Here is a 45,674-nt window from a genome sequence, read left to right on the forward strand (position 1 = left end):
GCCCTCGGCCGCCCCGTGGCCGACTTCACCCGGCCCGTGGACTCCATCACCTTCTGTCTGTCCAAGGGCCTTGCTGCCCCCGTGGGCTCGCTCGTATGCGGGTCTGGAGAGTTCATCGCGCAAGCGCGCCGGATGCGCAAGTTGCTGGGGGGCGGCATGCGCCAGGTAGGCATCCTGGCCGCCGCCGGTCTTGTCGCCCTCGGCACCATGGTCGATCGGCTCGCCGAGGACCATGACCATGCCAAACGGTTGGCCCGGGGACTGGCGGGACTGCCCCGCCTTCAGCTTGACCCGGAGAAAGTCCAGACCAATATCGTGATCTTCCGCGTGGACCGGGAGGGCGGGGCCCAGGAACTCTCCGCGGGCTGCCTGGCCCGCAAGGTCAAGATCCACCAGTTCGGACCGGGCGCCATCCGGTGCGTGACCCACAAGGACGTGGACCGGGAAGACATCGACCGCGCCCTCGACGCGGTCCGCGAGATCACCAAGCCCTGGTAACGGGAGCCCACACGATGGCCGAGCGCCTGCTGGACGTCAAGAACCTCAAGACCTACTTCTTCACCGACGAGGGTGTGGTGCGCGCCGTGGACGGCATCGACCTCTACATCGAGAAGGGCGAGACCCTGGGCGTGGTCGGCGAGTCCGGCTGCGGCAAGTCGGTGACGGCCCTCAGCATCATGAAGCTGATCCCGCAGCCGCCCGGCAAGATCGTCGAGGGCGAGATCCTCTACAACGGCCGGAACCTGGTGGACCTGCCCGCGAACCAGATGCGCAAGATCCGCGGGAAAGAGATCTCGATGATCTTCCAGGAGCCCATGACCTCGCTGAACCCCGTGTTCACCTGCGGCGAGCAGATCGCCGAGGCCCTGCGGCTGCACGAGGGGCTGGGCCGGCGGGCCGCCATGGACAAGACGGTCGACATGCTCAAGCTCGTGCACATTCCTAACGCCGAGCGACGCGTCAAGGAGTACCCGCACCAGCTGTCCGGCGGCATGCGCCAGCGCATCATGATCGCCATGGCCCTGTCCTGCAATCCCAACCTCCTCATCGCCGACGAGCCCACCACCGCCCTCGACGTGACCATCCAGGCCCAGATCCTCGACCTGCTCAATGAGCTCAAGAGCAAGCTCAAGATGGCCGTCATGCTGATCACCCACGACATGGGCGTGATCGCGGAGACGGCCCAGCGGGTCGTCGTCATGTACGCCGCCAAGGTGGCCGAGGAAGCGTCGGTCGCCGATCTCTTCAAGGAGCCGCTGCACCCCTACACGCAGGGGCTCCTCCGATCCATCCCGAGAATCGATCTGGCCGCGACGGAGCGGCGCCGGCTCGAGACGATTCCCGGGACGGTACCGACGCTCCGAGGCGACATCGCCCCCGGCTGCCGCTTCGCGCCGCGCTGCCCGTTCGTGAAGTCCGTGTGCACCGAGAAGGATCCCGTGATCAAGGAAGTCAAGCCCGGGCACAAAGTGGCGTGCTGGCTTTACTAAGTCGGAGGGGGCCCAGGTGGCCCCCTCCGAACCTCCCCCAGGGGATGGCGCGGGCGAAGCCCGCGCTCGAAGCGGAGATGCAGGGTGCGTGAGGTAGGATCAACGGGCTACATTGCGGTCACTTTCGGGTGGAAAGGTTAGGTCATCATTCTATGGCCGAGACACCGCTCCTTCATGTGAAGAACCTCAAGAAGTACTTCCCCATCCGGGGTGGACTCTTCTCCCGGGAGGTGGCGCGCGTCCACGCGGTGGATGACATCTCCTTCACCATTCTGAAAGGCGAGACGCTGGGGCTGGTGGGCGAGTCGGGCTGCGGCAAGTCCACCACCGGCCGGTGCATCCTCCGGCTGATCGAGCCGACGGCGGGCGAGGTGACCTTCGAAGGTCAGAACGTGACGACGCTCGACAAGCGGTCGCTCCGGCACCTCCGGCGCGACATGCAGATCATCTTCCAGGACCCCTACGCGTCGTTGAACCCGCGCATGACGGTGGGCTCGATCATCGGCGAGGCGCTCGTCATCCACAAGCTCGCCAAGACGCGCAAGGAGCGTGAGGAGCGCGTGATTCACCTCCTGGAGACGGTCGGCCTCAGCTCCGATCACCTCCGCCGCTACCCGCACGAGTTCTCGGGCGGCCAGCGGCAGCGCATCGGCATCGCCCGGGCCCTCGCCGTGAGCCCCAAGCTCATCGTGGCCGATGAGCCAGTCTCGGCGCTCGACGTCTCGATCCAGGCGCAGGTCATCAACCTGATGGAGGATCTGCAGAAGCAGTTCAACCTGACCTACCTCTTCATCGCGCACGACCTCTCCGTGGTCGAGCATATCTCGAACCGCGTGGCCGTCATGTACCTGGGCAAGATCGTGGAGATCGCCCCGGCCAAGGAGCTCTACAACAACCCAAAGCACCCCTACACCGAGGCGCTTCTCTCCGCGGTCCCCATTCCGGATCCGGCCGTCAAGCGCAAGCGCATCCTGCTCGAGGGAGACGTGCCCAGCCCGATCAGGCCGCCCTCCGGCTGCCGCTTCCACACGCGCTGCCCCATCCGGATTCCCAGCTGCTCGGAGAACGAGCAGATCCTGAAAGAGATCTCGCCGGGGCACTGGGTGGCGTGTCAAGTCAGAGCGTAGCGCTCCTTCTCCATCCCTCTCCCCTCTGGGGAGAGGGCAGGGTGAGGGGGCGTCTTCCATGACTGCCATCCTGTCCGCCCTTGGAGCCTGACCCATCCCCCGGATCCGCGTCGGGCAGTTCGAGCTCTTCTACCAGCGCACCGGCCCCGCGCGCCCGCCCTCCGTCATCCTCATCATGGGCTGGGGCGGCGACCATACCGCCTGGGCCTTGCAGGTGGCCGCCTTGGCCGAAGAGTTCGACGTCATCGCCTTCGACAATCGCGGCGCGGGACAAAGCGATGCGCCGGACGTGACGTATTCGATGGTCGACATGGCCGAGGACGTCACCGGCCTCATGGACGAGCTGGGGGTGCGCACCGCCCATGTGGTCGGCGCCTCCATGGGCGGCATGATCGGGCAAGAGCTGGCCCTCCGGCACCCCGACCGCGTGCTGAGCCTGCAGCTCCACGGCACGACCGCTCATATCGACGAGTGGGGCCGCGCGGTCATCGACAACTTTCTCCGCGCCAAGAGGCATGGCAATGTCGAAGAGTTCACCCTCTTCGTCCTGCCCTGGATCCTCTGCCGGAAGACCTTCACGGAGCGACGCGACTTCGTGGAGATGTGGATACAGCGGGCCCTCGAGTACCCGTTCCAGACGACCCTCGTCGGGCTGAACCGCCAGGCTCAGGCCATACGCGGCCATGACACCCGCGACCGCCTGGCCACGCTGCGCATGCCCACGCTCATCACCACGGGCACGGAGGACATCCTGGTGCCGCCCTCCGCCTCGGACGATCTCCACGCGCGGATCGCGGGCTCTGAGCTCGTCCGCATCCCCGAGGCGGGCCACATGCACTTCCTCGAGCAGGCTCCCACCTTCAACGACGCCTGCCTCGGCTTCCTCCGCAAGCACCTGAACTAAGCAGGCGGCTCAAAAAGTCTAGACACGGCTCGTCGCGATCGTCAGACTGACGGGTCCGGTAGCACACTTCCTGGCTGCCGGCGGAGCAGGACCGCATTCGCAAGGCTGGATGGTTCAACTGACTGGTTCAACCGACTGGAGTCCCGGTGATGGAACGACGCACCTTCCTGGCGACGATCGCTGGCAGTCTCCTCGCCGCGCCCCTCCCCGCTGAGGCGCAACAGGGGCGGAAGGTCTACCGGATCGGGTTCCTGCGCGCGGGCCAAGCGCCCAAGACCTGGGTCGAGGCGCTTCAGCAAGGCCTACGGGAGCGAGGATACGTCGAGGGCCAGAATGTAGTCGTCGAATTCCGATACGGCAGCCTCGACCAGCTTCCGCAGCTTGCCGAAGACTTGGTGCGATTGAAGGTCGACGTCATCCTGGCTGGGGCCTCATCAGCGGCTGTGGCAGCCAAGAGGGTCACCACGTCAGTGCCTATCGTCATGGTCGGCGTGAGCCACCCGGTTGAGATCGGGCTCGTCCCAAGCCTGGCACGCCCGGGGGGCAACATCACGGGCGTGGCCTTCAATTCTGCCGATCTCGCCGGAAAGCGCCTGGAGCTGCTCAGGGAGCTCGTTCCCAAGCTCAGGCGAGTCGCCGTGCTCTCGTATCCCGCGCATCCGACCAACGCGGTGCAGCTCAAGGGGGCGGAGGTCGCGGCGCGCACACTGGGCATGCAGTTTGAGCAGGTGCCGGTCCGGGGCCCCAACGATTTTGACGCGGCATTCAGGGCTGTGCGCAACGCCGCCGATGGTCTGCTGTACATAGATACTCCCCTTTTCACTACGCATGGTGCTCGACTCACAGACTTGGCGGCCAGGAGCCGGCTGCCCGCGATCTACGGGACCCGGGAGATTGTGGAAGTCGGCGGCCTCATGTCGTACGGTCCGTACATCCCGGACTTATACAGGCTCGCCGCCACCTACGTGGACAAGGTCTTGAAGGGAGCGAAGCCGGCTGACCTCCCTGTCGAGCAACCCACGAAGTTCGAGCTGGTCATCAACCTCAAGACCGCCAAGGCTCTCGGCCTGACGATTCCGCAATCGCTCTTGCTGCGGGCGGATGAGGTGATCCAGTGACCCCGAGTCGCCCCCCCCCGCATTTTCCGCCTGCTAGCGCTTCTTGTCGGAAAGCTTCACGGCGAGATCGCGCAGACGCTGCTGGGTCGCGGGACTCAGCATGGCGGCAAAGCTGGCCGGGTCGCTCTTGGCGCGCTCCACGGCCTGGAGCATCTTCTGCGCGTCCCCGCCGCTATTCTGCGCGAGCTCACTGAGCACCTGGGCGGCCACCGCGTAGAATTCCTGCGTCAACGCGTCCGAGCCCGTAAGGGCGCGTACCTGCTGGTCCACCGCCGCGCCCTGAGGGTTCTTCGCGAGCTCGCCGGCGCGCGCATTGGGGTCGAGCAGGATCTGGAGGGTCTGGTTGAGCGCGTCCTGCGAGGTCGGGTCGAGCGCTTGGGCGGCGGCCGGGCCGGCGCTCGCCAGGAAGGCCAGGGCCACCACCACCCCGAGGCGAAGCGGGATCACTCCCAGAGGTAGCTGGTCGGGTTGACCGACTGCCCTTTGACCTGGATCTCGTAGTGGAGGTGCGGGCCCGAGGACCGTCCGGTATTGCCGGACAGCGCGAGCACGTCGCCGCGCTGCACCTTCTGGTTGGTGGTCACCTGGAGCTTCGAGAGGTGACCATAGAGGGACTTGGTCTCGTGGTCATGGTCGAGGATGAGAGTCTGTCCATATTCCGGATGGATCCCCGCGAAGACCACCGTCCCGGGAGCGGGCGACTTGACGGGCGTGCCGATGGGCGCGCCGATGTCGAGGCCGCTGTGGAACTCGGACTTGGATGACCAGGGCGAGGCGCGGCCCCCGAAGCCGGAATTGATCGGACCGCGCAGCGGCCAGCGTGACGGGAGCGCGGCCAGGACACGCGTGGCCCGGACCAGGAAGCGCTCGAGGGAGCGGAGGTTCTCGCCCTCCTCCTTGACGATGGTGGTCAGCCGCTCGAGCTCGTCGCCGATGGCGCCATGGTCGGGAGCTTCGCCGGTCCGCACCGACCCCGTGGGCCCGCCGATCCCGCTGCCTCGCTTGGCCTTGCCATCCTCCGGCCCGAACGGCTCCCAAATCTTGGCCTGGAGACCGCGCCAGCTGTCGATCTCGGCGCGAAGCTCGCGCATGCGCGCCTGGGAGCTCTCGATGAGGGCCTGCTGCTCGGTCACGCGCGCCGAGAGCTGCGCGAGGGAGGCTCGCTCGCGCCGGAGCTGGAGGTAGTCGCCATAGATGGCGGCCAGAGCCAGCGGCGCGGCCAGGAGGAAGCCGATGCCGATGACGATGGTCCAGCGGGGAAGGGCGAGACGGACGACGCGACGTCCGTCGCCATGCACGACCAGGAGATTGAATTCTTTCGGTGTCGGCATGCTCCCTCAGCGCTTCAGCGGCACGACCGAGAAATCCCGAGTCGTCGTCGCCTCGGCGTTCGGATTGACCTTGGTCATGCGGCAGTGGCCCTCGAAGAGCACGCCTTCCTCCAGGACGACCACCGGCGCCTCCACGTCTCCGAAGACTCGCGCCGTACGCTTCAGCTCCACGCGCTCGCTGGCCGAGATATTGCCCACCACCTCGCCGCTCACCACCACCCGCCCCGCGCGGACGTCGCCGTTGACGGCGGCCTTCTCACCGATGATGAGGGTGTCCGTCGATGCGATCTCGCCCTTGAACCGTCCGTTCAGCATGACCGTCCCGCTGAACGTGTACCGCCCCTCGATCTCCGAGCCCTCGTCGATGAAGGCGGTAAGCCCGCTGCGGCCCGGCGACTTCCGCTTGCGCATCCACATGGTCGACCGGCAGCCTCCTTCACCGATGCTGCGAGTGCGGCGCGCTCCGCATCACCTTCCGGGCCCGAGCCGGGCACGTGGAAGGAGGGTGACGATGCTCGATCAAGCAATAGGAAGGATGTATGAAGATCCCGGTCTGCCGGGTTACGGCGGTTTTAGCACGTGCTCTTCCGAGGTGTCAACCCCGGAAATCCGCGCGCCGCCATGCGCGCTATGTCCGCGCCACTTCGGGTTTGTTGACACCCGGAAAGTGTCCGAAGTATCATCGGCGAATCGAGAGACGAGCAATGGACGACTTCTACCGGATCAAGCGGCTACCCCCCTACGTCTTCGCCATCGTCAATGACCTCAAGACGAAGGCGCGGACCCAGGGCCAGGACATCATCGATCTCGGCATGGGTAATCCCGACCAGGCCACTCCCAAGCACATCGTGGACAAGCTGGTGGAGGCGGCCCGCAACCCCCGCAACCACCGCTATTCGGCCTCGCGAGGGATCACCCGGCTGCGGAAGGCCGTCACCACCTGGTACCGGGACCGCTACAAGGTCGAGCTGGACCCCGAGACGGAGGCCATTGCCACCATCGGGGCCAAGGAGGGCATGTCCCACCTGGCCCTGGCCGTCCTCCAGCCGGGAGACGGCGTGCTGGTGCCGAATCCGACCTATCCCATCCACTCGTACTCCGTGGTCATCGCGGACGGCGACCTGCGCTCCGTGCCCATGGTGCCGGGCGAGGACTTCTTCGCCCGCCTCCAGGAGGCCGCCCGCCTGTCCTGGCCCAAGGCCAAGATGCTCATCCTGTCCTTCCCCCACAATCCGACCACGATGTGCGTGGAGCAGGACTTCTTCGTCAAGGTGGTGGACTTCGCCAAAGAACACAAGCTCATGGTGGTCCACGACTTCGCCTACGCCGATTTCGCCTTCGACGGCTACCGGCCGCCCTCCTTCCTCTCGGTGCCGGGGGCCAAGGAGGTCGGGGTCGAGATCTTCTCGCTCTCGAAGTCCTACAACATGCCCGGCTGGCGGATGGGATTCGTGTGCGGCAACGCCCGGATGATCCACGCGCTGGGCCGGATCAAGTCCTACCTCGACTACGGCGCCTTCCAGCCCATCCAGATCGCGGCCATCGTGGCCCTGGAGGGCGAGCAGTCCGTGGTGCGCGACATCGTCCTACTCCACCAGAAGCGCCGCGACGTCCTCGTGGACGGGCTCAACAAGATCGGCTGGTCCGTGCCCAAGCCCAAGGGCACCATGTTCGTGTGGGCGCCCATCCCCGACAGCTTCCGGGCCATGGGATCGCTGGAATTCTCCAAGATGCTGATCCAGGAGTGCAAGGTCGCGGTCTCCCCGGGCATCGGCTTCGGCGAGTACGGCGAGGGCTACGTCCGATTCGCGCTCGTCGAGAACGAGCAGCGCATCAGACAGGCCCTCCGCGGTCTCAAGACTCTGGGCGCCCGCTGACCGGGCGCGCAGAGCGGCCTTCGGTCCCGCCATGAACGAGATCAAGATCGGCCTCCTCGGCCTGGGCACCGTGGGCAGCGGCGTCATCAAGGTGCTCCAGAGCCATGGCCCCGACATGGAGGAGCGCGCGGGCTGCCGGCTCCGATTCCACGTGATCGCGGATGCGGACCTGACGCGTCCGCGTGAGGGGCTGGACCTGAAGCGCCTGCCCCTCGTCAACGACGCCGTGAAGGTGCTCGATGATCCGGCCGTGCAGATCGTCATCGAGCTGGTGGGCGGACTCGAGCCCGCCCGCACCTTCATCCTGCGCGCCCTCGAGGCGGGCAAGCACGTGGTCACCGCCAACAAGGCGCTCCTGGCCCATCACGGCCCCGAGATCTTCGAAGCGGCGCGGCGCAATCGCGTCCTCCTGGGCTTCGAGGCCGCCGTGGCGGGAGGCATCCCCCTCATCCGCGCCGTGAAGGACGGGCTGCCCGCCAATCGCGTGCTCTCGGCCTTCGGCATCGTCAATGGCACGTGCAACTACATCCTCTCGAAGATGACGGACGAGGGGCTGGACTTCTCCGTGGTGCTCAAGGAGGCGCAGGCCCAGGGCTATGCCGAGGCTGATCCCACCCTCGATATCGAGGGCATGGACTCCGCCCACAAGCTGCAGATCCTGGCCACCCTCGCCTTCCGCACCGCGGTGGACTTGAAGGACATCCACACGGAGGGCATCACGGGCATCGCGCCGCAGGACGTGGAGAACGCGGCGGAGCTCGGCTATCGGATCAAGCTGCTCGCCATCGCCAAGGCCCTGGACGGAGCGCTCGAGGCGCGGGTGCACCCGACCATGATCCCCGCCGCTTCGCCCATGGCCGCCGTCTCCGGCGTCTTCAACGCCGTCTTCATCACGGGTGACAATGTCGGCAACCTCATGTTCTACGGCCGCGGCGCGGGCCAGCTGCCCACGGCCTCCGCGGTGTGGTCGGACACGCTCGAGATCGCCCGGCGCGTCGCCCACGGCATCCCGGCCATGGAAGGGGATCTCCCGTCGATCAGCGAGCACCCGCTGCCCCTCCGGCGCATGGAGGACATCCGCTCCGCCTACTACCTCCGCGTCATGGCCATGGACCGCCCGGGCGTGCTGGCCCAGGTGGCGGGCATCCTGGGACAGCACGACATCTCGCTGGCCTCCGTCCTCCAGAAGGAGCGCGCCCAGGGCGAGGCGGTGCCCGTGGTGATGATGACCCACGACGCCCGCGAACGGGACATGCGGGCGGCCCTCCAGGCCATCGACAAGCTGCCCGTGGTCGCCTCGCGCACGACCATGATTCGCGTGGAGCCGGCATGACCTTGTGGCCGGGCGTCATCGAGCGCTATCGGCAATTCCTGCCCGTGACGGCCTCCACGCCCGTGGTCACCCTGCACGAGGGCAATACGCCGCTCATCCCCGCCCCGCGTCTGGCCGAGGCGACGGACCCGAGCCTGCGCATCTTCCTCAAGTGCGAGGGCTTCAACCCCACGGGCTCGTTCAAGGATCGCGGCATGACCATGGCGATCTCCAAGGCCGTCGAGGCGGGCTCGCGCGCCGTCATCTGCGCCTCCACCGGCAATACCTCGGCCTCGGCCGCCGCCTACGCGGCCCGCGCGGGCATCCGAGCCTTCGTCATGGTGCCCAAGGGCGCCGTGGCCATCGGCAAGCTCTCGCAAGCGGCGATTCACGGCGCCACCGTGCTCGTGATGGAAGGCAATTTCGACCAGGCCCTCTCCATCGTCACGCAGATCGCGGACCGCCATCCCGTCACCCTCGTCAACAGCCTCAATCCGTTCCGCCTCGAAGGGCAGAAGACCGGCGCCTTCGAGGTCGTGGACCAGCTCGGGCGCGCGCCCGACTACCATCTGATTCCCGTGGGCAATGCGGGCAATATCTCCGCGTACTGGCGCGGGTACCGCGAGTACCACCGGGCGGGCATCGCCAAGGAGCTCCCGAAGATGGTGGGCTTCCAGGCGGCGGGCGCGGCCCCCATCGTCGAGGACCGTGTCATCGCCGAGCCCAAGACCCTCGCCACGGCCATTCGCATCGGCAATCCCGCCTCGTGGGGGCTGGCCAAGGAGGCGCTGTCCGACTCGAGCGGCTGGATCGACGCCGTGACCGATGAGGAGATCGTGCGCGGCTACCGGATGCTCGCCCGCGAGGAAGGCATCTTCATGGAGCCGGCCTCCTGCGCCACGGTGGCCGGGCTCGCCAAGATGGTCAAGGCGGGACGGTTCGAGCCCGGCTCCACGCTCGTGCTGACCCTCACCGGCCATGGCCTCAAGGATCCGGACACCGCGCTCGAGTCCGCCACGCGTCCGGTGACCGTGCCCGCCCGCCTCGACGCCGTCCTCGCGCAGCTCGGACTCTAGCCGGACGTGCCCGGCGTGGCGCGGCTGGTCAAGATCCTCCTCGGGATCGCGATCAGCGTCGCCCTCCTCGTCTACCTCTTCTGGAACGTGGACGTTCGCGCCGTGCTCTCCCGGCTCGCCGATACCCAGTGGCGGTGGCTCCTCCTCAGCATAGCCCTCAACCTTGCCGCGCTCTGGGCCCGCGCCCTCCGCTGGCGATATCTCTTTCCTCCCGGCTCCCATCCCGCGCGCCTCTTCAACGCCGTCATGATCGGCTACATGGGCAACAACGTGCTCCCGCTGCGCGCGGGCGAAGTGCTGCGGGTCTACGTGGCGGCACGCCATGGCCCCCGCGTGTGGACCACGGTGGCCACCCTGGTCGTCGAGCGCGCGCTCGACGGCCTGGCCATTGGGCTCATGCTCGTCATCAGTCTGACCCTCGTCCCTACGCCCCGTGAGGTCGCCTGGGCCGCCGAGGTTTTCGGCGCCCTCGTCCTCCTGCTCTCGCTCGCCCTCGTGGTCATCGCGGCGGCGCCCCTGTCCTGCCGCATTTTCATCCACTCGCTCGCCTATCGTTGGCCCGCCATCGAGCGGCGGCTGCTTCAGGCCTTCGATGTCATGGCGGACGGGCTGCAGAGCATGAGGCGGCTCCGCCAGCTCGTGCCGATCGTGGTCTGGTCCGTGGTGATCTGGCTCCTCATCGTGTTCTCGTTCTGGACGGCCTTCCGGGCGGCCAGCCTCGACCTGCCCCTCCTGGCCGCCACCACCGTCATCGCCTTCGTGGGGCTCGGCATCAGCCTGCCGTCGAGCCCGGGCTTCATCGGCATCATCCAGGCGGCCACCGTGCTCGCCCTGTCCTTCTTCGGCGTGCCGCGCGCGGAGGCGCTCAGCTTCTCGCTGCTCCTGCACGCGTCGCAGTTCGTGCCCGTGACCGTCTGGGGGCTTGCCCTGCTCGTGGTGGAGCACGTGAGCCTTTCGGCCGCATCGCAGAGGCCGGCCGTCTCCGCCAGCGATTAAGACTCGGAGGGGGGCTCCGCCCCCCTTCCGAGGCCTTCCCCCGGCGCAGTGCGAGCCGCAGGACGTCGCGGGGCTGGGGCCCCGCCGTCCGAGGCGAGCGATCTGAAATCTGCGCCGGCACAGCCGGCGCTCGAAGCGGAACACTCTCGCTCGCGAGGGCATGGCCACTACTTGAATTGACCTCTCGCCGGCGGGTTTCTGGGCATCCCCCGCGGGTCCCCTCCCCGTAAACGCACGGCCGGGGGATGGCGTCTATCCCGTGAAGGCGCAGTCGGGACTTTACCCAACACGAGCCAATAGGGGGAGACGAGGACCATGAATCGAGAAATCTCGGGCTGGACGACGGGAGTGGCGGTGGTGACCGGCATCTTCGCGGGCATCGCGCTGTGGGCGACGGTGGCGGGGGCCCAGGAGATCCGCGACGATCTCCGGGACATCCGTGACGACCGCCAGGACATCCGTCGCGACACGCGCGACATCCGGGAGGACAGAGGGGAGATCCGGCAGGACAGCCGGGAGATCCGGCAGGATGCCCGCGAGCTGCAGGGCGACCGGCAGAGCCTTCGCGAGGCCATCAAGTCCGGCGATCCCCAGGCGATCAAGAACGCCCGGCGCGAGCTGCGCCAGGACCGGCGGGAGATGCGGCGCGACGTCGCCGAGCGTCACCATGATGTCCGTGACCTTCGCCAGGACCGGCGGGAGCGGCACGGCGACGTGCGGGAGCTTCGCCACGATCGGCGGGAGATGCGCCGGGACGTCCATGCGCGGCGCGCGGGGTAGGACGGGCCCGAGGGCGGCGGAGAGGCCCCCGACCGGGTCTCCCGCCGCCCTGGTACTGGGTCAAGTTGCGAGCCAGACGAGGCCCGAGGGAGCCAGCAACGCGAGGCGTACGTGGCCGTTCGAGCTGAGGGCGAAGCCCGAGGCGAGGGCTGAGTGGATTGTACGTTGAGCGTTGCTGGCGACCGAGAACGTGGCTCTTCGAGCCGAACGGCCCTGCCGTGAGGCGAGGGCTGAGTTGATATGGCGAAGCAAATTGGCCCAGTACCCCCCTGTAAACGGACGGCGAGAAGGTGTCGTCTAACCCCCAGGAGTCGGACCGAAGGCGGCCGGGCCGGGGATGCCGAAGCCAGTCCGGGCCAGGGTTTGGGCTCCCCGACAACCATGTGCGAAGATCGACGCCAGTGGAGACTCTCGCGCCGTCCGATGAAGCGCTCTGCAAGAGAGTCGCGGAACGGGACGGGCGAGCTTTCGACGACCTCGTGGAGCGCTACCAGGAGCGGGCGTATCGCATCGCCTGGTCCGTGGTGCGCGACCGAGAAGACGCCAAGGATTGCTCCCAGGAAGCATTCATTCGCCTGTACGAGTCGGCGGAGACCTTCGCGGGGCAAGCGAAGTTCTCTACCTGGTTCTACCGCATCCTCGTCAACTGCTGTCTGGACCATCAGCGCCGGCGCCGGGGCTGGCGTCGGCTCGTGGGCTGGGGCGGCTCGAGCGAGGAGCGCGAGAGCGGCGATCCCATCGAGCGGCACGCGGCGCCTTTCGTGGATCCCGCCGAGGCCGTGGGGGCGGAGCGGCACATGAGCCAGATCTGGGAGGCGGTCGAGGAGCTCTCCCCGCAGCAGCGAACGGCCGTGCTCCTCCAGTGTCGGGAGGAGCTCTCCACCAAGGAGATCGCGGTGGTGCTCCACCTGTCGGAAGCGACGGTGCGGGTTCATCTGCACCGCGCATACTCGACGCTCAAGCGTCGCTTCGGAGAGCCGTCATGAACAGACCACCGGAAATGAACACGCCACCAGAGGACGAGTTCCGTGATCTCGTCCAGGAGCTCCGGCGCACCGCGCCCGAGCCGCCGCCCATTCACTGGGGCGCCTACCGCGCCGAGCTGCGGGACAAGCTCGAGCGGCGTCAGGCGCGTTCGCCCTGGGCATGGACGTGGAGCTGGAAGAGCCGCCCCCTCCAGATCGCCTTGGCGACAAGTCTCGTCGCCGTGCTGACCTGGGTCGGATTGCCGGGTCGACAGGTGACGGATCCGGTGCTCATGGAAAACGCCATCCTGGCCAGCCGTCTCGACCTCATTGCCCAGCTCGACGTGGTCCAGCGGCTGGACGTGCTCGAGGACTTCGACGTGATCAGCCGACTGGACCGGCTGACGACCAACGAGGGATAGGAACCAGCTGTGATCGCGAAGTGGCTCCGGCAAACAATCCTGGCCCTCCCGGCTCTCCTCGCCATGACCGGCGCCGCGTGGGCGGCAGGGCCCGCCGCGCCGCCCAAGGGGTCCCCGACCGCCCCGCCCATCGACGCCGAGATGCTGCGCGATCTCGATCTCCTCGACAACCCGGACTACTCGCGCGACCGAGAAGTGGCGAAGCGAATGCGGCTCCTGGAGCGACTCCGCGTGCTCGAGTCCTATCGGGCTCTGGAGAGCCAGACCCCCACTGCCCCCGCCACGCCGGCGGGCCAGACGCCCCCGGCCGGCTCCACTGCTCCATCGAGCTCCGCTCCCCCAACCGGCTCCACTCCCAAGGAGGTGAGGTAAATGCGCCGCCTCGTCGTGACAACCCTCTTCGCCGCCGCCGTGCTGTCGGCCGCCGTCCCATCGGCGGCGCAGACATCCGGTGAGCAGGCGCCCCGGACCTCGGAGAGCGAAGTCCGCGGTCTCGATCGACTGACGCCCGAGGAGCGGGCCCTGGCCGAGAAGAATCTGGAGAAGTGGCGGCACCTCTCGCCGGAGCAACGGCAGCGGGCGCTCGAGAACTACCAGCACTGGAAGAGCCTCACCCCGGGCGAGCGGCAGGCGGCCCGGCAGAACCTCCAGCGCCTGCGGAACATGCCGCCGGGCGAGCGCGCGCGCATCATGGAGGACTTCCAGCGGTGGAACAGCCTGCCCGCGGAGCGCAAGCGCGAGCTCGAGGCGGCGCACGAGCGCTTCCAGAAGCTGCCCCCGGAGCAACAGCAGCAGCTCCAGCGGCGCTTCCAGCGCTATCAGGCCATGAATCCCGAGCAGCGCGAGCGCTTCGAGAAGAACGTGGAGCGGTGGCGCCAGATGACGCCCGAGCAGCGCCAGCATCTGCGCGAGCAGGCCCGCCAGCGCCGGACTCACAACGGCCCTGGTCTCCGCCCGGGAGAGCCGCGGCCCGAGGGCGAGCAGCCCGAGGGTCACGGCCCCGGTCCTCGAGGCGCTCGACCACCGCGCTAGCCTCGGCTTTTCGCAAAACAACGCCACCCTCACCCTGCCCTCTCCCTCTCCGAGGGAGAGGGATTCATTTTGATCCCTCGCCCCCGAAGGGGGAGAGGACCGCAGTTCGAGTTGAAGGGCGAAACCCTGAGACGAGGGCTGAGTAGATAAGGGGGAAATTAGGATGCGGTAGGCGCGCTCGTAAAGAGTGCGCGCTAGCCTCGGTTCCTTTACAGTCTCCGCAGGGGTCGTGTACGATGACTGCCTCATGGGCCAGCTCATCGTGCAGAAGTATGGCGGCTCGTCCGTCGCCGACCCCGAGAAGATCAAGAGCGTCGCGCGTCGCGTAGCCGAAGGCGCCTCCCAGGGCCACCGGATGGTGGTCGTCGTCTCGGCCATGGGCAAGACCACCGACAGCCTCGTCGCTCTCGCGCAGGCCATCACGCCGACGCCGGATCCGCGCGAGATGGACATGGTGCTGGCCTCGGGCGAGCAGATCACCATCGGCCTGCTCGCCATGGCTCTCGGCAGTCTCGGCCACCCCGCCTGCTCCTTCACCGGCCCGCAGGTCGGGATGATCACCGACGGGGTCCACACCCAGGCGCGCATCCGGCGCATCACGGCCGAGCGGATCCAGACCGCCCTCGAAGCGGGCAAGGTCGTGGTGGTGGCGGGCTTTCAGGGCATGACGGAGTCGGGAGACATCACCACCCTCGGGCGCGGCGGCTCCGACCTCACGGGCGTGGCCCTGGCCGCCGCCCTCAAGGCGGATGTGTGCGAGATCTACACCGACGTGGACGGCGTCTACACCGCCGATCCGAACGTGGTCCCCGACGCCCGCAAGCTCGCGCGCGTCTCCTACGACGAGATGCTCGAGATGGCCGCGCTGGGGGCCAAGGTGCTCCAGGCGCGGTCGGTGGAGTTCGCCAAGAAGTTCAGCGTCCCCGTGCATGTCCGTTCCACGTTCAAGCCGGATCCGGGCACCATCGTGACGAGGGAGGATCGCAGCATGGAAGACGTGGTGGTCACCGGGGTCACGCATGACCGAGGCCAGGCCAAGCTCTCCATCCTGCGCGTGCCGGATCGGCCGGGCATCGCCAGCCAGGTGTTCGGCGGTCTCGCCCAGCAGAACATCGTGGTGGACATGATCGTGCAGAACATCGGGCGCGATGGCTCGACGGATATCTCCTTCACGCTGCCGCGGGCGGACCGCCAGCGCGCCGAGGCCGCCCTGGCCACGGTGGCCAAGGCAGTGGGGGCGAGCGGCGTGGCCGCGGATGACCGCGTGGCCAAGGTCTCCATCGTCGGCGTAGGCATGCGCAGCCACTCCGGGGTGGCCGCGCGCATGTTCGAGACCTTGTCCAAGGAGAACATCAATATCCAGATGATCTCGACCTCCGAGATCGCCGTCTCCTGCGTCATCGAGGACAAGTACGCCGAGCTCGCCGTGCGCGCCCTGCACGACGCCTTCGAGCTGGGCAAAGAGCGGGGAGCCTGAGGCTGTCCACGTGATGCCCATCATGCCCTCGCGAGCGAGAATGTTCCGCATCGAGCGCCGGCTTCGCCGGCGCAATCGGTTCGGGGGGAGGCTTCGGAAGGGGGGCGGAGCCCCCCTCCGAGTGACCTAGCCATGCCCGCCACCGCCAAGGCCGCCGTCTTCTTCGGTCCGGGCAAGCCCTTCGAGATCCGAGAAGTGCCCATTCCCGAGGTCGACGCCAACGCCGTGCTCATCCGCGTCACCACCGCCAATATCTGCGGGTCCGACCTGCATTTCTGGCGCGGGGACGCGCCCGTGAGACTCCCCGACGACGGCTGGATCTTCGGCCACGAGATGACGGGCCGGGTGGCCAAGCTCGGATCCAGGATCAAGACCGATTCGCTCGGCCGCCCGCTCAAGGAAGGCGACCGCGTCGCCTACACCTACTTCTACCCGTGCGGCCGATGCTACGCGTGTCTCAACAAGGAGCCCGCCGCCTGCCCGCACAAGCTCGAGCGGCCTCTCGGGCCCAGCGCCTTTCCGCATTTGCACGGCGCCTTCGCCGATCATTACTATCTCCGTCCGGGCGGCGCCCTCTTCGCGGTGCCCGCGGAGCTCGCCGATGAGGTGGTGGCGCCCGTCAACTGCGCCCTCGCCCAAGTCATGTACGGCCTCCACGTGGCCGGGGTGCGCTTCGGGGACAGCGTGGTCATTCAGGGGGCGGGCGGGCTTGGACTCCAGGCCGCCGCCGTCGCCAAGGACATGGGGGCGGCCACCGTCATCGTGGTGGACCAGATTCCCGGGCGGCTCGAGCTCGCCAAGGCCTTCGGCGCCGATCACACGCTGAACCTCAAGGAAGTGCCGGACCGCCGGGAGCGCGTGAAGCTCGTGCGGGAATGGACGGGCGGAGTCGGGGCCGATGTCGCGTGCGACTTCGTCGGCTTTCCCGTCGTCATCACCGAGGGCATCGAGATGCTCCGCTCGGGCGGCACCTATCTCGAGATCGGGACCATCAGCCGCGGCGCCAAGATCGAGCTGGAGCCCTCACTGCTCGTCTGGGGCTCGAAGAAGATCGTGGGCGTCATCCAGTACGACCCGTGGATCATCCCGCGCGCCCTCGACTTCCTCGTGCGCACAAAGGCGCGCTGGCCCTGGGATCGCATCATCTCCCACAAGTACCCGCTCGAGCAGATCAACGAGGCCTTCGCGGCCTCGGAGTGGCACAACAAGGAGACGACGAGCATCACCCGCGCGGCGCTCAACCCGTAGGCGAGGCGCCGGCGGGAGCGCGTCGGCTCGGGCCCGTCCGGGGTCGCGGACAAGGAGGACTCCCTACCATGCGACCGCTCCCCCTCACGGTATTGCTCGTGGGTCTGCTACTGCCCGTCTCGGCATGGGCACAGGAGCGAATGATGGACTGGCACTGGGACATGCATCCCGTCTGGTGGCCGTTCGCCGCGCTCGCGGCGAGCCTGCTTCTTCTGGTCTTGTTCGGCTGGGTTCTCCTGAACCTGGCCCCTCTCGTCCTCGGGGTCATCGCCGCCGTCCTGGGCATCCGCTGGCTGAAGACCGGCCGCGTCTCGCGCCATGATCCGGCCATCGCCGTCCTCCGGGAGCGCTACGCGCGAGGCGAGATCAGCAAGGAAGAATTCGAGGCCAAGCTGAGGGACTTGGAAAGCCGACCCTGACCGAGGGCGCACGACCACGGCGAGGCATCGCGCCCCTGAGGCCGCGCGACTCAGCGCGCCTGCGATGAGGACGGGCCAGGACGTGGCGGCGGAGGCTTCCGGGCAGCTGAGGCCACGCGGTGAAAATCGCTGCTGTTGGAGTCGGTCTTGCCGCCCACCTGGGTGCCGCAGACGCTGCACGTGTAGTCGTACTTGTTGCCGATCGGGAGGACGAGCAGGAGCTTCTTCCGGACGGGCGTCGCCCGTTTGCAGCGGGGACAGAAGAGGCTCGAGGCCTCCAGCTCACCAAAGCTATCTGCCATGCGGCCATTGTAGTCCAGGCGTCGAGCGGTCGCGGCCCCGGATGACGCCAAGGAGAACTCCATGAGGAAGGCGCTGGGGTGGATCGCTCTCGCGTGCGCGCTCCTGTCCGCCGGCGAGGCGGCCGCCATCACCGGGAACGACTATCAGAAGCTTTCCGGGTCGGAGCGGGCCATGTTCGTGGCGGGGGCCTTCGAAGGGTGGCTGGTCGCCGACACGGTCATGCGGGCACGCCCGTCGCCGCTATTCAGCACGACTTTTGGCCAGATCGTCCGGTGCGTATCCGGCCGGCTGTCCACGGCTCAGGTTCGGACCATCGTGGACCGGTACGTGAGCCGAAATCCCAGCGAGCGGAAACAAGACATGGGCCAGCTCGTCCTGCTTGCCCTGGAAGAGGCATGCCGGAAGTGACCCGAGGGGCCTCCGAAAACCACCGGGGCCGGCCGATGAAATCTCTAAGAGGCTGTCCGGAAGGAGGGCGGCCGCACATTGTGCACCCGCAAGCCCCGGCCGAGGTGTCGGGCGGACGAGACGAGGCAGGCCATGACCATCAAGCAAGCACAGAAACAGGTCAAGCAGGCGCTCAAGGATCACGAGCGAGCCACATCAGAGGGACGACGGCTCAAGGCGGCCTATGACCACATCCTGGCCAGCAGGTTCCTCGAGGGCGTGGACCACGGGGTGCGCCTCGAGCGCAAGCGCCGCAAATAACCGTGGGGGCGGGGCCGGTCGGGTCGAGCCGTCGGGCCTCCTCGTCCGGGTCGAGGTGGCGGGCTCAGGCGCTCGCGAACAAGAACAGGAATGCCGTGAACGCCACCAGACTTGCAGCACTACGAACGGCATGGAGGCGGCCCCAGCGCCTCAACAGGACGGCGCTCTCCGACGAATTGAGCTCCAGCGAGACGTCGAGCAGGCGTGTGGTCGTCGGCATGATCACGAGGAGCGTGAAGGGAACAACGGCGCCGAGCAGGAGCCCGCCGATAAGCCATCCGATCTGGCCCCCGAGGCCCCACCGCACCATCGCGGCGAGCGCGCCAATGAGTGCCAGGGTGGCTTGCATGATGGCTCCTCGCTCGTAGCTCGGGCGGAACTCGGTGACCGCCAGGGCTGATCCGCAACTCACGCGCGCCGGATGCTCGACGGCCGTGACGTAGAGGGCAGCCCCCGCGAAGAGGCCGGCCGCGAGGGTCGCGAGAATTTCCAGGAGCGGGGACATCGCGGATCACTCCTTGTCGGAGCGGACGGGCATCGGCGTATGACGGCATGATACCAGTCCGCTACGCTCGCCGCGCCTGCTGCCAGAGCGCGTCACAGGCCGCGTGCAGGCGGATCATTTGCCCTGTTCCGTATAGGTAGGACACCTTGCTGTATCTGATCTAGCGCGTCCCCTGTTCGGTCACCCAGAGTAAGCAGTTTCGGGGCCGTCGTCGGGCTCCACGATAATCCCGCCCAACAAACCGCTGTACTCAACCCTCGTAGGGCTGCACCGCGTGAGCAAGTGAGCCGACCGACTCTCTGGCTCACCCGCTTCCCTTCGGCTACGATAGCCCCGCGATGGAGCCCGCCAACTCTACCCCTCGTACCCCGTACCCGCTGGAGCGGCGCACCTTCATGGCGCTAGTCTCGGGCCGTCTTCTCGCCGCGCCGCTCGCCACCGAGGCGCAGTCGACCAAAGTCGCCCGGGTCGGCATATTGTCGACTGGCAACCCCCGTTCAGCCGCCATATTCCAGGCTTTTGAGCAAAGACTGCGCGAGCTGGGCTACATCGAAGGTCAGAACCTCGCCATCGAGTTCCGGAATGCCGAGGGAAAGACCGAGAGGCTTTCCGGTCTTGCTGCGGAGCTGGTCGGTCTGAACGCGGATGTCATCGTAGTGGCCACCGATCCAGCGACTCGTGCCGTCAAGGAAGCAAGTGCCAAAATCCCAATCGTCATCGTGTCAGTTAACTATGACCCCGTCGAACTCGGTTACATCGCCAGTCTCGCTCGGCCGGGGACGAACATCACGGGGGTATTATTCCTTCACCGCGAGTTGACAGGTAAACGGTTCGAGCTCTTCAAAGAGATGTTGCCCACTGTCAAGCGCGTCGCCGTTCTCTCCGATCCTCTTGCGGCCGAGCAGCTCAGGGCGGTGGAAGCGGCCAACCGGTCGATGGGTCTCAAGCTCCAGTTGATCGAGCTCGTTCCGTGCCGCGGTGCGCTCTCACGCCGAAGCGCTCCTCGCCTTGACGACCCCAGTCATCTTCCGCGAGCGCTCGAAGATCGCGCAGCTCGCCCTGAAGAATCGGCTCCCGACGAGCTTCGCGCATCGTGAGCACGTCGACGCTGGCGGGCTCATGTCATATGGCCCGAACTTCGCAGACATGTGGCGGCTCGCCGCCGTCTACGTGGATAAAATCCTGAAGGGCGCCAAAGCCGCTGAGCTCCCGGTCGAGCAGCCCACCAAATTCGAGCTAATCATCAACCTCAAGACCGCCAAGGCCCTCGGCCTGACCATCCCGCCGTCGTTGCTGCGGAGGGCGGATGAGGTAATTCAGTAGTGCATCGGCGCGCATTCCTCAGCACAATGACGGGCAGCCTCCTCGCCGCGCCGCTCGTCGCCGAGGCACAGCAACAGGCGGGGAAGCTGTCGCGTATCGGTGTCCTGATGAACCTCTATCCCCCCGACGCGGACCCGCCTCAGGCCCTTCGCCAAGGGCTTCGTGACCTCGGCTACGTCGAAGGACAGAATCTCGTCATCGACTGGCGATACCAACTGGGCCGGGACAACCGCCTGCCCACTTTGGCCGCGGAGCTGGTCCGTCTCAAGCCGGACGTCATTGTCGCGGATGTCACGGTGGCCATCCGCGCCGCCATGCAGGCGACCTCGACCATCCCGATCGTGATGGCGATCAGCGCGGACGCCGTCGGAAGCGGCCTCGTCTCCAATCTCGGGCGCCCCGGAAGGAATGTCACCGGCGTCACGATCATGCTGGCGGAAATGAGCGCGAAGCGGCTACAGCTCCTCAAGGAAGCGGTGCCGAACGTGTCGCGTGTGGCCGTACTGTGGAATCCGGCTCTTCCATGGCATCCGACCATGCTGAAGGAAGTCGAGGCCGCCGCGCCGTCATTGCGACTTCAACCCATCGCCATCGCCGTGCGGAGCCGCGACGACTTTGGGAACGCCTTCGCGGAGATCGCGAGTGCTCGCGTCGACGGGTCGTTCGTGAGCGAAACGATGACTCCCACCGCCCGACGACAACTCGTCGACTTCGCGGCCAAGAACCGGCTGCCCACGGTGTTCATGAACCGAGACTATGTGGCGGCCGGCGGTCTAATGTCGTATGCACCGAATTTCTCCGACGGGTTTCGGCACGCCGCACAGTATGTCGACAAGATTCTCAAAGGAGCCAGGCCCGGAGATCTCCCCGTGGAGCAGCCGACGAAGTTTGATTTCGTGATCAACCTCAAGACCGCCAAGGCGCTGGGCCTGACAATCCCGCAGTCCCTCCTGCAGCGAGCGGACGAGGCGATCCAGTAAGTGACGGCAGTGTGGCTGAACTTGAGCCCACGAGTCATCCTTGCCGCCCTCGTGCTGGCCGCGTCCACAGCAGCCGCGCAGACTCCATCCCGCCCTGGTGTCCCGCCGTAGGACGCCTGGACGTGCCCCCTCACTCACCCCATCAAGGGGAACTTCACCACGTACTCAGGTGAGCGGTGCATCCATTACATGAAGGGTGAGCAGTTCTACGGCAAGACCAAGCCGGGCTGTGGACCGGCTGGACGACGCACCCACCCGCAATCCGCGCGCAACCGAGGAGCCCGAGCGTAGATCACTCAGCCATGAATCCGAGGAGATACAGGACGCTGTATCTGATCTAGCACTCTAGAAGCGGGGCGGCGCCAGTGGCAGGCTGAGGGCGATGACCTATCCGCGCCCTCAGCTCAGGCTCCTCTTTCTCCTCGCGGGCATCTTCCTCGTGGGGCTCGGCGTGCGCGAATGGCGCGCGGGGTTTCCGGAGCTGGCCGAGCGGCTGGAGCGCTTCGATCGTGAAGACGCGCCGCCGCCCATCCCTCCCCAGCCCCGTCCACGGGCCATGCCTCGCTGGGCAGCCGCGGCGAAACCCGAGACGCCGACGCCGCCACCGATGGCCGGGCCTCGAAGGTCGCGCGTGGCTGCCGTCGAGCCCGAGCCCGTGACGGATCCCCGGCCGCTCGACCTGAACCATGCGAGCGTGGAGGAGATCGCGCGGCTTCCGGGCGTGGGGCCGGGCCTGGCCCGCCGCATCATCGAGGAGCGCGAGCGGCGGGGCCGCTTCGACTCGCCCGACGGGCTCCGGAGCGTGCTGGGGCTCGGGCCGAGGAAGCTGGCCGCGCTCCGCGATCTCGTCACCGTCGGTGACTAGGATGGCCTGGCAGGACGCGCCGCTGGCGCTGCTCGCGGCTGCATTGGCCTCGGGGATCTGGGCGCGCGCCTGGATCGCACCTCCGACGGGATGGCTCTTGACGGTGGGCGCCGTCCTCCTCATCGCCGGGGCGGCGGCACTCTTGTGGCGCCGCGAGCGCGGGGCAAGCGTGGCGCTCGTCGGGCTCACCGCCGTTCTCGGCATGCTGCGCGGGGCGACGCTGCCGCTTCCGTCTGATCACATTGCGCGGGTGGCCCTGGCCCCGTCGGCCACCGTCGAGGGACGGCTCGCCGAGGAGCCCACGCGCTGGGCGCCAGATCGGACGCGGCTCGTGCTGGAGGTCGACGGCCTCGTCGACGGCGAGGACAGGCGGCCCGCGACCGGGCGCATCCAGTTCACGCTCTACGGCGAGCCGCCCACGGTGGGCGAGGGACAGCGCGTCGCCGCTGATCTCAAGCTGCACCGGCCGCTGGGATTCCGGAACCCCGGCGGCTTCGACTATCCGGCTCTCCTGCGACGCGAGGGCATTCTCCTCGTCGGCAGCGGCCGGGCCGCCGCCCTCGTGCCCCTGACGCCCGACGAGCCGCCGTGGCCCGTGCGCGTGAAGCGCTGGGCGGTGGCCACGATCGCCGCGCACTTGCCGGAGGCTTCGGCCGCGCTCCTCTCGGGCCTCATCCTTGGCGAGAAGACCGGCATGCCGCCCGAGGCCGACGAGGCGTTCCGCCGGGCCGGCGTCTATCACATCCTGGCCGTCTCCGGGTTCAACGTGGCGCTCCTCGCCTCTTTTGTCTTCTTCGTACTCGCGAGCCTCGGGGTCTCGCGCCGCCCCACGGCCGTGGCGGCCGCGCTCTCGCTCGTGGGCTTTGCCCTCGTGGTCGGCGGTCAGCCCTCGGTGCTGCGCGCCACCGTGATGGGACTCATGCTCTTGCTCGCGCTGCTCCTCGAGCGGGAGTCGCAGCTGCCGAACGCGCTGGCCCTGGCCGTGCTCCTCCTCCTGGCCTGGCGCCCCGGCGATCTCTGGGAGCCCGGCTTCCAGCTCTCCTTCGCGGCCACGGCCGGCATCATCTGGCTGGCCGCGCCGCTGGGCGCCTGGCTCGGCACTCTCGGCTGGACCGCCTGGCTCGCCTCCGCCGTGGCGGTCAGCCTGGGCGCTCAGCTCGCGGTCACCCCCGTCATGCTTGCCCACTTCAACCAGCTCTCGCTGGCCGGCGTGGCCGCCAATCTCGTCGTGGTGCCTCTGGCTGCCGCCGGCACTACGCTCGGCATGCTGGCGCTGCTGGTCGCGTGCGCCTCCGACCTCCTCGCGGATCTCCTCTTCCAGGCGCTCTGGCTCGTGCTCTGGGCCTTGCGCCTGGCCGTCAAGGCCGCCGCGCTCCTGCCGGCAGCGCTGGTCTACCTGCCCGCGCCTGGCTGGGCAGCCATGGCCGCCTGGTACGCGGCGTTTGCCCTCCTGCCCTCTCTCGGAGCGGGGCGCCGATACCGCATGGCCACCGTCGGACTCGTCAGCCTGGTCCTGGCCTTGTCTCTCTGGCAATGGGTGCGTCCCGGCGACGGTAGGCTTCGCGTCACCTTCCTCGACGTGGGCCAGGGTGATGCCATTCTCGTCGAAGCCGCCGAGGGGCCGAGGCTTCTCGTGGACGGCGGCCCGGGCGGAGCGCGACGTCTCGACGTAGGTGAGCGCGTGCTCCTCCCCTATCTCTGGAACCGCCCGGCGGCGCGCCTGGACGTCATGGCCTTGACGCATTCTGATCCCGACCACTCGGGCGGCCTCGGCGCCGTCCTCAAGCGGATGCGGGTCGGCGAGTTCTGGGAAAACGGGCGCTGGGCCCAGGGCAGCGAGGGAACCTTGCGGGCGCTCGAGCGCTCGGGCGCGTGCCGACGGACGCTGGCCGCGGGCCAACGCTTCTGGCTGGGCTCGGCTCTGGTCACCGTGCTCGGCCCCGACGGTACGGCGCCGCTCGACCAGCCGCCGCCCATCAGCGAGAACGAGGAGTCTCTGGTGCTGCGGCTCGACTGGCGGGGCTTCTCGCTTCTCCTGACGGGAGATCTCGGCGCGCCGGGCGAGGAGCGTCTCCTCGCCGCCCACGCTCCGCTCCGGGCGCTCGCCCTCAAGGTCGGCCACCACGGCAGTCGATTCTCGTCAAGCGAGGACTTTCTCGAAGCGGCGCGTCCGGCCATCGCGGTGATCTCAGCGGGCGCGCGCAACCCCTTCCGGCACCCGACGCCGGAGGCGCTGGGCCGCCTCGAGGCCGTGGGGGCGCGGATCTACCGGACCGACAGGGATGGAGCCATCCTCTTGGAAACCGACGGCGCCACTGTGTGGGTCACGCGCTGGGCGGCGGGGACGACGGAGCGCTTCGCCCTCGACCCCGAGGCAACGTTGGCCCAATGATTCATTGGCTTGGCGCTCGTACGGGGTCACGCCCAGGAAAATTGACACCAGGCGGGGCGGCCTTCTAGGCTCATCATGTGGTCTTCAGCTCGCCGATCTTCCTTTTCCTCTTCCTGCCCGTAGTCCTCGCGGGGTATTTCGTCACCCGAGGCCGGCTGCGCAATCTCTGGCTCCTCGGCATGAGCCTCGTCTTCTACGGCTGGGGTGAGCCCCGCTTCATCGTGATCATGCTGGCCTCGATCGCCGCCAACTTCGGGTTCGGGCTCTTGCTCGACCGCATCCGCGGGCGACCGGGCGCGCGGGCCCTGCTCGCGGTGGCCGTGGCGCTGAACCTGGGCCTGCTCGTCCTCTACAAGTACGCCGCCTTCCTCGCGGGCAATGCGAGCGCCGTCCTGACCCTCATCGGGGCCAGCCCCGTACAGATGCCGGCCTTCGCGCTGCCCCTCGGGATTTCCTTCTACACGTTTCACGCGCTGTCGTACCTCGTCGACGTCTCGCGCCGCGCCGCCGACGGGCAGCGCGACCCGGCGGCCATGGGGCTCTACATCGTGTTCTTTCCCCAGCTCATCGCCGGCCCCATCATCCGCTACCACTACATCGCCGACCAGCTCGTCCATCGCGTGGTGACGCGGGAAGGCTTCGCCCTCGGCGTCGAGCGGTTCGTCATCGGTCTCGGCAAGAAGATGCTCGTGGCCAATACGGTGGCCGTGCCCGCCGACGCGATCTTCGCCCTGCCCACATTGGAGCTGACGCCGGGGCTGGCGTGGCTCGGGGTCGTCTGCTACACGCTCCAGATCTACTTCGATTTCTCGGGCTACTCGGACATGGCCATCGGGCTGGCCCGGCTCTTCGGCTTCCGCTTCCCGGAGAACTTCAACTACCCGTACATCGCCCGCTCGATGACGGAGTTCTGGCGGCGGTGGCACATCTCGCTCTCGACGTGGTTTCGCGACTATCTCTACGTTCCCCTCGGAGGCAATCGCCACGGTTCCGCCCGAACCTACCTCAACCTCTGGCTCGTCTTCTTCCTCTGCGGTCTCTGGCATGGCGCGGCGTGGACGTTCGTGGCGTGGGGGCTCTATCACGGCAGCTTCCTCGTCCTCGAGCGGCTCGGCCTCGGGCGCTGGCTCGAGCGCCTCTGGACTCCGGCGCGTCACGCCTACACCATCCTCGCGGTCATGGTGGGCTGGGTGTTCTTCAGGGCCGAGACCTTGGGCCAAGCGGAAAGCTTCCTGGCGGCCATGGCCGGCTTCGCGTCGGGCTCCGGGCTGGAGCAACACGTGGGGCTCCACGTGAACGCCATCGTGGCCCTGGCTCTGGCCGCCGGCGTGCTCGGCTCGGCGCCGCTCCTGCCGCGTCTCGCCCGGTGGCGCCGCGGCATCGCGACGATCGAGGGCCGCGCGCTCGTCGAGGCCGGGCGACTGGCCGGTCTCGTCTTTCTCCTCGTCGCCTCGGCCATGCTGATGGCCGCGGGCACCTACAACCCCTTCATCTACTTCCGGTTCTGAGCGGTGCCGACGCCCACCATCGATCGTCTGCGCGTGCGGTCGGACACGGTCCTCGTCATCGTGTTCCTGATCGCGATCTGTCTGCCCGCCGCCGACGTGCTCCTCGACCTCGACCCCACCCGGCTCAGCGAGAAGCGCCGCCTCGCGCCCCCGCCGCCCGTGCGTCTGAGCCAGCCCCTCGAGGTCTCCTATACGGCCGCCTTCGAATCCTGGTGGAATGACAGCTTCGGCTTCCGCCGGTCACTGGTGGTGGGCTATAGCCGCGCCCTCCTCGCCTTCGGCGTCTCGCCCACGCCCAGCGTCATCCTGGGCAGGTCTGGCTGGCTCTTCTTCGCCGGCGATGAGGCGCTCGCCTCGTATCGGGCGGTCCAGCCCTTCACGGAAGCTGAGCTGGCCGCGTGGCAGCACCGCATCGAAACGCGTCGCGACTGGCTCGCCGAGCGCGGCATCCACTACCTCGTGGTCATCGCGCCCAACAAGGAGACGATCTACCCGGAGTTCATGCCCGGGCACCTCAACCGCGTGCGGCCGGTCACGCGTCTGGATCAGCTCGTGACCTACCTGCGTTCGCATTCGAGCGTGGCCATCGTCGATCCGAGGGACGCCCTGCGGGCGGCCAAGGCCGAGGGCATCGTCTACCTCAGGACCGATACGCACTGGAATGATGTCGGAGCCTGGCTCCTGCATCGGGAGATCCTGATGGGCCTCCGCCAGTGGTACCCACAGCTCGAGCTGACCCCCGCGGGCGCCTTCGTCCCCAACATTCGCACGCGGTGGAGCGGCGACCTCGCAACCATGCTCGGCCTCGACGGCCGGCTGTCAGAGGATAAGCTCGAGCTCGCGCCGCGGAATGGCCGCGCCGCGCGGGTAGCCGACCCCGGTCCGCGGCCGGAGGATCCGCAGCGGAAGCTTTCCGCCGCGGAGCGAGGAACCGCCTCGCTGCCGCGGGCCGTCATGTTCCACGATTCCTTCGGATTGAGCTTGCAGCCATTCGTGGCCGAGAGCTTCTCGCGCATCGTCTTCTCGTCGGGGCCGACGAACTGGCGCCGCAATTTCGACGCGGCCCTGGTCGAGCGGGAGCGCCCGGCCGTGGTCATCCAGGAGATCGCCGAGCGCTTCGCGGTGGGACCCACCGGACTGCGGGCGGTCGCCCCCGCCTCTCCCTGAACGCACCACGGCCCCCGAGAGCTTCGGGGGCCGTGATGGGACGCGCGGAAGCGAGAGGGAGGTCTAGCTCTCGAAGCTGCGCTCGTACTGGGTACGCAGCCGCTCCAGCTCCTCGGGATCGAGACGCATGCCGAGGGAAAGCCCCATCTCTCCCAGGATGGTCTTGATCTCGTTCAGCGACTTCTTGCCGAAGTTCTTGGTCTTCAGGAGCTCCGACTCCGTCTTCTGCACCAGGTCGGCGATGGTCCGGATATTGGCGGTCTTGAGGCAGTTCGAGGCGCGGACGGACAGCTCGAGCTCGTCCACGTTGCGGAAGAGATGCTCGTTGAGCTCGACCCGCGCGGCCGTGTCCACCCCCGGCTCGCCCCCCGGCTGCTCCTCGGGCGGCGGCGCCTGCGGGAACTCCGTCAGCAGGTCGAAGGAATCCTCGAGGATGCGGGAGGCCTCGCCCACCGCCACCTCGGGGGTGACGCTGCCATTGGTCCACACCTCGATCACCAGCCGCTCGAGGCCCGGCTCCTGCTTCGACGGCTCGACGTGGAAGTTGACGCGCTTGACGGGCGAGAAGTCCGAGTCGATGAGCATGGCATTGATGGGCAGGGCTTCCGGCTCGCGCTTCTCGGCCGCCTGATAGCCGCGGCCGCGCTCGACGCACACTTCCATCTCGAGGGAGCCGTCCTTGTCGAGGGTGGACAGCACCACGTCGGGGGTGAGGATCTCGACGTCCGCGTCGGGCTCGAAGTCGCGCGCCGTCACCGTGCGCGGCCCCGGCACCTTGAGGCGCAGGAGCTTCGGCCGGTTGATGGCGACGGCGAAGACGAGCTTGCGGAGGTTCAAGATGATGTCGAGGGTGTCCTCGGTGACGCCCTGCGTGTGGGAGAACTCGTGGAGCACACCCTCGATCTTGACCCAGGTGGGCGCGGCTCCGGGGATGGAGGACAGCAGGACCCGGCGATAGGCATTGCCCACGGTGAGAGCAAAGCCGGGCTCGAACGGCTCGATGGCGATCTTGCCGTGGGCGCGCTCGGTAGCCAGCCACTCGTGGCGGACGGGAAGTACCAGCTGCGGCATCGGATTCCTCCTGAGGGTAATCGTGGCCACCTTCGGCCGAGGGGGGTCATTATAGCAGACTCCGAACGATCGCCAAGCGGACTCGGCAAATTTGAACCATGGTACTGGGTCAAGTTGCGAGCCAGATCCACCCGGCCCTCGCCTCGCGGCTGCGCCCCTCGGCTCGAACTACCACGCCCGAGGGAGCCAGCGGCGCGAGGCGTACCTGTATGTACGTTGAGCGTCGCTGGCGACTGAGAACGTGGCCTTTCGAGCTGAGCAGCGAAGCTGGAGGCGAGGGCTGAATAGAATCTGGCGAAGCAAATTGTCCCAGTACCCAATGTTTGACTGAAGTTCGGGGCCCGGGCAAGATAAGACAAAATCATGATGGAGCGGCCCCGATTCCTCAAGGGCTGGACCGACGCCGAGCCAGGCCCCGCCCGTCCCCTTCGGGGGCTCGTGATCCTGGTCACCCTCCTCGCCCTTCTCTTCGTGGGACTTCAGGGTTGGTGGCTCCTGACGCCCGCCCCCGCCCTCGTCTCGAGTCCGCGCGTCGTGGACATTCCTCTTCATCTGGGTCTGCTCGACATCGCGAAGCGGCTCGACGAGGCCGGGGTGATCCGCAGTCCCATGGGCTTCACGCTCCTGGCCGTCGTCCGCGGCAGCGCGCGCTCGCTCAAGGCAGGCGAGTACGAGATGCCCGCGGGCGCCACCACCATCGACGTGATCAATCTCCTCGAAGGCGGGCGCGTCCTCCAGCATTCGGTGGTGCTGCGCGAGGGCAATACCTTGGCCGAGATCGCGAAGGAGATCGAGGCGCAGGGACTGGCGCGGGCGGACGAGGTGGTGCGGGTGGGTCATGACCCCCTCTTCCTTCGCGCCCTCGACATCCCCGCCTCCTCGGCGGAGGGCTACCTCTTCCCCGACACCTATCAGCTCGTCAAGGGCATGGCGGCCGAGGAGATCCTCGTCCGGATGATCGCGCGCATGCGGGAGCAGCTCACACCCGACGTCGTGGCCGCCGCCGAAGCGCGCGGGCTGACGATCCACGGGCTCCTCACGCTGGCCTCCATCATCGAGCGCGAGGGCATCGTGCCGAACGAGCTGCCCCTCATCTCCGCGGTGTTCTGGAACCGGCTCCGGATCGACATGCCCCTCCAGGCCGATCCCACGGTGCAGTATGCCGTGGGCAAGAACCGCCAGGCGCTCACGCGCGCCGACCTCCAGGTCGACCATCCCTACAATACGTATCGCCGCATCGGCCTCCCACCCGGCCCCATCGGCAATCCGGGGCTGCCCGCCATCGTAGCGGCGGCCTATCCGGCCACCGTCAAGTACCTCTACTTCGTCGCCACGGACAACCAGCGCCACCATTTCTCCCAAACCCTGGCCGCCCACAACGAGGCCGTCGCCCGGTACCGCCTCGGCCGGCCACGCTAGCGCGCGCCCCCGTTCTTGTCAGCCCCCGAGCTCGATGCTATAAACAGGCCGACCATGGCGCCCGAAGACGACTCGAGAACGCTGGGAGTTCTGCCCGCGCCATCTCCGTTGCCCGATTTTCGTGTGCGAGATGGGCGGGGTTCCCAGGGGCATCCGCGCCCGGGCCGGTTTCCGCTGCTCTATCAGCTGCTCCGCGCGAGCTGTGCGCCCGCCCTCCGGCGACTTTTTGGTCTCGCCGTGTCAGGCCTCGAGCGGCTTCCCGAGAAGGAACCATTCATCCTCGCGGCCAACCATCACAACTACCTCGACGGGATCGTCCTCGGAGTCGCCGTGCCGCGACCCATAAGCTTCCTGGTCATGCCGCGCGTATACCATGCGAGCCCCCTCCACCCGCCCTTCCATCGGCGCATCGGGTCGATTCCCGTCAATCTCGAGCGGCCTGATCCCGGCGCGATCAAGAGCGCGCTTCGCGTGCTCGAGGACGGCGGCGTCGTCGGCATCTTCCCCGAGGGGCCCTTTTCTCGCGAGGGCCGTCTCATGCCCGGGCAATCCGGCGTGGCCATGATCGCCCTGCGCGCCGGGGTCCCCGTGGTGCCGGCGGCCGTCACGGGCACCTACGAGGCGCTCTGCGGTCGACGTTTCTACGTGCCTCGCTTGACGAGGCTGGCCGTGCGCTTCGGCGAGCCGCTGCGCTTTCCCGGGGCGGGCCGCGGTCCGCTGCGGCACCGGCGCGGTACCCATGCCGATCGCGAGGACATCACTCGCCGGGTCATGAGCCACATCGCGGCCCTGCTCGACGCGGGCCTGCCCGCGCCGGCCCATCGCGGCGAGGCCGACGCTTCGTGACCGCGTCCGGAGGCGGCCCGGGCGCAGGCAAGGCCCGGGGCGGCCGCTTCTCGGAGGGGGCGGACCCGGCGGCCGAGGCCTTTACCTCGTCCCTGTCCTTCGATCGCCGGCTCTGGCCTCAAGACATCCGCGGCAGCGTGGCCTGGGCACGGGCCCTCGAGCGCGCCGGCCTCATCCAGGCGAGCGAGCTCGCCCAGATCGAGCAGGGCCTCGAGGCCGTGCGACAGGAGCTCGAGAGCGGGCGCTTCCCCTTCCGCCGCGAGCTCGAAGACATCCACATGAATGTCGAGCGGCGGCTCGTGGAGCTGGCGGGGGCCGTGGGCGGCAAGCTCCATACGGGACGCTCGCGCAATGACCAGATCGCGCTCGACGAGCGCCTCTATCTCCGCGACGTGCTGGGCCACGTGGACGGAGGGCTCGAGCGCGTGCAGGCGGCGCTGCTCGCCCAGGCCGAGCGTCACCGCGCCACGGCCATGCCCGGCTATACCCATCTCCAGCGCGCCCAGCCTGTGCTGCTCGCCCATCATCTCCTGGCCTATGTCTTCATGCTGCAGCGGGACCGCGAGCGCTTTGCCGACTGCGCGAAGCGGGTCAATGTCCTGCCCCTGGGCTCGGCCGCCCTGGCCGGCGCCGCCTTCCCCATAGACCGCGAGGCCCTGGCGCGCGATCTGGGCTTCGCCGCCCCCACGGCCAATAGCATGGACGCGGTGGCCGACCGGGACCACGTGATCGAGTTCCTGGCCGCGGCCGCCGTCTTCGGCATGCACACTTCCCGGCTCGCCACCGATCTCACGCTGTGGGCGACCGCGGAGTTCGGCTTCGTCGAGTTCTCCGACGCCTTCGCCACGGGCTCGTCGATCATGCCGCAGAAGAAGAATCCGGACGTGGCCGAGATCGTGCGGGGCAAGACAGGGCGGCTGTACGGCAACCTCGTGGCCGTGCTCACGAGCATGAAGGGGCTCCCCCTGACTTACAACTCCGACATGCAGGAGGACAAGGAGCCGCTCTTCGACACCGTCGACACCCTGGAAGCGGTGCTCGGCGTGCTCCCGCCCATGCTGGAAGGGCTCACCTTCCGTGTCGACCGGCTGCAAGCGGCGGCGGGAGCGTTCTACTCGACGGCGACCGATCTTGCCGACTACCTCGTCCGCAAAGGGCTGCCCTTCCGGGAGGCCCACGAGATCGTCGGCCGGACGGTGCGCTACGGTCTCGAGCAGAAGAAGGAGCTGGGCGAGCTCACCCTCGAGGAGCTCGAGCGCTTCTCGCCGCTCATCGGCGCGGACGTCCATGCCGCCCTCACCGTCGAGGCCTCGCTGCGCGCGCGCGCGGTGTCGGGAGGCACCGCCCCCGAGGCGGTGGCGAAGGCCCTCGCCCAGGCGCGCGCCCTCCTCCGCGGGGGCGGGCGCCGGTGAGGCAGCTGCCCCGGGCGGCCCTGGCCGCGGCCGGGCTTGTCCTCTTCGTCCTTGCCACGGGCGCCTGCGGCAAAAAGGGCCCACCCGTCGCGCCCGAACGGCGAGTGCCCGCGGCGCCGTCGGCGGTGCGCGCCGCCGTCGAGGAGCGCAGCATCGTTGTGTCCTGGCAAAATCCCCGCACGCGCTTCGACAATTCGCGTCTGCGCGACCTCACGCTCCTGCACGTGTTCCGGAGAGAGGAGGCGCCCGGAGCGACCGCCAAGCCCGCCATGCTCTCCGGCGACGAGGTGGTGGGCTATGCGGAGGTCGCGCGCATTCGCCTCGACGCCGCGCCACCCGAGGGGGTGCAGATACAAGGAGACAGCATCAGCTTCCGCGACGCCAAGGGGCTGATCCTGGGGCGACGCTATGTCTACGTCGTCACCGCCGAGGACAGCATCGGCCGCTCGAGCCCGCCTTCAGCGCGGGTCGACGTCACCTTCCTGGCCGCGCCTGTCGCGCCGACCGGCCTGACCATCGTGCCCGGAGACAAGCAGGTTCGGCTCCAGTGGCAGGCGCCGACCTCCCTCATTGACGGCGGGGCGCTCTCGGGCGACACGCGCTACGTGGTACTCCGCGCCGCCGGCGACGGCGCCCTCGCGCCGGTTACCGCCGAGCCCGTGAGCGGCACCTCCTATACGGATACCGGGCTCGAGAACGATGCGACATACCGTTACGCGGTTCAGGCCGTACGCGTCGACCCGGCGGGCATGGCCCGCGGCCCCGCCTCGACGGCGGTGCCCGCCACGCCCGTGGACACCACCCCGCCCTCTGCGCCCACCAATCTCATCGTCATCCCCGGCGAGGGCGCGATGCGCCTGGCCTGGAACCCGAGCCCGGAGGAGGATGTCGCGTTGTACGCGGTCTACCGGGCCGTGGGCGACGGGGACTTCCTCAGGATAGGCACGACGCAGACCCCGACCACGGTGTTCATCGATCGGGATATCAGCCGCGGCACCCGCTATCGCTACGCGGTGACGGCGATCGACAGGGCAAGAAAGGCCAACGAGAGCCCGCGCTCCAACGTCGTCACGGTGACCGCGGAGTAGTTCTGCCAGAGAGATTTTTGTCGACCGGTGGGGGGGCCCGGGGGAGGAGCGGCGGTCGCTCCCCCCCGGAACCGGTTAAATCTCGTTCTGCCAGACTTGCTCGGGCGACTGACGGCGCCGGAGCAGACGCAGCGTGCTGTCGAGCTCGAGCATGACCTCGGGCGCCTGCGGGTAGGAATTGTAGTTGATGGTCGCCATGGCGGCACAGTAGGCGCCGGCTCCGCCCACCACGACCAGATCGCCGATCTCCGGGCGCGGCACCCAGCGAGGCATGAGCGCCTCGGGGTCGCCGGGTGCGGGGGTGAGGATGTCGCCGGACTCGCAGCAGGGTCCCACGAAGACCACCGCCGCCTGCTCCCGTCCCGCGGCCAGCACGTCGATCGGGTGCTGCGCCCCGTAGAGCGAGGGCCGCGTGATCTCGGGCATGCCCGCGTCGAGCTTGGCAAAGAGGTAGCCGTCGGCGCCGGTGTCCACGACGTCGACGCAGGAGGCGACGATGGCGCCGGCATTGGCCACGAGAAGGGTGCCGGGCTCGATCTCGAGGTGGAGGCCGCGGCCATCGCGCTCGTGAAACGCCTCGACCTCACGCCGAACGTGCGCGCCGACATCGGCCAGATCCACCGAGGGCTCCTCCGGCATGCGCCCCACCTTGAAGCCGCCCCCCAGATTGACGCGGCTGACCTCGGACAGCTGGGCGACGAGGTCGAGCGTCATGCGGGCGCAGCGCTTCCAGATTTCGGGGTCGGTGCCCGAGCCGATGTGCGAGTGGAGCCGGTTGATCCGCAGCCCGTGCCGCTCCGCCACCGCCTTGACCTGACCCAGGTCCTCGTGCCAGATCCCGAAGCTCGAGGCGGGACCGCCGGTATTCGTGCGCTTGGTCGAGCCGCTGCCCAGGCCCGGGTTCATGCGAACCGAGATCTCACGACCCGGGGCGAGGCGCCCGAACTCGTCGAGCTGGTGCAGCGAGCAGGCGTTGAAGAGCACGCCGCGTGCGATATGCGCCTCGAGGAAGCGGGAAGGCATCTGGGAGGTGAGCAGGACGCGGCCAGGGGAAAAGCCGGCCCGGAGGGCCCGCTCCACCTCGAAATCGCTCGAGGCATCGACGTGCAGGCCGAGGTCACGGAAGAGCTGGAGGACGCCGCGGCTCGGATTGGCCTTCATGGCATAGCGCAGGGTGAAGCCGAAGGGCGCCGGGAAGGCCAGGGCCTGACGCGCGGCGTCCTCGAGGGCGGCGCGGTCGTAGACGTAGCAGGGCGTGCCGAAGCGCCGACGCACTTCGGCCGCGACCTCCGCGGTGAGACGCGAAGGTTGCCCCGGCGCTTCACGAGAGTTCATGGCCCGTCAGTCTACCCCATCGGTTGACATGCTTGAAGTGCTTCCGGATGTGGTGTTAGAGTCAAGAAACTCTTCGTCCCAGATCGCACCGACTAACGGAGGGCCTCGCAATGCGCACCACATTCCAGGGCTCGATCGTCGCCATGGTCACCCCGTTCAAAAACGGCCGGGTGGATGAGGCCAAGCTGCGAGAGCTGGTGGAGTTCCACGTCACGAGCGGGACGGACGGCATCGTCCCCTGTGGCACCACCGGCGAGTCGCCGACCCTGAGCCACGATGAGCACAAGCGCGTGGTGGAGATCGTCGTGGAGACGGCGCGCGGCCGGCTTCCCGTCATCGCGGGCACGGGCTCGAACGCCACCGCGGAGGCCATCGACCTCACGAAGCACGCGGCCAAGGCGGGGGCCTCGGGCGCGCTCGTGGTCAACCCGTACTACAACAAGCCGACGCAGGAGGGACTGTACCAGCACTTTCGCGCCGTGGCCGAGTGCTCGGAGCTGCCCATCATCCTGTACAACATCGCCGGGCGAACGGCCATCAATGTCGAGACCGACACCCTCGCCCGCCTGGCCCGGGACTGCAAGAACCTCGTGGGCGTCAAGGAGGCCTCCGGCTCCCTCGACCAGATGACCCAGGTCATCCTGGCCTGCGGCCCGGACTTCAGCGTGCTCTCGGGTGACGACAACCTGACCCTGCCCCTCATGTCCGTGGGAGGCCGAGGCGTGATCTCCGTCATCGCCAATATCGTCCCCCGCGAGACCGTCGAGATGACCCACGCGGCCCTGGCCGGCGACTGGAAGCACGCGCGCGAGATGCACCTCAAGCTGTTCCCGCTCTCGCGCGCCGTGTTCATCGAGACCAATCCCATCCCGGTCAAGGAAGCCATGGCCATGATGGGCATGCTCGAGCCCGAGTTCCGCCTGCCCATGTGCCGCATGGGGACGGCCAATCGCGAGCGGCTCCGGACCGTCCTCGTCCAGCACGGCCTCCTCAAGGGCTGACCGGCTCCGATGGTCGACGTCGTCATTGCCGGCGCCGCCGGCAGGATGGGGTGTCGTCTCGTCGCCCTGATACAGGCGGAGAAGGATCTCCGCCTGGCCGCGGCCCTCGAGGCGCCGGGCCACCCGTCCCTGCTCAGGGACGCGGGCGAGGTGGCCGGGGTGGGCAAGCTCGGGATCCCCATCACTGCCGACCCCGAAGGAGCCCTCGGCCGCGATCGAGTGCTCATCGAGTTCTCCATCCCCGACGCGAGCCTGGGGCATCTTCGGATGGCCGCGCGTCAACGCGCACGGGCCGTCATCGGGACGACCGGTTTCGCGGCGGCCCAGCGCGCCGAGATCGAGCGCCTCGCCAAGGAGATCCCCGTCTTCCTCTCGCCCAACATGAGCGTCGGGGTCAACGTGATGTTCCGCGTGCTCGCCGACATGGCGCGATTTCTCGGGGAGGAGTACGACGTCGAGATCTCCGAGATGCATCACCGCTTCAAGAAGGACGCGCCCAGCGGCACCGCCGCGCGGATGGCCGAGATCGTCGCGCAGGCCCTCGGTCGAGACCTGTCGAAGACCGGGGTCTACGGCCGCCACGGGCTGCCGGGTGAGCGACCGCACGCCGAGATCGGGATCCACTCGATCCGCGGCGGCGACGTGGTGGGCGAGCACACCGTCACCTTCGCCGCCCTGGGCGAGCGGCTCGAGCTGACCCATCGCTCGCAGAGCCGCGACAACTTCGCCCACGGGGCGTTGCGCGCGGCCCGCTTCATCGCCCAGGCCGCCCCCGGGCTCTATTCCATGCAGGACGTCCTCAAGCTAGGATGACGACCGACGGTCGCTCATTAGAGCGGAAAGCTCACCCATGAAGATCGTCCGCTTCAAGGCGGCGGGCAAGACGCGCTATGGTGCGCTCGAGGGGCGGCAGATCCTCGAGTACTCGGGCACGCCCTACGGCACCTTCAAGAAGGCCCGCAAGCGCTGGCCCGTCAAGCAGGCCGTCCTCCTCACGCCGGCGGTGCCCTCCAAGATCGTCTGCGTCGGTCTCAACTACCGCGATCACGCCGAGGAGATGGCCCTGCCCATTCCCGAGGAGCCGGCGCTCTTCTTCAAGCCGCTAACCGCGCTCTGCGGGCCGGACGATCCCATCGTCTATCCCGTCCAGTCGAGCCGCGTGGACTACGAGGGGGAGCTGGCCATCGTCATCCGCAAGCGCTGCCGCCACGCCCCCGTGGAGCGGGCGCGCGAATACGTGCTCGGCTACACCTGCCTGAACGATGTCACGGCCCGCGATATCCAGAAGCGTGACGGGCACCCGTCGCGGGCCAAGGCCTTCGACACCTTCTGCCCCGCCGGTCCCTGCATCGTCACCGGCATCGACCCCAATGCCGTCGAGATCGAGACCTGGGTGAATGGCGAGCGGCGACAGGTGGGAAGCACCAAGACCTTGATCTTCCCCGTGGAGGATCTGGTGGCGCGCATCTCGGCGGTGATGACGCTGTTGCCGGGCGACCTCATCTCCACGGGCACCCCGGCCGGCGTGGGACCCCTCGTGCCCGGCGATCGCGTCGAGGTGCGCATCGAGGGAATCGGCAGCCTCGAGAACCCCGTGATCAAGCTCTAGGAGATCGCCCCCGTGGCCCAGACGACACCCAAACCCCTCGAGATGGCCGAGCGCCTCCGCAAGCTGCCGCCGTATCTCTTCGCGGAGATCGACAGGAAGAAGCGCGAGGCGCGCGCGCGAGGCGCGGATCTCATCGACATGGGCATCGGCGATCCTGATTTGCCGACGCCGCCCCACATCATCGAGGCGCTCAAGCGCGGCGCCGAGAACCCGGCCAGCCACCGCTATCCGGACTACGAGGGTCTCCTGGCCTTTCGCGCGGCCGTCTGCGACTGGTACACGCGGCGCTTCGGCGTGTCGCTCAATCCGGAGACCGAGGCGCTGACCCTCATCGGCTCGAAGGAGGGCACCGCGCACATGCCGCTGGCCTGGGTCAATCCCGGCGACGCCGTGCTCGTGCCCGACCCCGGCTATCCGGTCTACGCGGCGGGGACGTGGTTCGCGGACGGCGAGGTCCACTTCATGCCGCTCCGGCGTCAGAACGGCTTCCTGCCCGATCTGGACGCCATTCCGGCGGACGTGGCACGGCGGGCCAAGCTCATGTACCTCAACTACCCGAACAACCCGACGGCGGCGGTGGCCAGCGGGGAATTCTTCGCCAAGGTCGTCCCCTTCGCCCGCGAGCACGGCATCATCGTCTGTCACGACGCCATGTACTCCGAGCTCCGGTTCGACGGCTACCGGCCGCCCTCCTTCCTGGAGACGCCGGGGGCCATGGAGGTCGGGGTCGAGTTCCACTCCCTGTCGAAGACCTATTCCATGACGGGCTGGCGCATCGGCTTCTGCGTCGGCAATGCAAAGTACCTGGCCGGCCTTGGCAAGATCAAGACCAATGTCGACTCGGGAGTGTTCCAGGCCGTGCAGGAGGCCGGCATCGCCGCCCTGAACGGACCCCAGGACATTCCCGAGCAATACCGCAAGGTCTACCAGGAGCGGCGTGACGTGGTGGTGGCGGGATTGAAAGCCCTGGGCTGGGAGGTGGACGTGCCCAAGGCGGCCTTCTTCGTGTGGGCGCCCGTGCCGAAAGGCCTCGACTCGCGCACCTTCGCCTCGAGGCTGCTGGAGGAAGTGGGTTGCGTGGTGACGCCGGGTGTGGGCTTCGGCCCGTCGGGCGAGGGCTTCTATCGGGTGGCCTTGACTATCGACGCCAAGCGTCTCGCCGAGGCCATGGAGCGGCTCAAAGGGCTCAAGCTCTGAGCTCTGATAAAATCTTCCTCGAGGACGTGCGCTTCTACGGTCACCACGGTGTGACCAAGGCGCAGCAGACGGTGGGGGCGTGGTTCTCGGTCGACGTAGAGCTAAGCGTGGACCTGGCCGCGGCGGCCACGTCCGACGATCTCCGGACCACGGTGGACTACGGACTGGTGGCGGCGCGGATCGTGGAGGAATCCACGAAGGAGCGCGTCAACCTCCTGGAGCGGCTGGCGGGAAGGCTGGCCGGCATGCTCCTCGGGGAGTTTCCCTGCGCCGAGGTGCGCGTCCGCGTGCGGAAGCTTACTCCGCCCATGGAAGGGCTGCAGGGCATCCCCGGGGTCGAGCTTGTCCGCCGGCGAGTGCCGAGTGGATGACGCGGGGGCGAGGGCGCCAATGGCGAAGGTCTTTCTCTCGGTGGGCTCCAATATGGGCGATCGCGTCGCGCTCCTGCGCGAGGCGGTGGTTCAGCTCCGGAGCCTGCCCGAGGTCGAGTTCCTCGACGCCTCGCCGCTCTACTGGACCGAGCCCTGGGAGCGGCAGCCCGGAAAGAGCCGCCTGAGCCAGGAGACCTGGTTCTTCAACTGCGTGATCGCCATCGAGACCACCCTCGAGCCCCCCGCCCTCCTCGAGCGGGTGCAAAACGTCGAGCGCGGGCTCGGCCGCACGCGCGGCGCGGGCACCCCCGAGGCTCTCAGGTATGAGCCGCGCCCGCTCGACATCGACATCCTCCTCTACGATGATCGCGTGATCAGCGGGCCGGATCACCTGCACATCCCGCATCTCCTGATGCACGAGCGCGCCTTCGTCCTGCGTCCCCTCGCCGATCTCGCCCCCGAGCTCGAGCACCCCGTGCTCTATCAGACCATCCGCCAGCTCCTCGAGGAGCTGGCCGACGAGCACGAGGTGCGCCTTTCCGACCTTCCGCGACGCTGGTTCGATTTCTAGACGTCGGCCGAGGTCGTCGTGGCGGATGACGAGTTCCGACAGCAGGCCCTCCAGCACCTCGACGCGCTCCACAACCTCGCCGTCTACCTGACGCGCAACGGCTCCGAGGCCGAGGACCTGGTCCAGGAGACGTATGTCCGCGCGCTCCGCTTCTCCCACCGCTTCCAGCCGGGAACCCATCTACGGGCCTGGATGTTTCAAATCCTGAGGAACACGTTCTTGACCTTTTACCGCCTCCGGGAGCGCGAGCCGGCGCTCGGTGAGGCGGGTGTGGCGGACGGCCAGGCCCCGATGTTCCACGACGCCCCCACCCAGGACGGCGAGAGCCAGAGCGCGCACATGGATCTCGAAGGCGCCCTCCGGCGCATTCCCGAAGAGTTTCGGACTCCGCTCATGCTGGCCGAGATCGAGGGCTTGTCGCTCGACGACGTGGCCCGCATCATGGATTGCCCCGTGGGAACCGTGAAGTCGAGGATATTCAGGGCCAAGGAGCGGCTGCGGGCGCTTCTCAAGGACTATGGCCGGCCGGGCGAGGGCGCTTCATGACCAGCCCCCTGGACGACGAGCCGGACGAGACCGGCCATCTCCTGCGCGGGGCGCTCCCGCGCTGGCCGGCCCCGGCCCGTCTGCGCCGGGCCGTCATGGAGGCCCTCAATCCGGTCGAGGCCCGGTCGCGGCCATCCCTCTGGCTGGCTCCCGCGCTGGCCGCGCTGGCCGCGGCCATGGTCATGGTGCTGTGGCTCGCCCCCGCCCTGCCGCGCGGAACCGTCGATCCCGTGCTGTATCTCTCGCGTGCCGCCATCTCCGAGCACGCGCGCGCCGTTATCTGGAGCGACACGCGTCCGGAGCTGCTTCCGGCGGCGCTGCCTCGCGTGATGGAGGAGAGCGGGGTCACCCTCAACTGGGTCTTCACCGGGGACGATGACCTTCAGCTCATTGGCGCCGTGCCCACTGTGGTCGAGGGCCGGCGTGCCATGTCCCTCGTCTACCGTGACCGCGATGGCCATACCGTCGTCTATGTCATCGCGCCGGGGCCGGTCGTGGCCATCCCGGAGCGCGGCCGCGTGCAGATCGACCGGTGGCGACCGCTCCTCAGGCAGGAGAACGACGGCTTCAGCCTCATCGTGTGGCGGCAGGCGGGGCTCGTCTGCGTGATGGCCTCCGACCTGGTGTCCGAGGGCGACGTCGGCCGCTTCAAGCAGTACTTCGCGAAGGTCCGGGCCTCGACCGAGCTGACCAAACGCTACTGAGAGGCGGCTGAAAAGGGCCCATCTGCTTCGTTGACGCCCTCGGCAGCAGGTTCAACGTACAGAGAGTACGCCTCACCTGCTGATCCACTCAGCCCTCGTCTCGCGTCGGCCGATGGCCACCGCTCGACTCGAACGGCGGGGCGTCGCCTCGCATCTGGGCCCTTTTGAGCCGCCTCTCGGGTCTAGAGACCCCCCCAGACTTCCTGGGCCAGGTCGACGCACAGCCTGAGCTTGGCCTTCTCCTGCTCGACGGTGATCACGTTCCCCTCCACGGTCGAGGAGAAGCCGCACTGGGGGCTGACGCAGAGCTGCTCCAGGGCCACGTAGCGCGAGGCCTCGTCCAGCCGGCGCTTGAGATCGTCCGTCTTCTCGAGGGTGCCCACCTTGGTGGTGACCAGGCCCAGCACGACGCGGACATTCTTCGGGACGTGGCGGAGCGGGGAGAAGTCCCCCGAGCGCGCGTCGTCGAACTCGAGGAAGAAGCCATCGTAGGGGAGCTGGGTGAAGATGGTCTCGGCGATCTTCGCGTAGCCGCCCTGGGCTCGCCAGGACGAGCGGAAGTTGCCGCGGCACAGATGGGTGCAGACGGTCAGGTCCTTGGGCTTGTCGCGCAGCGTGGCCTGGACGAGCTTGACGGACATGGCGAGCTGCTCGTCCGGATCGTCGTTCCGCGCTCTCCCCTGGGCGCGCATGTCCTCGTCGCAGAGGTAGGCCAGGCTCACGTCGTCGAGCTGGAGATAGCGGCAGCCCGCGGCGTAGAGGTCGGCGATCTCGGCCCGGTAGGCGGCGGCGGTATCCTCCACGAAGCCGTCGAGATCGGGGTACACGGACTTGTCGATATTCTCGCGTCCCACCTGCGTGTAGAGCATGCAGGGGGACGGCATGGTCAGCTTGGCCGTACGGGACACTGTCGATTTCAGGAAAGAGAACGGCGCGACGAAGATCGGGCGGGGCCGGGTGATCCGGCTCGTGATGGCCAGATCCGGCCGGGTGAAGAAGACCTCACCGGTCGGCCCGCGGAACGTGACGGGAAGCGCCTTGCCCGCGCTGGCCAGACCGCCGAGCTGGGTCAGGAAGTCCATGTGCCAGGACTTGCGGCGGAGCTCGCCGTCGGTGATGCCCTGGAGGCCGGCTTCCTCCTGAAGCTTCACGACCTCGCGGATACCCGCGTCCTCGGCCGCGGCCAGCTCCTGGGTGGTGGCCTGCCCCGATTCCTTCTTGAGCCGGAGCGCCTTGAGGCTGGGCGGGCGAAGCAGACTCCCCACGTGATCAGCGCGAAACGGAGGGCGCGACGCCACGATAGTCACCCTTTCTCAATCCGGGAACGGGCCGCTCGGGCCCTTCCCGAGGATGGGACGCCCAGCAACCTCAGTCGGCCGCAGCGCGCTTGGCCTTTAGGAGCTCATCGCGCTTGACGCGGATCAGCCGGGCAAGCTCCGCATAGCCTGACTTCCGGATGACCCGGTCGAACTGGGCGCGGTAGTTGGCCACGAGGCTGATCTGCTCGACCGCGACGTCGAAGACGAGCCAGCGGCCGTCGCGGTGCACGAGCCGGGCGTCCACCGTCAACTCATGTCCTTTCTTGGTGAAGACGCGGGCGCGGACGTCGGCCCGGTCGCCCTCGACCAGCTCGCCGACGTACCGGACCCGGAGGCCCCCTTCTCTGTCCATTCGCGAGATATAGATCGCCTCCAGGAACTCGGCAAAGAGCAGGACGAAATCGTCGCGCTCGGCCGGAGTCAGCTCCTCCCAATGACGCCCAAGCGCACCCTCTGCCGCCTCCGGCGCGCCGAAGACCTGAATCGCGACCTTGCGCACGGCCGCCTGAAGCGCTTCGATCGTGTCCTTCTCCCGCAGCACGGTGTCCTGGATCAGCTGCAGTACCCGCTCGGTGTATTGCTGCATCTCCTCGGTCGGCGACTCTGGCCACGCCGGCGCCGGAGCGGCGAGCACAAGCGCCAGCACCGCCAACCCCGCTCTCACCGCTTCACTCGGATCAGCGGTAGTGAACCTTCGACCTCGCCCTTCATCATCGGATGCTGATTGCCTCCGACGGCGCGCGACCTCCGCCCCACCTCGCGCTCCAGATACGCGTAGAGCTCCTGGAGCGACACGATGCCGTCGCTGTTCGCGTCGGCTGCGCCCCGGAGGCCCTGGACGAGATAGTAGGTGAACAGGCCGTGACCGAGCGCGGAGAGCTCGATCGATACTTCCGAGGCCCGGGAGGCGGTGATGACCACGCGCCCCCGGGATTGCGCGAGACGCTCGAGGAAGAGGTCGTCGACGCTCACGGCGCGCGTCTTCTGCGACGCGAATGTCCGCCCGCCCGCGGCGCCGCTGTAGCAGGCGTCGAAGAACGCCACCACGCGCTCGGCCTCGATCCGCTCGAAGATCGTCCGGATCTCGTCCATCGGGAGGGCCGAGGCGTAGAGATCCTCGGGATCGGCGTCCGTCGGGAGCAGATACTTCGCGAGCCCGTCGCGCTCCGCCCCACGCAGGTCAGCCTCGGGCCCGCCGTGGCCCGCGAAGAAGATCAGCACGGTGTCGTCCCTCCGCGCGGAGCGCGCCAGGAACGTGCCGAGCGCGTACCGAATATTACGGAGGGTCGGCTTGCGCGCCGCCTTGTCCGTCAAGAGGAGCACGTTCTCTTTCTTGAACTCCCCCGGCCCGATCAGCGTCTGATACACGGCCTCGGCGTCTGCCACGCTGTAGGCGAGCCGCGGGATGGCCGGGTTGTCGTAGCGCCCGGCGCCGATGACCACCGCCCAGCGCTCCCGCGGCGGCGGGGGGGCCACCGACAGGGCGGGGGCGAGGCGGCGATCGTAGGTGATGGTGCGGACCTCCTGGCGGGCCGTGCGGTCCATCTCTGTGGCGGTGATCACGATCACGTTCGGCCCTTCGCGGAGCGTCACGGGAACGCTCACCACGACGGATTTTGGCGCGCCACTCTCGGTCTCCCGGTGGATCTCACTACCGTTCAGCGTCACGCTGACCGTCGCCACGCCGCGTCCCGAGGTCACGATTGCCGTCGCAATTAACGCGGGGTCGCCAACCCGCGCCTGCTCCAGCGGATTGCGGAATGCGATGGCGAGGGGCTCGGGCTTCTCCACGCCGGCCGGTGCAGTGGCGGCCGCGAGGCGCTTGAGTTCGAGCCGGCGCTCCTTCGTCTCGAAGGCCAGGCGGAAGACGCCGCGGAGGGCGGCGTCCTGATGGAGCGTGAGGGTCACCCGCGAGGCGAGCGACGTAACGAACTGGAGCGCGATCTTGTCGTCGGCGGTGTCGACGAGCACATGGACGGGCGTGAGGTCGGAGTCCGTTACCCCGAAGCGCCCTTCGACCCGCCACTTTCCGCCCTCGAAACGCGCGGAGTCCACGATGAGGGTGCGCCGCGACACCGCGAAATCGAGCTCCCCCTCCCAGCGTCCGATGATGAGGGGCGGGAGGCTTGTTGCGGGATCGGGCGGCAGAGCCAGTGGCGGCGAGAGGGCGACGGGGACAGCAGGTTCGGCGGTGGACTTCTCGGCGGCGGCAGCGCGGCTCAGCCGGTCGAGCGCCGTGGTCGGCGCGGTGGACGGGGCACCCGGCTGAGACGACACGCGCCTGAGCTCGATCGGTCGCTGTTTCGCCTCGTTGGGGAGCTTAAACGTGCCGCGTAACAGATTCCCCTCGACGAGGTCGAGCTCGACAGCCGACGCGAGCTGTGTGACGAACCTAAGCGTGAGACGATCGCCTTTCACCTCGAGCGTGGCCGACATCGGCGTGAGATAGAGGCCAGTCGTGCCGTACTCGATGTCGGCAGACCACTTCTCGCCCTGACGACGCACCGACCGGACGACGAGCGTCCGGTCAGGGAAGGTGAGGTCCACTTCGCCCTCCCACCTGCCGACGATCCGCCCAGGGCCCATCTCGCGCGGCACGCTCGGAGCGGCGAGCGTCGCTCCGAACTGTTGGGATAGGGCGCAACCCGCGAGCGCCAGGCCGAGCAGCGCTCCGAGCGCGACGCGCCCTAAACCCGTCGGAAAGCAAACCGGACTAGATGTTGCGTCGCCCACTGGGTGATGACCTCCGCAACAGGGAGGAGCCCCGGAACCGGCATATCTCGCTGAGTAGAGCGATTATGGCCCGATCCGTTCAGCTTTCACATCGAAAATGCGGGGCCAGAAAGCGGGGGTCAATAATCTTGACGAGACCAAACAAACGGACCCCCCGACGAACGAGGAAAGGCCTCAGGCCTCTCGCGCGATGACGTGCTCCCCTTTCATGGGCGAGGGCGAGACGTCGCCGCTCTTCCCAGGCACGAAGGCGGGGGCGGGCGATTCCATCCCGCGGGCCACGACAAAGGGCAAGGCCATGACCGCCCAGGCGACCATCACGACCTCGGAGTCGCCGAAGTTGTATTCGGAGAGCCCGCCCACGAGAAAGCCCGTCACCGCCGCGAGGCTGCCCGCCACGAGGGCCCGCTCACGGATCAGCGAGACGTCGAGCCGCCCCAGGCGCCCGATGGCGCGCGCGTAGAAGACGACCCAGATCAGGAGCCACGCCGTGAATCCGAGGAGCCCGCGCTCCACGAGGATCTGGAGCGGCGTATTGTGCACGTGTCCCGTGCGCTTCTTGAAGGCCTCGGGTCGAGCGTAGCGCTCGTACTCGCGCTTGACTCCGCCCGGGCCCCAGCCGAGCAGCGGGCGCTCGCGCCACATGGCCAGGCCGCTCTCCCACATGTAGCGCCGCTCCTGGAGTCCCGCCTGGTGGGGATCAGTCATGGTCAGGATGCGATGCCGCAGCTCGTTGAGGATGAGAAAGCGAAGGCGAATCTCAGAGGGCATGACGAGCAAGGCCACGAAGATCAGGGCGAGCGCGCCCAGGGCGATCCCGCCGCGCCGCCGGAACGCGGGGAGGACCGCCACCGCCCCCGCGGCCAGCCCTAGCCAGGCGCCACGGGTGAAGGTGGCGATGAGCCCGGCCAGGGCGGTGAGCCAGAGAAGCACCGACCCGGGCCTGAATCCGCGTCCGGGCATCACGCGCGGGAGCAGGGCGAGGGCCACGATGGTCAGGATGCCCGCGAGCGTCATGTAGATGCTGAAGAGGCCACGGGCCCGCTCGCAGTGATGATAGATGAAGCGCGGCCACCAGTCGGTGGGCTCGGGTCCCGGACAGAGCCCGACCTGGACGAGGCCCAGGA

General features: G+C 68.1%; 49 protein-coding genes. 38 read left to right on the forward strand and 11 right to left on the reverse strand.

From position 1 onward, the window contains the following. The 5 genes from VGT00_13770 to VGT00_13790 form a co-directional block, all read left to right on the forward strand. A partial coding sequence (locus VGT00_13770; GenBank protein ID HEV8532482.1) for a beta-eliminating lyase-related protein occupies window positions 1-498 on the forward strand: 498 nt, incomplete at its 5' end. 14 nt (window positions 499-512) lie between these two features. Further along, a complete protein-coding gene (locus VGT00_13775; GenBank protein ID HEV8532483.1) occupies window positions 513-1,490 on the forward strand; it encodes an ABC transporter ATP-binding protein in 978 nt (325 codons plus the stop codon). 152 nt (window positions 1,491-1,642) lie between these two features. After that, window positions 1,643-2,617, forward strand: a complete 975-nt coding sequence (locus tag VGT00_13780; GenBank protein ID HEV8532484.1) for a dipeptide ABC transporter ATP-binding protein — start codon at window positions 1,643-1,645, stop codon at window positions 2,615-2,617. Window positions 2,618-2,783: 166 nt separating this feature from the next. Then, a complete protein-coding gene (locus VGT00_13785) occupies window positions 2,784-3,521 on the forward strand; it encodes an alpha/beta fold hydrolase (protein ID HEV8532485.1) in 738 nt (245 codons plus the stop codon). A gap of 149 nt (window positions 3,522-3,670) precedes the next feature. Continuing rightward, complete coding sequence (locus VGT00_13790) at window positions 3,671-4,639, forward strand: ABC transporter substrate-binding protein (protein HEV8532486.1); 969 nt, start codon at window positions 3,671-3,673, stop codon at window positions 4,637-4,639. A gap of 33 nt (window positions 4,640-4,672) precedes the next feature. Here the strand turns inward: VGT00_13790 and VGT00_13795 are convergent, their stop codons facing one another. From VGT00_13795 to VGT00_13805, 3 genes are read right to left on the reverse strand one after another with little or no spacing between them, the layout of a single operon-like run. Next, on the reverse strand, window positions 4,673-5,086 hold the full coding sequence (locus VGT00_13795; GenBank protein ID HEV8532487.1) for a hypothetical protein: 414 nt from the start codon (window positions 5,084-5,086) through the stop codon (window positions 4,673-4,675). Continuing rightward, a complete protein-coding gene (locus VGT00_13800) occupies window positions 5,083-5,970 on the reverse strand; it encodes a M23 family metallopeptidase (GenBank protein HEV8532488.1) in 888 nt (295 codons plus the stop codon). The genes VGT00_13795 and VGT00_13800 overlap by 4 nt, the downstream gene beginning before the upstream one ends. 6 nt (window positions 5,971-5,976) lie before the next feature. Next, window positions 5,977-6,387 carry a polymer-forming cytoskeletal protein gene (locus VGT00_13805; GenBank protein ID HEV8532489.1) on the reverse strand — a complete coding sequence of 137 codons (411 nt, stop codon included), beginning with the start codon at window positions 6,385-6,387 and terminating at the stop codon, window positions 5,977-5,979. A gap of 287 nt (window positions 6,388-6,674) precedes the next feature. Between VGT00_13805 and alaC the strand changes: the two genes are divergently transcribed. The 12 genes from alaC (at window position 6,675) to VGT00_13865 (ending at window position 17,574) form a co-directional block, all read left to right on the forward strand. Beyond that, window positions 6,675-7,847, forward strand: coding sequence for an alanine transaminase (gene alaC, locus VGT00_13810; GenBank protein HEV8532490.1), 1,173 nt, complete (start codon window positions 6,675-6,677; stop codon window positions 7,845-7,847). 31 nt (window positions 7,848-7,878) lie between these two features. Beyond that, window positions 7,879-9,180, forward strand: a complete 1,302-nt coding sequence (locus VGT00_13815) for a homoserine dehydrogenase (GenBank protein HEV8532491.1) — start codon at window positions 7,879-7,881, stop codon at window positions 9,178-9,180. Further along, window positions 9,177-10,235: a threonine synthase gene (gene thrC, locus VGT00_13820; protein HEV8532492.1), complete on the forward strand. Its 1,059-nt coding sequence runs from the start codon at window positions 9,177-9,179 to the stop codon at window positions 10,233-10,235. The genes VGT00_13815 and thrC overlap by 4 nt, the downstream gene beginning before the upstream one ends. Before the next feature lie 6 nt (window positions 10,236-10,241). Next, window positions 10,242-11,231, forward strand: coding sequence for a lysylphosphatidylglycerol synthase transmembrane domain-containing protein (locus tag VGT00_13825; GenBank protein HEV8532493.1), 990 nt, complete (start codon window positions 10,242-10,244; stop codon window positions 11,229-11,231). 315 nt (window positions 11,232-11,546) lie between these two features. After that, window positions 11,547-12,011: a hypothetical protein gene (locus tag VGT00_13830; GenBank protein ID HEV8532494.1), complete on the forward strand. Its 465-nt coding sequence runs from the start codon at window positions 11,547-11,549 to the stop codon at window positions 12,009-12,011. 401 nt (window positions 12,012-12,412) lie between these two features. Continuing rightward, complete coding sequence (locus tag VGT00_13835; protein ID HEV8532495.1) at window positions 12,413-12,997, forward strand: sigma-70 family RNA polymerase sigma factor; 585 nt, start codon at window positions 12,413-12,415, stop codon at window positions 12,995-12,997. Then, complete coding sequence (locus VGT00_13840) at window positions 12,994-13,398, forward strand: hypothetical protein (GenBank protein ID HEV8532496.1); 405 nt, start codon at window positions 12,994-12,996, stop codon at window positions 13,396-13,398. Before VGT00_13835 ends, VGT00_13840 begins: the two co-directional genes overlap by 4 nt. Before the next feature lie 9 nt (window positions 13,399-13,407). Then, window positions 13,408-13,770: a hypothetical protein gene (locus VGT00_13845; protein ID HEV8532497.1), complete on the forward strand. Its 363-nt coding sequence runs from the start codon at window positions 13,408-13,410 to the stop codon at window positions 13,768-13,770. Further along, a complete protein-coding gene (locus tag VGT00_13850) occupies window positions 13,771-14,430 on the forward strand; it encodes a DUF3106 domain-containing protein (protein ID HEV8532498.1) in 660 nt (219 codons plus the stop codon). A gap of 247 nt (window positions 14,431-14,677) precedes the next feature. After that, the gene (locus tag VGT00_13855) at window positions 14,678-15,907 is read left to right on the forward strand and encodes an aspartate kinase (GenBank protein HEV8532499.1); all 1,230 of its coding nucleotides are present in this window, start codon (window positions 14,678-14,680) and stop codon (window positions 15,905-15,907) included. A 132-nt stretch (window positions 15,908-16,039) separates the two neighbouring features. Continuing rightward, window positions 16,040-17,155 (forward strand): zinc-binding dehydrogenase, encoded by a 1,116-nt coding sequence (locus VGT00_13860; protein HEV8532500.1) that lies wholly within the window; start codon window positions 16,040-16,042, stop codon window positions 17,153-17,155. 68 nt (window positions 17,156-17,223) lie between these two features. Beyond that, the gene (locus VGT00_13865; protein ID HEV8532501.1) at window positions 17,224-17,574 is read left to right on the forward strand and encodes an SHOCT domain-containing protein; all 351 of its coding nucleotides are present in this window, start codon (window positions 17,224-17,226) and stop codon (window positions 17,572-17,574) included. 50 nt (window positions 17,575-17,624) lie between these two features. Here VGT00_13865 and VGT00_13870 read toward each other — a convergent pair whose 3' ends face one another. After that, window positions 17,625-17,876: a hypothetical protein gene (locus VGT00_13870; GenBank protein HEV8532502.1), complete on the reverse strand. Its 252-nt coding sequence runs from the start codon at window positions 17,874-17,876 to the stop codon at window positions 17,625-17,627. Window positions 17,877-17,937: 61 nt separating this feature from the next. On the opposite strand from VGT00_13870, the gene VGT00_13875 reads away from it, so the two are divergent. Next, entirely contained in the window at window positions 17,938-18,285 is a 348-nt protein-coding gene (locus VGT00_13875; protein HEV8532503.1) for a hypothetical protein, read from the forward strand. A 132-nt stretch (window positions 18,286-18,417) separates the two neighbouring features. Then, complete coding sequence (locus VGT00_13880; GenBank protein ID HEV8532504.1) at window positions 18,418-18,585, forward strand: hypothetical protein; 168 nt, start codon at window positions 18,418-18,420, stop codon at window positions 18,583-18,585. 64 nt (window positions 18,586-18,649) lie between these two features. Here the strand turns inward: VGT00_13880 and VGT00_13885 are convergent, their stop codons facing one another. After that, window positions 18,650-19,090, reverse strand: coding sequence for a DUF1772 domain-containing protein (locus VGT00_13885; protein ID HEV8532505.1), 441 nt, complete (start codon window positions 19,088-19,090; stop codon window positions 18,650-18,652). A 338-nt stretch (window positions 19,091-19,428) separates the two neighbouring features. Between VGT00_13885 and VGT00_13890 the strand changes: the two genes are divergently transcribed. From VGT00_13890 to VGT00_13920, 7 genes are all read left to right on the forward strand, one after another. Further along, the gene (locus tag VGT00_13890) at window positions 19,429-20,187 is read left to right on the forward strand and encodes an ABC transporter substrate-binding protein (GenBank protein HEV8532506.1); all 759 of its coding nucleotides are present in this window, start codon (window positions 19,429-19,431) and stop codon (window positions 20,185-20,187) included. Beyond that, complete coding sequence (locus tag VGT00_13895) at window positions 20,069-20,413, forward strand: ABC transporter substrate binding protein (protein ID HEV8532507.1); 345 nt, start codon at window positions 20,069-20,071, stop codon at window positions 20,411-20,413. Before VGT00_13890 ends, VGT00_13895 begins: the two co-directional genes overlap by 119 nt. Then, window positions 20,413-21,393, forward strand: a complete 981-nt coding sequence (locus VGT00_13900) for an ABC transporter substrate-binding protein (GenBank protein ID HEV8532508.1) — start codon at window positions 20,413-20,415, stop codon at window positions 21,391-21,393. The genes VGT00_13895 and VGT00_13900 overlap by 1 nt, the downstream gene beginning before the upstream one ends. A gap of 382 nt (window positions 21,394-21,775) precedes the next feature. Next, on the forward strand, window positions 21,776-22,258 hold the full coding sequence (locus VGT00_13905; GenBank protein HEV8532509.1) for a helix-hairpin-helix domain-containing protein: 483 nt from the start codon (window positions 21,776-21,778) through the stop codon (window positions 22,256-22,258). A gap of 1 nt (window position 22,259) precedes the next feature. After that, window positions 22,260-24,650 carry a DNA internalization-related competence protein ComEC/Rec2 gene (locus VGT00_13910; protein HEV8532510.1) on the forward strand — a complete coding sequence of 797 codons (2,391 nt, stop codon included), beginning with the start codon at window positions 22,260-22,262 and terminating at the stop codon, window positions 24,648-24,650. 77 nt (window positions 24,651-24,727) lie between these two features. Then, window positions 24,728-26,158: an MBOAT family protein gene (locus tag VGT00_13915; protein ID HEV8532511.1), complete on the forward strand. Its 1,431-nt coding sequence runs from the start codon at window positions 24,728-24,730 to the stop codon at window positions 26,156-26,158. A gap of 3 nt (window positions 26,159-26,161) precedes the next feature. Further along, window positions 26,162-27,325: a hypothetical protein gene (locus tag VGT00_13920; GenBank protein ID HEV8532512.1), complete on the forward strand. Its 1,164-nt coding sequence runs from the start codon at window positions 26,162-26,164 to the stop codon at window positions 27,323-27,325. A gap of 63 nt (window positions 27,326-27,388) precedes the next feature. Here VGT00_13920 and VGT00_13925 read toward each other — a convergent pair whose 3' ends face one another. Then, complete coding sequence (locus VGT00_13925; protein ID HEV8532513.1) at window positions 27,389-28,396, reverse strand: DNA-directed RNA polymerase subunit alpha; 1,008 nt, start codon at window positions 28,394-28,396, stop codon at window positions 27,389-27,391. A 363-nt stretch (window positions 28,397-28,759) separates the two neighbouring features. Here VGT00_13925 and mltG point away from each other — a divergent pair, with 363 nt between their 5' ends. From mltG to VGT00_13945, 4 genes are all read left to right on the forward strand, one after another. Beyond that, complete coding sequence (gene mltG, locus VGT00_13930) at window positions 28,760-29,815, forward strand: endolytic transglycosylase MltG (protein ID HEV8532514.1); 1,056 nt, start codon at window positions 28,760-28,762, stop codon at window positions 29,813-29,815. A gap of 237 nt (window positions 29,816-30,052) precedes the next feature. Continuing rightward, window positions 30,053-30,661, forward strand: a complete 609-nt coding sequence (locus VGT00_13935) for a lysophospholipid acyltransferase family protein (GenBank protein HEV8532515.1) — start codon at window positions 30,053-30,055, stop codon at window positions 30,659-30,661. Beyond that, window positions 30,658-32,073 (forward strand): argininosuccinate lyase, encoded by a 1,416-nt coding sequence (gene argH, locus VGT00_13940; protein HEV8532516.1) that lies wholly within the window; start codon window positions 30,658-30,660, stop codon window positions 32,071-32,073. The genes VGT00_13935 and argH overlap by 4 nt, the downstream gene beginning before the upstream one ends. Next, entirely contained in the window at window positions 32,070-33,161 is a 1,092-nt protein-coding gene (locus VGT00_13945; GenBank protein HEV8532517.1) for a hypothetical protein, read from the forward strand. Before argH ends, VGT00_13945 begins: the two co-directional genes overlap by 4 nt. 75 nt (window positions 33,162-33,236) lie before the next feature. Here the strand turns inward: VGT00_13945 and VGT00_13950 are convergent, their stop codons facing one another. Then, complete coding sequence (locus VGT00_13950; protein ID HEV8532518.1) at window positions 33,237-34,496, reverse strand: diaminopimelate decarboxylase; 1,260 nt, start codon at window positions 34,494-34,496, stop codon at window positions 33,237-33,239. Window positions 34,497-34,606: 110 nt separating this feature from the next. On the opposite strand from VGT00_13950, the gene dapA reads away from it, so the two are divergent. Genes dapA through VGT00_13990 form a run of 8 tightly spaced genes read left to right on the forward strand, consistent with a single transcriptional unit; the run spans window position 34,607 to window position 40,495 of the window. After that, window positions 34,607-35,497 carry a 4-hydroxy-tetrahydrodipicolinate synthase gene (gene dapA, locus VGT00_13955; protein ID HEV8532519.1) on the forward strand — a complete coding sequence of 297 codons (891 nt, stop codon included), beginning with the start codon at window positions 34,607-34,609 and terminating at the stop codon, window positions 35,495-35,497. Between the two features lie 9 nt (window positions 35,498-35,506). Beyond that, a complete protein-coding gene (gene dapB / locus VGT00_13960) occupies window positions 35,507-36,310 on the forward strand; it encodes a 4-hydroxy-tetrahydrodipicolinate reductase (GenBank protein HEV8532520.1) in 804 nt (267 codons plus the stop codon). Window positions 36,311-36,347: 37 nt separating this feature from the next. Next, on the forward strand, window positions 36,348-37,106 hold the full coding sequence (locus VGT00_13965) for a fumarylacetoacetate hydrolase family protein (protein ID HEV8532521.1): 759 nt from the start codon (window positions 36,348-36,350) through the stop codon (window positions 37,104-37,106). Between the two features lie 42 nt (window positions 37,107-37,148). Continuing rightward, window positions 37,149-38,303, forward strand: a complete 1,155-nt coding sequence (locus VGT00_13970; protein ID HEV8532522.1) for an LL-diaminopimelate aminotransferase — start codon at window positions 37,149-37,151, stop codon at window positions 38,301-38,303. A gap of 11 nt (window positions 38,304-38,314) precedes the next feature. Continuing rightward, the gene (folB, locus tag VGT00_13975) at window positions 38,315-38,674 is read left to right on the forward strand and encodes a dihydroneopterin aldolase (protein ID HEV8532523.1); all 360 of its coding nucleotides are present in this window, start codon (window positions 38,315-38,317) and stop codon (window positions 38,672-38,674) included. Window positions 38,675-38,693: 19 nt separating this feature from the next. After that, window positions 38,694-39,245: a 2-amino-4-hydroxy-6-hydroxymethyldihydropteridine diphosphokinase gene (gene folK / locus VGT00_13980; protein ID HEV8532524.1), complete on the forward strand. Its 552-nt coding sequence runs from the start codon at window positions 38,694-38,696 to the stop codon at window positions 39,243-39,245. An 18-nt stretch (window positions 39,246-39,263) separates the two neighbouring features. Then, the gene (locus VGT00_13985; protein ID HEV8532525.1) at window positions 39,264-39,791 is read left to right on the forward strand and encodes a sigma-70 family RNA polymerase sigma factor; all 528 of its coding nucleotides are present in this window, start codon (window positions 39,264-39,266) and stop codon (window positions 39,789-39,791) included. Then, window positions 39,788-40,495, forward strand: coding sequence for a hypothetical protein (locus VGT00_13990; protein HEV8532526.1), 708 nt, complete (start codon window positions 39,788-39,790; stop codon window positions 40,493-40,495). Before VGT00_13985 ends, VGT00_13990 begins: the two co-directional genes overlap by 4 nt. 182 nt (window positions 40,496-40,677) lie before the next feature. Here VGT00_13990 and VGT00_13995 read toward each other — a convergent pair whose 3' ends face one another. The 4 genes from VGT00_13995 to VGT00_14010 all read right to left on the reverse strand — a co-directional run. Further along, window positions 40,678-41,793, reverse strand: coding sequence for a 5-methyltetrahydropteroyltriglutamate--homocysteine S-methyltransferase (locus tag VGT00_13995; protein ID HEV8532527.1), 1,116 nt, complete (start codon window positions 41,791-41,793; stop codon window positions 40,678-40,680). A 70-nt stretch (window positions 41,794-41,863) separates the two neighbouring features. Beyond that, window positions 41,864-42,460 carry an ABC transporter substrate-binding protein gene (locus VGT00_14000; protein ID HEV8532528.1) on the reverse strand — a complete coding sequence of 199 codons (597 nt, stop codon included), beginning with the start codon at window positions 42,458-42,460 and terminating at the stop codon, window positions 41,864-41,866. Window positions 42,461-42,474: 14 nt separating this feature from the next. Continuing rightward, the gene (locus VGT00_14005; protein ID HEV8532529.1) at window positions 42,475-44,361 is read right to left on the reverse strand and encodes a caspase family protein; all 1,887 of its coding nucleotides are present in this window, start codon (window positions 44,359-44,361) and stop codon (window positions 42,475-42,477) included. 360 nt (window positions 44,362-44,721) lie between these two features. After that, on the reverse strand, window positions 44,722-45,674 hold a 953-nt coding region (locus VGT00_14010; GenBank protein ID HEV8532530.1), incomplete at its 5' end, for an O-antigen ligase family protein.

The sequence above is a fragment of the Candidatus Methylomirabilota bacterium genome (genome assembly GCA_036002485.1).
In the GTDB taxonomy this organism is placed as follows: Bacteria; Methylomirabilota; Methylomirabilia; order Rokubacteriales; family CSP1-6; genus AR37.

What these genes read in the sequence shown, in the direction of transcription:
- VGT00_13775 (HEV8532483.1), top strand. Translation starts at nt 513, where the DNA reads ATGGCCGAGCGCCTGCTGGACGTCAAGAACCTCAAGACCTACTTCTTC.
- VGT00_13780 (HEV8532484.1), top strand. Translation starts at nt 1,643, where the DNA reads ATGGCCGAGACACCGCTCCTTCATGTGAAGAACCTCAAGAAGTACTTC.
- VGT00_13790 (HEV8532486.1), top strand. Translation starts at nt 3,671, where the DNA reads ATGGAACGACGCACCTTCCTGGCGACGATCGCTGGCAGTCTCCTCGCC.
- VGT00_13800 (HEV8532488.1), bottom strand. Translation starts at nt 5,970, where the DNA reads ATGCCGACACCGAAAGAATTCAATCTCCTGGTCGTGCATGGCGACGGA.
- VGT00_13805 (HEV8532489.1), bottom strand. Translation starts at nt 6,387, where the DNA reads ATGTGGATGCGCAAGCGGAAGTCGCCGGGCCGCAGCGGGCTTACCGCC.
- alaC (HEV8532490.1), top strand. Translation starts at nt 6,675, where the DNA reads ATGGACGACTTCTACCGGATCAAGCGGCTACCCCCCTACGTCTTCGCC.
- VGT00_13815 (HEV8532491.1), top strand. Translation starts at nt 7,879, where the DNA reads ATGAACGAGATCAAGATCGGCCTCCTCGGCCTGGGCACCGTGGGCAGC.
- thrC (HEV8532492.1), top strand. Translation starts at nt 9,177, where the DNA reads ATGACCTTGTGGCCGGGCGTCATCGAGCGCTATCGGCAATTCCTGCCC.
- VGT00_13830 (HEV8532494.1), top strand. Translation starts at nt 11,547, where the DNA reads ATGAATCGAGAAATCTCGGGCTGGACGACGGGAGTGGCGGTGGTGACC.
- VGT00_13840 (HEV8532496.1), top strand. Translation starts at nt 12,994, where the DNA reads ATGAACAGACCACCGGAAATGAACACGCCACCAGAGGACGAGTTCCGT.
- VGT00_13850 (HEV8532498.1), top strand. Translation starts at nt 13,771, where the DNA reads ATGCGCCGCCTCGTCGTGACAACCCTCTTCGCCGCCGCCGTGCTGTCG.
- VGT00_13855 (HEV8532499.1), top strand. Translation starts at nt 14,678, where the DNA reads ATGGGCCAGCTCATCGTGCAGAAGTATGGCGGCTCGTCCGTCGCCGAC.
- VGT00_13860 (HEV8532500.1), top strand. Translation starts at nt 16,040, where the DNA reads ATGCCCGCCACCGCCAAGGCCGCCGTCTTCTTCGGTCCGGGCAAGCCC.
- VGT00_13865 (HEV8532501.1), top strand. Translation starts at nt 17,224, where the DNA reads ATGCGACCGCTCCCCCTCACGGTATTGCTCGTGGGTCTGCTACTGCCC.
- VGT00_13870 (HEV8532502.1), bottom strand. Translation starts at nt 17,876, where the DNA reads ATGGCAGATAGCTTTGGTGAGCTGGAGGCCTCGAGCCTCTTCTGTCCC.
- VGT00_13875 (HEV8532503.1), top strand. Translation starts at nt 17,938, where the DNA reads ATGAGGAAGGCGCTGGGGTGGATCGCTCTCGCGTGCGCGCTCCTGTCC.
- VGT00_13880 (HEV8532504.1), top strand. Translation starts at nt 18,418, where the DNA reads ATGACCATCAAGCAAGCACAGAAACAGGTCAAGCAGGCGCTCAAGGAT.
- VGT00_13885 (HEV8532505.1), bottom strand. Translation starts at nt 19,090, where the DNA reads ATGTCCCCGCTCCTGGAAATTCTCGCGACCCTCGCGGCCGGCCTCTTC.
- VGT00_13890 (HEV8532506.1), top strand. Translation starts at nt 19,429, where the DNA reads ATGGAGCCCGCCAACTCTACCCCTCGTACCCCGTACCCGCTGGAGCGG.
- VGT00_13905 (HEV8532509.1), top strand. Translation starts at nt 21,776, where the DNA reads ATGACCTATCCGCGCCCTCAGCTCAGGCTCCTCTTTCTCCTCGCGGGC.
- VGT00_13910 (HEV8532510.1), top strand. Translation starts at nt 22,260, where the DNA reads ATGGCCTGGCAGGACGCGCCGCTGGCGCTGCTCGCGGCTGCATTGGCC.
- VGT00_13925 (HEV8532513.1), bottom strand. Translation starts at nt 28,396, where the DNA reads ATGCCGCAGCTGGTACTTCCCGTCCGCCACGAGTGGCTGGCTACCGAG.
- mltG (HEV8532514.1), top strand. Translation starts at nt 28,760, where the DNA reads ATGATGGAGCGGCCCCGATTCCTCAAGGGCTGGACCGACGCCGAGCCA.
- VGT00_13950 (HEV8532518.1), bottom strand. Translation starts at nt 34,496, where the DNA reads ATGAACTCTCGTGAAGCGCCGGGGCAACCTTCGCGTCTCACCGCGGAG.
- dapA (HEV8532519.1), top strand. Translation starts at nt 34,607, where the DNA reads ATGCGCACCACATTCCAGGGCTCGATCGTCGCCATGGTCACCCCGTTC.
- dapB (HEV8532520.1), top strand. Translation starts at nt 35,507, where the DNA reads ATGGTCGACGTCGTCATTGCCGGCGCCGCCGGCAGGATGGGGTGTCGT.
- VGT00_13965 (HEV8532521.1), top strand. Translation starts at nt 36,348, where the DNA reads ATGAAGATCGTCCGCTTCAAGGCGGCGGGCAAGACGCGCTATGGTGCG.
- VGT00_13970 (HEV8532522.1), top strand. Translation starts at nt 37,149, where the DNA reads ATGGCCGAGCGCCTCCGCAAGCTGCCGCCGTATCTCTTCGCGGAGATC.
- folK (HEV8532524.1), top strand. Translation starts at nt 38,694, where the DNA reads ATGGCGAAGGTCTTTCTCTCGGTGGGCTCCAATATGGGCGATCGCGTC.
- VGT00_13990 (HEV8532526.1), top strand. Translation starts at nt 39,788, where the DNA reads ATGACCAGCCCCCTGGACGACGAGCCGGACGAGACCGGCCATCTCCTG.